Raw genomic sequence first — 57,671 nt, 5'->3', positions numbered from 1 at the left:
CTTGTAACGGTTACTGTAATTGGTGGATCGGTAGGCGAGACTTGAAGTTGTAAAGAAACGTTTGCTGTGTTTTTAAATTCATTATTAATAGGTGGACTTATCACTTGTACTGTGAATAACACGATAATTGTTTCGTTCGGTTCCAAATTAGTAGCGACTAGGAAACCGATATTCGGATTCGCTAGTGGAGAGCGTTCCCCATTAATGAAGACCGTACCGTTCATAAATTGTAAACCTGCTGGAATGGTGTCTTGTAACGAAATATTTGAAAGTGAAATCTCAGAAGTATTCGTAATACGCACCGTATAGTCAAAATATTGGTTTAAATAAGCAGAGCTGACGGAAGCGGTTTTCGTGACTGTTGCAGTTATAAATTGAACTGGTATACGAACAATATTCGAATTAACAATGAAAGTAATAATCGGATCCTGTGGTGTCAATTGGAAAGCGACTGTAACTGTTGCAGAATTGATAATTGTACTGTTTGAAGGAATAGAAGTTACGAGAACTTGAAATGTTATAGTTGCTACTCCATCTGCAGCCAAGGAACCAATATTAATACCAGTGTCTGGTCGGATATTTGGAACCGGAGTACCGTTAATTGTTACACTGTTTTCTATAAATGTTGTACCAGCTGGAATCATATCTAAAACGGAAGTACTTACTGTAGGAATTGGGGAGTGATTAAATATCTCTAATGTGAATGTAATAATATCTCCTATAACGACAATAGATTTATCGGCTGTTTTCTCAATGCTAATCATTGGCTCAATTAGTGTTGTTGTAACGGTATTTGTTTGCTTTGTAATTGTAATAGGTGGTTCATCTGGATCAATGATAACAGTATAGGAAACAGAAGCATTGTTATTAATTGTAGGTTGAAGAGTCGAAGAAGATATTGTTACTTGGAACGTAATGATAGCAGATTCATTAGGAGCAAGGTTTCCTAATGTAATACCGTTTTCAGGATTCGCATTCGGTTGATTGATTCCGTTAATCGTAACACTGCTAGTAACGAAGGTTGTATCTACTGGTACGGTGTCTATGACCAGAAGATCTTCAATCGTTACATTACCACTATTAGTAATTGTAATTGTATACGTTAAAGTTTGACTAGGTAATGCATTCGCGGCATTAACAGATTTTATGGCAACGACATTATCATTTTGAACAGTTGTTGTGACAGTATTCGTTGTAGTCGTATTTGCAACAGGTAAATTATTTGGGTTGACTATATAGTTAAAAGTAGTAATTGCTTTGTTGTTGAGCTCATTTGGTGTTGAAATAGAAGTTACAGTTACTTGGAATGAAGCGATAGTATTTCCACCTACAATTATAGTACCAATTGGTATGCCGCTTACTGGATTCACTCCCGGAAGAGTTTCGCCGTTTACAATGACGCTATTTTCTATAAACGTAGTACCTTGAGGAATAATATCTTGAATGATTATATCATTTGCTGAAATATTACCAGTTTGATTTAGTGTAATCGTATACGTTAACGTATCACCGACCGTTGCAAATGCAAGGTTAACAGCTTTATTACTATTCAAATTCGCGTGATGAATTTCTGTTACGGCAGCTGATGAAAGAATAGTTTCGGTAATGGGTGGCCTATCTGGTACCGTGTATTCATATTCAATTGTACTCGTGTTAGAGATTGGATTTGTTTGCGGAATGGAAGTAACCCGTACTTGGAATAGAATAGTTGCTGTCGTATTAGGCAGAATGTTATCAATTAGTATACCGCTAAGTGGGTTGTCATTTGGACGAGCGTTGCCATTCACAATAACACTATTCTCTATAAAGCTTGTATTTGCTGGAATGATATCTGTAACAATAATGTTTTCCACTTGTATATTTCCGTTATTTATGATGGAAATTGTATAAGGGATAATAGTTTGTAGGTCAGCGTATTGGATTGGCGTTGTTTTTGTCGCAATTACATTAGCAGAAATAACTTCAGTGAAGGTAATATTACTATTCGATATTTGTTCTTCCCCGTTTACTGTATAGCGGGAAGTTGATTGATTTTGAATGCGACCGCTAGCCGGAAGAGCTACGACGGTAACAGAAAATGTGACTGGGATAGAAATGTCAGGAGCAATCGTTCCTACAAGTATACCGGTACTTGGATTGGCGTTAAGCTGCGGAATGTTATTTACTAAAACGCTACCGTCTATAAAGGTTGTTCCATCAGGAATATTGTCTGTAAATACAACAGCAGTAGCATCCGTATTTCCTGTATTCGTTAAAGTTGTTGTATAAGTTAAAATGTCACCAATCGTTACAGAAGTTAAATCAACAGTTTTCAGTGAAACGATATCAGCGTCATTAATTTGAACGAAAGTAGTATTGGAAGTAGTAAATTTTTGAATTGGTGCAAAGTCAGGATTGAAAATAAAGTCGTAGACGATGTTTACAGTATTAGGTGTTGGATTTACAGCAGGTAAATTCGTAACGGAAACTTGGAATGTTATTGTTGTCGATTGACCTGATGCGATATTAGGAATGGAAAAGCCGATATTAGGGTCCGCTGCAGGAAGTACAGTATTGTTAACTAGTACACTTCCCGGAATAAATACTGTTCCATCCTCGATAGTATCTGTAAAAAAGATGGAGTTAGTTGTAGTGGATCCGTTATTTTGAATGACTACTGTATATTCAATGGTTTCATCAATATTAGCTAATACTTTATTAGCGGATTTTGTAGCGATAAGAATAGCATCAATAAATTGTATATTTGTAGTATTGGAAGAGGTCGTTTCTGAAATTGGTGGTAAGCTTGGGTCTGGTTGATACTCATAGTGAATGACGGCGATATTATTAATGTTATTTTGAGAAGGTATAGAGACTACATTTACTTGGAACGTAACAATAATCGTATTATTTGGAAGGATAATATTAAGGGTGATTCCGGTAATTGGATTTTCGTTAGGTCTTGGTATGCCATCTACAAGGATACTATTTGGAACGAATGTGGTGCCAGCTGCAATTGCGTCAATTAGGAGAGTATTTGTAATAGGTACTGTACCAGCGTTTGTAACTGCGACCGTATATGTGATGATTTGACCGATACGTGTAATGGATCTATTGGCGGATTTAATTGCACTAACATTTGCCGTCCGTACTTCCGTGTTTACTGCATTTGATAACGATCTACGCTGAATAATCGGAGAGCTAGGGTCAATTTGGTATTCATACGAAGTGTCGGAAATGTTAATGACCGTATTGCCGGACGGTATATTTGTAAGTTGTACTTGGAATGAAATAGTGACTGTTTCATTTGGTTGTATCGTGCCAAGGGTTACTCCGTTTTCTGGATTCGCGCCAGGCTGAATCACATTATTTATTGTTAAGCTATCTTCAATGAATATAGTACCTTCTGGAGTGTTATCAATGAACACAATATTGTTAGCTGGAACGGTTCCTATATTTTGTAGTGTATTTGTGTAGGTAATAATTTGCCCAATGGATACAAAAGTTACATCCGCCGCTTTAACAGAAATAATATTTGCATTTTGAATCGATGTTGTAACAATATTAGAATTTGCAGAGCGATTCACTGGTGGAGCTGTAGGAATACTTACATATTGGTAAGTTACAGAAGATTGATTTATAATTTCGGTTTCAGTAGGTGGATTGTTTGTTTGCACTTGGAATAGTATCGTTTTGGAACTGTTTGATGAAATCGTTCCAATCGGTATTCCACTTTCTGGATTTACACCTGGCTGCAGGACACCGTTAACTGTAACACTATCTGGAACGAATGTAGTCCCAGCTGGAATAGAATCTGTAAAAATAGTATTTATTGCGTCAACATTGCCGATATTATTCACTTCAGAAATATAAAGTATAGTTCCACCAATATCTACAGTTATTGGGTTGGAGGCTTTTGTAATTGTCAATTGTGCTTGCACGAAGTTCGTAATGACGATATTACTTGTAGAGGTTTCAGTAATTGGCGGCTGGCTTGGATCTGGTTGAATTGTATATGTTGTATTGGATTGATTTGTAATAGAATCTTGCGAGAATGAATTATTAATAAGAATTTGAAACGAAATAAGGTGAGTAGCGTTTGCTGCAAGGTTAGGAAGCGTGACACCTACATTTGGATTTGCGCCAAGTATAGTAGTTCCGTTAAGTGTAAAACTATTTTCTACAAACGTAGTCCCTTGCGGAATAGTATCTGAAAATATGAGATTAGAAGCTGGAATATTTCCGGAATTTTCTAGTGTTACGGTGTAAGTTAAAATATCTCCAACGGTTGCTTGTGGTGCGTTGACAGCTTTTAGAGAAAGGATTGTGGCATCAGAAATTTGTGTAAATGCCGGATTAGAAGTAATTGTTCGAGAGATGATAGGGTCGTTTGGATCGGCGATAAAAGTATAGTCAATACGGGCTGTATTAGAAATTGGATTCACGCTTGGAATGGATTGAACGATAACTTGGAACGTGACGGTGACGATTTCTGACGGCGCGACGGAGTTTAATGGTATCCCTACGTTTGGATCGGCGCCAGGAACTGATACAGAATTAATGATCACGCTATTAGGAATAAATGCAGTTCCTTCTGGGACCGAATCTGTTAAAGTAACTGTATTTGCAGTTGTATTTCCGTTATTTTGAACGACTACTGTGTAAGTGATTGTACCGTCAGTAGATTGTACGAGAGAATCTGTATTTTTAATTGCGGATAACGATGCATCAACGACAGCTGTAGTCACCGTATTAGATGAGGATGTTGCTGTAACTGGAGGTTGACTCGGATCGACAATATACGTGTAACTTGTAATGGCTTGATTTATTATTGCCCCTTGCGGTGGAATAGAACTTGCAAGAAATTGGAACGTAATAGTAGCAGAATCACCTGGTGCGATAATACCAACTGGAATACCGAGCGTTGGACTTGCATCTGGAAGTGAAATTCCATTTAACGTAACACTATTTGGAACAAATAATGCCCCTTCAGGAATTCCATTAATGAGTAATACAGAATTTGCAGGAAAGTTTCCAGTGCTTGTTAATGTTGCTGTATACGTAATTACATCTCCGATAGATACGATTGTTCGATTTGCTTCTAAAACAGTAGTAACAGTAGCGTTATTAATTTGTGTTGAAGCGCTATTAGAATTTATTGTGCCTGTAACAGGAGGGGCTGCCGGGTCAACAATAAATGCGTATTGAATAGATGCTACGTTTGTAATTGGGTTTGAAGGTGGAGTAGATGTAACTATGACTTGGAAAGTAACAGTTAAGGAACTACTTGCGCTAACGGTTCCGATATTAACTCCGTTATTTGGATTTGCACCTGGAATGGTACTTCCATTTACAGCAAAACTATTTTGAATAAAGGTCGTTCCTGCTGGAATCAGGTCTGAGAAGTTTAGATTCGTAGCGTTTGTATTGCCGCTATTTTGAATCGAAACTGTATAAGTGATCGTGTCACCGATATTTGCAAAGGCTGTATTAGCAGTTTTTACGGCCGAAAGTATCGCTGAATTAATAGAAGTAACAAAGACGTTCGTTTCCACATTTCCAGGCTGTGCTTGTAATGCATTTCCTACGTTATATTGGAAGTTAACAAATCCTAAGTTTTGGAGTTCAGGTGTGAATGTTGTTGGGTTGCTTACGATTTGCACTTGGAACATAATTGTTACGATTTGATTTGGAGTTATTGTATTTATGCCAACACCGTCAATGATAGAAGCGGATGGTAATGAAGTGCCATTAACAATGACTGATCCTGCAACAAATTGTGTCCATGTCGGTATAGGGTCTGAGAAAACAACGTTGTTAGCAGAGATATTTCCTGTATTCGTAATAGTGGTTGTATACGTAATCGTATCACCGATCGTTGCAAAAGCTTTATCTCCTATTTTAATAGTGTTTAAAATAGCACTTTCAATTTTTGTTGTAACGCTATTAGAAGTAATATTTTTTGAAACAGGTGGATTAGCCGGATTAACGATATGCTGGAAGCTAACGCTAGCTTGATTGGTAATTGGATTTATGGGCGGAATTTCATTGGCATTAATATGAAATGCTACGATGACAGATTCGTTTGGCGCGATATCACCAATTGGAACACCTGTAATGATGTTTGCATTTGGGATGCTAGTTCCGTTAAGTGTAAAACTATTCGGTTCAAAGGAAGTTCCGTCTGGAATAAGGTCGGTAAAAATAACATTCGTTGCACTAACATTTCCGCTATTTGTAATTGTAACGGTGTAGACAATATCTTGCCCGATATCTACTGTTGACACATTTGAATTTTTTTGTGCAGTAAGGATAGCACTATTAATTTGTGTTGATGTTGTATTAGATTGATTAGAAGTTGTAATAGGTGGCAGGTTAGGATTAACGACATAATGATATGTGATAGAAGCAGAATTAGAAATTGGATTAAGTGTTGGAAGTGTAGTAACAGTTGCTTGGAATGTGACGATTGCCGCATTACCACCAATAATTGAACCAATATTTACACCAGTAGATAAATCAGCGTTTGGAATGGTTTGCCCATTAACTGTAAAACTATTTGGAACGAAACTTAAATTGCTATCAAGAATATCGATAATAGTTACATCAGTTGCAGCCACATTCCCTGTATTAGGAAGGTTAAGTGTAAATGTTATTGTATTACCAACATCTGCAAAAGTAAGATTTGCTGTTTTTGTACTAATAATAGTTGCATTGTTTATTTGAAGAAGCGTAGTGTTAGAAGTAGCTGTACTTGAAACGGGAGGATTATTTGGATCAACAGTAAACTCATAATCCGTGGATGCTGTATTCGGTGTTGGATTAATAGGTGGAATGATGTTCACTGTAACTTGAAAGACAATACTATATATTTCATTTGGGGGAAGTGTTGCAAGTAATACACCGGTATTCGGATTCGCGTCAGGTTGTAAAACACCATCAACAGTTAATGTGTTAGGAACAAATGTGAGTCCACTTGGTAATACATCTGTGAATACAATATTAGTTGCATCGGTATTCCCTATATTCGAAATAGAAGTAGTGTAAAAAGCAGTTTGCCCGATATCTGTATAAGATACACTTTCATTTTTCGTCATGGATAATATGGCTTCTCTAATTTGCGTTGAAACAGGATTACTAATCGAAGTTTCTGCATCAGGTGGTGAGACTAATTGGTACGATGTTGATGAGAAATTTACAATTGGGTTTTCGGTTGGTAAGGAGATTACGTTTACTTGGAAGGAAACATTTACTGTAGTTCCAGCTGTTATAGGCCCAATATTTACACCGTTCACTGGATTCGCGCCACTTTGAGGAATACCATTAATAGAAAATGAGTTTGCAATAAATGTAGTTCCGTTCGGCACAGTATCTGTGAATATAACATTTTGTGCGGATGAATTTCCGTTGTTTGTTAAAGTAACAGTATAAGTTAGTATGTCTCCGATATGGCTAAATGATGTATCAACTTGCTTTGATGAAAGGATGGTAGCTGTATTAATTGTAGTAAACACTGTATTTGAAGTAGCGGTTCTTGATACAATTGGCGCATTTGGATCAGCGATGAATGTGTAGGAAGCAGTAGCGGTATTTGCGATTGGATTTTGAACAGGGGTAGAAGTAGCGGTAACTTGAAATGCTATTGCTATTGAGCTGTTAGGAGCAATTGATCCAATTGTAATACCTGTATTAGGATTAAGGCCAAGTTGTGTGATGCCATTTATTGTGACACTATCCGAAACGAACGTTGTGCCGTCTGGAATAAGGTCAGTGAACGTAATATTCGTAGCGTTTGTATTCCCACTATTCGTTAAAATTGTCGTATAGGTAATAGTATCACCTAGCGTTACAAGTGTTTGATCGACTGATTTTGCCATCGTTATCATAGCATCTAGTACAGGGTTTGTAACGATATTCGTTGAAGTAGAAGTAGTAGCAGGAGCACCGCTTGGATCAACGGTATAAGAATATAAAATTGTGTCACTACCCATAATCGAACTTGAAGGAGGAATAGAAATAACATTTACTTGGAAAGTAACAGTTACTGTTTGGCCAGGAGCGATATTGGGTATGTTTACTCCAAGTGCTGGCTGAGCCCCGGGCTGCTGAACTCCATTTATTGTGACTGAATTTGGTATAAATGTAGTGCTAGCTGGGATAGCGCTTGTGAATGTTATATTCGTTGCTGGTGTATTTCCTGTATTTGTAATAGTAGTTGTATACGTAATTGTATCTCCGACAGAAATAATGGATTTATCGGCACTTTTTGTAGTTGTTAATATAGCACTCTTAATTTTTGTTGAAACCGTATTAGATACATTCGTTTGTGATACAGCAGGCTGGCTAGGATCGACCACATGTGCAAACTGTACAGAACTAAAATTCGAAATTGGATTTATACTTGGAATGTTTGCTACAAGTACGTTTATCGTAATAGAAACCGTACTACCAGGGTTTATATTTCCAATCTGAATTCCGTTCGCTGGATTTCCAATTTGCTGCGCACCAGAATCATTTACAAGATTGCCAGATATAAATGTCGTTCCATCAGGCAAAATATCCGTGAAAATTATGTTTTGTGAAGTGACATTTCCAGGGTTACTTAATGTGATTGTATAAGAAATGGTATCGCCAATCGTTGCGAAAGCTTTATCTACAGATTTAACGAGTGCAATTTCCCCAGAATTTATTTGTGTCGAAACAGAATTAGATGACGTATTTCGTGAAACAAGTGGTAAATTAGGTGCTGTCATAAATTGATAATTAATAGAAGCGCCGTTTACAACCGGTGAGTTTGGTCCTCCGGGTCCGATTGTAAAAATAGGATTTGGGATGCTAACTACTTGCACACGGAAGGTGACGTTTATAAAATCTCCCGCAATAATATCCCCAATTGGTATTCCGTTAGCTGGATTTACTCCAGGTAATAAAACCCCGCCTACTCGAACGCTATCTTCTATAAATACTGTATTATTTGGAATCGAATCTGTAAAAGTAATATGAGTAGCAGTTGTATTTCCTATATTTTCTAACAAAACAGTATACGTTAAAAATGAATTTCCAGGTGCGATGTCAGAAAATAGTCGATCCACACTTTTCGTTGCTTGAATGATTGCTTCGTTAATTTGAATTAAAGTTGGATTACTTGTAGCTGTTTCTGTCACCGGTGGCTGGGTAGGGTCAACAATGATTGAGTACGTTGTGCTAGATTGGTTCAATGTTGGGTTTGTAGCTGGTATTGAGCCAACGATAGTTTGAAAACTAATTGTTGTCGTTCCTCCAACTGGAATTGAGTCTAAAGAAATCCCGCTATCTGGCCTAAATCCAAGTTGTGGGATGGAGTTAATTTGTACGCTATCAGGAACAAATGAAAGTTCAGGTGGTAATATATCGATAAAAACAGGCGTGTTTGCAGTAGTATTTCCGCTATTAGTGAGGGTAGTTGTATACGTAATTGTATCTCCAACAGCAGCAAATGCACTACTCGCATTTTTTGTTGCGATAACGGAAGCAGTATTTACTTGTGTAAAAGTTTTATTGGATTTAACTGTTCGTGAAACAGGTGGTTCATTAATATCTACAATAAAACTATATTGAACCGATGATTTATTAGGGATTGGATTAGGATTTGGAATCGTTGTAATGTTTACTTGAAAGCTGAGTATAACTGATGCATTTGAATTTATGTTACCGATATTGATACCATTTTGTGGATTTGCATTAGGAATGGTTGTTCCATTTACTGTAAAACTATTTGGAATAAACGTTGTACCATCTGGAATTAAATCTGTAAAAATAACATTGTTTGCGGTAGTGTTACCGGAATTAGTAATGGTAGAAGTGAAAGTAAGTGTATCTCCAATAGTAGCGAATGTTGAATTGACAGTTTTATTTATAGATAGAGTAGCATCAATAATTGGAGTAACCGTTGTGTTTGTAATTGTACTACTAACAGCAGGTGATTGGTTTGGATTCACGGTATATTCATAATTTACAAGAGCATTATTTGTTAATGTGCCACTAGGTGGTATGGCTAAAATTTGTGCTTGAAAAGTAATGAATACAGTATCTCCTGGTGAAATATCTGCTAAGTGAACACCAAGTGATGGATCTAATCCTGGTTGTGGAACATTATCGATAGTTACGGAGTTTTGGATAAATGACGCTCCTGCACCAAGTCCATCCGTCAAAACAGTTGCACTAGCAGGGATATTACCTGTATTTGTTACTGCAATCGTATAGGTGACGATATCTCCAATTGCAGCTGTCGGTGTATTCACTGACTTAGTAGCGACGATTGTAGCGTTATTAATTTGAGTTGTTATTACGTTACTTAACGCATTGGCGGATGTTGGAGGTAAGTTAGGATTTACGACATATTCGTATGCTGTATTACTTTGATTAGGGATTGGGTTCGGATTCGGGATGGAAATTACTTGCACTTGGAACGAAATTATCGTATTTGCATTCGGATTTATTGGATCAATTGCTATTCCATTCGATGGATTTACATTAGGCAGTATATTCCCATTTACTGTTACACTATTAGGAATAAACGATGTCCCGCTTGGAATTAAATCTGTAAATATCACGTTTGATGCAAGTGTGTTCCCGTTATTCGCTAAAGTAGTTGTGTACGTAATAATATCATTTACGTTCGCAAACTGTTTATCTGCAGATTTTGCAGAGGTAATCGTAGCGTTATTAATAGTTGTCAGTACAGTGTTAGAAGCTACCATTTGCATTACAGCTGGTTTAGATGGGTCATATGTGTATTGGAAAGTAGTGCCTGATTGATTCGTAATTGGATTTACCGCAGGAATAGTTGGTACAAAAACCTGGAATGCAACAGTACGTGATGAATTCGCTCCTATCGTACCAATTAAAATGCCGTTAGCAGGATTTGCATTAGCTATAGGGACACCGTTAATCGTTACAGTATTAGGAAGGAAGATAGTACCAGCTGGAATGATATCTGTAAACATTACATTGGAGGCAGGGATATTGCCGTTATTAGTTAAAATCGTTGCATAAGTTATGACATCTCCAACATCAGCGAAATTTGTGCTCGTTAGTTTCGTAGCAACAATATTAGCAGTATTAATTTGTGTAGTTACTATATTACTAGTAGCGTTTCTAACAACAGCAGGTAAAATTGGATCTGCGATAAAGCTATATTGAAGTGCAGCGCTGTTTTGAACTGGATTTGGTGAAGGTAAACTATTTGCACTAATTTGGAAAACAATCGTTGTAATGCCGCCTGCTGGAATAGTACCAACTTGAAGACCAACACTTGGATCTGCACCTAACTGTAAAGCACCGCCTATAAAAATACTATTTGGTACGAGAGTCGTACCAGGAGGGAGTATATCGGTAACGACTACATTATTTGCTGAAGTATTTCCAGGGTTAGCTAGGGCAATTGTGTATGTGATCGGTTGCCCAACATCTGCAATAGTTAAATCTACCTGTTTGACAATAACTACATTTGCTAAGTTGATTTGTGTACTTACAGTGTTACTTAAAGATGTTTCTATAGTTGGCGGGTCGCCCGGATTTAAAATAAAACTATATTGTGTACTAGATGAATTTATTGTTGGGTTTTGTGTTGGGAAAGAGGTGACAGTTACTTGATAAGAGACGGTAAGTGAGCCGTTAGCAGGAATGGAAGGTAACGGGACACCGACATTTGGATCGGCGTTATTTTGGAGTACACCATTAATAAGGAAAGTGTTTGGAATAAAGGTAGTACCATCTGGATTTGTATCTACAAAAGTCGGATTATCAGCAGTAACACTTCCTGCATTCATTAAAAGAATAGTATAAGTTAATACATCTCCAACAGTAGCGAACGCTCGATCCACTGTTTTGGTTGAAATGACATTTGCATCGTTTACTTGAGTAAATGTAGTGGTTGAAGTAGTGTTCTTACTTACAGGTGAAGCGTTTGGATCAACGATAAAGTTATAGGAAATGGAAGCGTTATTTGAAATAGGATTTGGGTTTGGAATGCTAGTTATTACTACTTGGAATGAAGCTGTAATTGTAGTATTAGCATTGATGCTACCAATATTGATGTTAGCTGGTGTAACGCCTGGTTGAGCAACATTGTTAACTATAACACTGTCTGGCACAAAGGAAGTACCATTCGCAATTGAATCGGATAGTAATACATTGTTCGCTGTAACATTTCCATTGTTTATAAGAGAAAAAGTGTAAGTTAAAATATCGCCAACTTCCGCAAATGTTTTATCTACAGATTTAGTAGCTTGAAGGTTTGCTAGTCTAATTGTTGATGTAACAGAATTAGAATTTGCTGTTTTTGAAGTTGGTGGCAGACTTGGATTTACAGTATATAGATAAGAAGCGAAAGCATTATTAATGATAGGGTTTTGGGCGGTAATATTGATGACTGTTACTTGGAAAGCAAGGGTAAAAGTAGCTCCGGCAGGAATTGTGCCGATAGGTAAAGCAACGAGAGAATCTACATTTTGCAAAACTCCGTTTAGTGTTACAGTACCAGGAGTCAATATCGTTCCATTTGGAAGTGGATCTGTTAGTTGTACGTTAGTTGTAGCTGTATTTCCACTGTTTGTAATAAGGATTGTATAACTTATCGTTTCGCCAATTGTGGCGAATTGTTTGTTTGTTGATTTTGTTAATGTTACATTCGCATTGTTAATTTGAGTAGAAACGAGATTAGAAGAAATATTTTTCGTAACGGGTGATTGACTAGGATTGACGGTGTATTGGTAAGAAGCACTTGATCCGTTAGATACGACATTTGACGCGGGTATTGTATTTACTACTACTTGAAATGAAATATTTTTTGTTGTGCCAGCTGGGATTGATCCAATGTTCACACCGTTAGCGGGATTTGAGCCCACCTGTGTCGTGCCATCAATTGTTAAACTGTTTAGAACAAAAGTTGTGCCAGTGGGAATGACATCTGTAAAAATAACATTGTTCGCATTCGTATTACCTGTACCTGTAAAGGAAACGGTGTACGTTAGTGTATCACCAATATCTGCATAGTTTTTATCTACTGCTTTCGTCATTGTTACAGTAGCATTATTCACTTGAGTGGATACAATATTCGTCGTATCAGTACCGCTTACTGCCGGTTGATTTGGCACAGGAGTATATTGATATGTTGTTGTACCACTATTTAATATTGGATTTGTTTGGGGGATAGATGGAACGAATACTTGGAATGAAATAGTGGTAGTAGAATTTGCAGCAATAGATCCAATTGCTATACCAGTAGCAGGATTTGCTCCTGCTTGAGTAACCCCGTTAACAGTTACACTCCCTGGAATGAAAGTAGTCCCGCTTGGAATTGGATCTGTATATATAACGTTCGTTGCAGTGATATTTCCTATATTAGCTAAGGCAATACTGTAAGTTAACGTTTCGCCAATATCGGTAAAAATTTTGTTAACTGATTTTGTACCATTAATATCTGCGAGGTTAATTTGTGTTCCGGCAGAGTTGCTTGTTGCAAGACCATTAAAGGTTGTTCCTCCAGCAATTGGTGTATATTGAAATGTAATATTAGCAGTGTTAGAAATCGGATTTGGGTTTGGAAGAGAGACGACAGTCGCTTGGAAAGTTACTGTACGAGAAGCACTGTTATTAATTGTTCCAAGAGATATACCAGCAGCAGGATTTGCATTTGTTTGTGGTACGTTATCTACCGTTACAGTGCCAGGTATAAAGGAAGTACCGGTAGGAAGATTATCTATAAAAATAACGTTGTTGGCGGGAAGAAGCCCGGTATTAGGGATAGTAACGGTATAAGTGAGGACATCTCCAATTGCAGCGACGCTTTTATTCACGCTTTTCGTTGCTTGTATGTTAGGTGAATTTATGTTGATTTGTAAACCGACTGTATTTAACATATATGCGTCTCCGTTAGTTGTTAAACGGATTGCGGCGGATACTTGAGAGTTTGTTAAATAGGGAGAAATATCAATAGAAGTAATGTCCCAACCTTGCCTTCCTGCAGAGATATTTGTACTTGTAGAAGCGCTTTGATTTCGTGTTCCGAATGTCCCCGTTGTATCCAAATTTCCGGCGGCATTATTAACTTGAGAACCGAAGAAATTACTTACAGCATTATTTGGCCCAGATAATGCATTTAATGAACTAAAATTTGGTCCAAATAATGCTTGATCCCCAGTTAAATCAGCATCCCCTTCAGTAGAACTTAAAAATAATCTACCGCTTACAGGTCCTCCTGAAGGTGTTAAAAATCCTGAGACTGATACATCGGCACTACCAGTTTCTACAGAAACACGGTTACCAGCTACATAAATTGTTAAATTTCTTGCGGGTAAGGAACCGTTTTGATAAGCGACAATGAGCGTCCATCCAGAAGAATTGATAGCCCCGTTAGAAGCATCTAAAGGGTCAACAAGTCCAGGGACAGAGCCAGTTGTATAAGAGCCGGATCCTCCAGCTTGAACGAGGGATGTTACATCTGCGGACCGTGTATAGAATCCAAATGTGACAGATCCAGAAACGAAAGTTTGATTTGAAGCTGTAACAGCTGAAGGGGTAATTGAGTATGTTGACACAGGTGTTGTAAAAGAAACGGGGTTTCCTAATACACTCGTAATGTTTTGATCACGAGATAAATAGTTTCCTCCCCAAACAAGTTCTGCGTAAAGGATAGTACTACCAGCAGGGATATTCAAAATAGCGGTAGAACTATTTTGTGTATAGTTTAATGTTGTACCAGCAGGAAAAGTAGTTACTTGTAAAGCAGTATTCGTAGTTACGAATGCACCAATTGCCCCGATTGTACCAGCACGGTTTTGATTACTAATTTTACTTAAGCCGAGAGTGTTTCCTGTAATAGCGAGTGCGCCGTTAGTGGTGGTAGAAAATCGATTCGTAATGGGCATGTTGTCACCTCATTTATATTATAGTCTTGGTCAAAATAGGATATGTGTGTGACAGATAAAGGGAAACATGTACAAGTTGATTTGGAAAGGATGATTCAAATGTCTAGATAAGGAGATGGAGAATGATTGAATTGGAAATGAGGGTAGAACGTCTTAGGCAAGAAGAAATAGAGGACATTGTAGCGTTATCTGCTTATATTGGTTGGGATTATAATAGAGAAGAAGTTGAAACGATTTTAACTCAGGTATTGTATATGGCGTATGGAATGAGAGAAAAAAACTTATTGCAAGCGCTGCAATTATATTATACGGAGAGGCGTTAGCGTCAATAGGAATGGTGATTGTACATCCGGATTATAAGGGAAGAGGGATTGGAAAGGCGATAACGAATTTATGCATTAAGAGCGTATCGGTTCAAACTCCCATTATGCTTATTGCTACGGATGAGGGAAAGCCTCTATATGAAAAATTAGGATTTAGAGCAGTAAGCTATGTTTCTAAATACATATGTAACTCGTACAATGGGAATGATTATTGTGTAGGAAATGAAGATTATATGATGAATTATGAAGAGTGTGATTTAGAAGAAATAATAAAATTAGATGAGTATGCGTTTGGAACAAATAGAGAAGAGTTCTTAACGAAAAGAATTATGCAAAGTGAACAGTGTATTGTTGTAAAGGATAAGGAACAAAATGTATTAGGATACGGTATAAGTATACAAACGCCAGAAAATAAAATAATAGGACCAATTGTTGCTAAAAATGATACGATGGCAATGAGAATGGTACATTATTTAGTAAGAGAACATAATGGTAAATTGAGAATTGATGTACCAGAAGGAAAGAAAGATTTCATGAAAGAATTAGAGATTACTGGTTTTAAAAAGGTTAATACACCACCAATTATGATGAAAAATATCGATAAATTATTAAAAAGGAATAATGGGCTATATAGTATTGCGGCACAAATTTTTGGATAAAAAAGAATCCTTCTGAATGAAGGATTCTTTTTCGTTAATCACGATATTGGTCGTGAGTTGGCTGAAAGAGATCTTCCTCGATATCTCTCACCATAGAAAAATGATCAACATTATAATGACCGTGTAGAGTTTTATTATGATGACCAATAATTTGCTCTGCAGACAATACGTCAGAATCAGTTGTGGAATGACCATTTTTAATTAATGTAACGTCAAATCCTTGTACAGTAGCTGTTCTAACTGCGGTGTCAATGCAATGTTCTGTTTTACATCCACCTATAACAATATGATTAATTTTTTCTTCTTTTAAAAGTTCAAGTAAAGAAGTGCCATAGAATGAATTTGTTGCTGCTTTATTAATAAAGATTGCAGACTGAGGTACTTTAATTTGATTATGTACTTCAAAGCCCACGCCGCTACCAGAAGCGACATCAATATCTCTTACGAAAACAATAAGGGCATTTGAATCTATTGCTTTCTGTACGGCTGTATTTAGTGTAGATAATAGCTCGGTTTTACGAAAAACTTCATTTTCTTGTTTATTTCCATCAATTAATTCTTGCTGAGCATCGATAATTAATAGTGCTTGTTTCATTCGATATCCCCTTTAATATAAAATAAATTCCACTTTACATATTCTTTTATATTGTAAGGAAATCCTCTATTGTCTACGGAGTAGACAATAGATTTACAAAGTTGTCAAATAAATTTCATTCTCATAGCGTGTAAAAACATGTATGATAAGAGATGGAGAATTTTTGAGTAGGTGGGAATATCATGCAAACAGTAGAAGATTATCTTTCATTCTTACATACGAAAGGATTTAAATTATCAGAGGAAGCACAAGGGTTTATTATGTTCGGACAAGGATACACCGGTGCGTCTGATGGAATTGTGAATGCAGCAATAGAAGCGACGATTAAGCATCAATTCCAGTTTGATGGTAGTTATTTTGTTGCGTTATTAGAACGATTGAAAGAAGAAGAAATTACAGATAAAAAAAGCGCTAAGGCTTTTATGCGGAAGTTACAAGCGTAACTTCACGCAGCCCGCGCTTCTTTTTTTGTTTTGGAAGGTAGTTCAACAAAAACCATACCTAGGAAAATACATAGACATCCGATAATGGCAGAAATAGAAAGCTGTTCATTTGCAACGAGAACACCTGTTAAGGCAGCAAAAACGGGCTCCATTGCGAAAATAATTGCTACTCTCGTTGGAGACGTATGTTTTTGTGCCGATGTTTGAATGAAAAAAGCAATGGATGTCGCGAATAGAGAAGTTAGAAATAGAGCAAATAAAAAGGAAGAATTCGTCCATAGTGCTACTGAAAATAATTTTTCCCAATCTTCAAACAAAAAGGCGCAAATAGAAGAAAACATACCGACAGCTAATACTTGCGACGTGCTTAACAATAAAGGTGATATTTTCTTAGAAAAGAAGCCGTTAACAAGAATATGGGCAGCGAAAGCAACTGCACAACCGAGAACGAGTATATCTCCAATGTTTAATTGAAAAGAATCACCAGCCGTTAATAAGTATAAACCTGCTGTTGCTACAGCAATACCAAGTACGATAAAAATGGTAGCTTTTTGTTTTAAAAAGATAAAAGATAAAATTGGTACCATAACGATACTAAGCCCTGTTAAGAAACCAGCTTTTGAAGAAGTTGTATAAAGTAAGCCGAATGTTTGTAATACATAGCCAACACATAAAAAGAATCCAACGATTAATCCAGCGAGACTACTCTGTTTTATATCTTGTTTTGAAGATTTTTTTGAGAAAATCATTTGAACGAATAATAAAATAATTCCAGCGAATAAAAAGCGAATACCATTAAAAGTAAATGGACCAACGAAAGACATAGCATTTTGAACGACAACAAACGTAGCTCCCCAAATAAAAGAGACAAATAATAAAGCAAGAGGAGCAATCCAATCTTTTTTCACACTCATACCCCCGTTAATTTTGTAAGATAGCTTTTCTAGCTAATTCATCAGCGACTTTATTTTGACTACTTGGAATCCACTTAATAAAAAAGAGATCGAAACTTTTTATGTACTGCAGTGCTTCCTCTAATAGTGGTGCAAACATTTTATTTTTTGCGTATTCTTTTTCAACAGCTCGCTCGACAAGTTGCGAATCTGTACGAAAAGAGACAATGTTATAATTATGCTCCATGCAATATTTTAATGCTGCAAGTAAAGCGTGGTATTCTGCTTCATGATTGGACATTGTCCCAAGGGGCAGTGATAATTGTACAGCTGGTTGAACCCCTTTAATAAACACGCCTGCACCAGAAGGACCAGGATTTCCTTTTGATGCACCATCAATATATACTTCAATCAAAATGAGAAACCTCCAAATTATAAGATTATCCCCTACTTATATGTTTCCTTGAAGTAGGGGATAGAGTACTTAGCCGATTGTAAGACTATAACGACATGTAAATGTTTCATTCGCTTGTAAAGATTGAATCCCTTTTTTTTTCTTAAAATCTTTTGCTGGATTTATTTCATCAGCAATCCCGTACCAAGGTTCAATACATAAGAAAGGTGCGTTCTCGCCTGGTGTCCATACGCCGACAAATGGGAAGCCGTCAAATTCTACTTTTACAAATTTATTATGTTTATGAGAACGAATAGAGATTTCATTCGTATTCATATTTTCAAAAATAAGCGCATCATTTTTGAATAAATCGTATGTAAGTGGTAATTCATTCGTATTTTCAGCGATTAATTGCTTTTTACTTGAAAGGTAAGGTCCTTCTAATACGTTTGTTTCTAAGCGTTCAGAACCATTAAATGATAAATGATAATCTGTAAATGATTCGCCCTCTAATAAGGGGAAGTTGAAACCAGGGTGTGCTCCGATTGAGAAGAACATCTCTTTTGAAGTAGGATTATTTACTTCATATGTAACATGTATATTTTGTTCGTCTACTTCATAAGAAACGAGTAATTCGAATTCGTATGGGTATTTTTTTAATGTTTCTTCATTACTAGTAACAATATAAGTGATATTCGTTTCATTTTGTTCTTTTACATAAAATGTAAGATCACGAGCGAAGCCGTGTTGTGTTAAAGAATATGGTTTACCATCTACGTAGTATGTATTATCTACTAATCGGCCGACAATTGGGAATAAAATTGGTGCGCGGCGTCCCCAATAAGTAGAATCGCCTTGCCATAAGTATTCAGTGTTATCTGCTTTTAAGCGAACGCTTTGTAATTCTGCACCTTTGTCAGAAATGGAAACGATCACTTTTTCATTTTGAATTGTTGCTGTCATGAAGTGAAACCTCCTAAATCTTTCATATGTTTTATTATACGTTGTCCAAAAGAAAAAAGGTAGTAAATGATAGGAATCTATTGACGAAAGAGTGGCTACCACGTAAAATATAATCTTGTTGCTTAAAAACGAATAACGTGGTTCGAAACCATCCCACGTAAAAAAACTAAGGAGATTTTGTCATGAATATAAGAACATTAGTCGGTAATGGTATTTTAGCTGCATTATATATTGCTGTTTCTATGCTTATTCAGCCATTTGGCTTTACGAATGTACAGTTTCGTATTTCAGAGATGTTTAATCATCTCGTTGTCTTCAATAAGAAAGCAATTTACGGTATTGTATTAGGTGTATTTTTAACGAATCTCTTTTTCTCACCTATGATCGCTTATGATTTAGTATTTGGAGTAGGGCAATCAATTCTTGCACTACTTGCAACTATTATTTCTATGCGCTTTATTAAAGGTGTTTGGGCTCGTATGATTTTTAATACAGTTATCTTTACAATTACAATGTTTATGATAGCAATTGAACTTCATCTTGCATTTGATTTACCATTTATGTTGACTTGGTTAACATGTGCAGTCGGTGAATTTGTTGTCATGGCGATTGGTATGCCTGTAATGTACTGGATTAATAAGCGAGTACAATTTGAAAGATTTATGTAATAGATGAAAGAGCCGTCCTTATATAGGAGGGCTCTTTTTGTATGTGATTATATTGAATATAATACTGTGACTCTTGATAAAATATAATAAAATAAATATAAGAAGTCTTATATAAGGGGAATCTAGTATGAAATATAAAATTCATTGGTTGTACAAAACGAAGCGTGGTTTACAAACTGAATTAACAACAGATTATATGAACATAGAAGAAGTGCTTCAATTTGCAGAGGATTTTGAGAAAACAGGAAGGGCGAAAGAACTGTTATTTTTCGATGAAATGGATGCGGAATGGTCATTAAAAGAAATGAAAAAACTGAGTAAGCAAGTGGAGGAAGATCCCCGAGAAATTCAAGTTTATTTTGATGGTGGTTATGATGTACAGACGAAAGAAGCTGGGGTTGGTATATGTGTGTACTATAAAAAAGGAAATACAAATTACCGAATTCGTCGCAATGCATACATAGAAGGCATATATGATAATAACGAAGCGGAGTATGCAGCATTATTATACGGGATGAATACACTCGAGGAATTAGGAATTAAATATGAACCGGTTACACTTCGGGGGGATTCTCAAGTTGTACTGCAGCAATTAGCTGGTGAATGGCCTTGCTATGATGAACATTTAAATCATTACTTAGATCAAATTGAACAAAAAGCGAAGCAAATGAAATTAAAGCTTGTTTGTGAACCGATATCTAGAAAACAAAATAAAGAGGCGCATCAATTAGCAACGCAAGCATTAGAGGGGACGGTAATTGACAGTCATAAAGAAATAACCGAATAGAGAGGTGCCAAGGTGAAGAAAAAGCAACTCATTACAGAGGTAAATGACTTATTAGAGACGTATTGCGAAGGGTGTTTCCTGCAGGAACATAATCGGAAAAATCATAGTAAATACTATGCCCATTCTTTTTGTATACGGCAATGTACGGTTGGAGAGAAGTTGAAAAAGTATGGAGAGCAATTGTCATAAAAAACATCCAGAGAATTTTCTCTGGATGTTTTTTTAATGTTTTGCTTCGTGTAATTGATGCTCACATTTACTTAATTTTTTTTCTTCATTCATGAGAAATGGCTCATCTAAATCTGTCGCAACAGATTTCATAATTTCTAGCTGAGAACGAGCCGCTTCTACTGCAGTAGTGGCATGCTCTAATGTGTCCGGATCCATTGAGATGGTTGCAGAACCTACCATTTTTTGTGCAGTTTCTACACGGAATTTTACTTCTTCAAAATCATTTACATGTGAACCCATTGTTATTGCCTCCTTTGTATTTTGCGTATTTCACATAGTTTTTGCTCTGTAAAAGGGAAATATACAAAGGAATAACAAAGGAATAACAAAGGAATAACAAAGGAGGTTACCAAGTTAGGTAACCTCCTGTCGTATGCTGTATTAAAGTTTTACTACGTTAGCAGCTTGAGGTCCACGGTTTCCTTCAGTAATGTCGAAAGATACTGCTTGACCTTCCTCTAAAGCTTTGTAGCCGTCACCTTGAATAGCAGAGAAATGTACGAATACATCATCAGAGCCGTCCATTTCGATAAATCCAAAACCTTTTTCATTGTTAAACCATTTTACTTTTCCTTGCATGTTACAATTCCTCCTAAAAAACGATTACTTTTTTCATTTAGTGAAATTCATTGAAAAGAAAATATATTTTAAAAATGCTATATTCTAGAATATTCTGCTAAATGATTAATTTAAATATACACGTATTGGTAGAATTTAGTCAAGTAAGTGGTTTAATTTTTTGTATTTTTAAATAACTTTCCGCTCAAATTTTTAATAAGGTATAGGACAAGCCGCGTATGTAATATTCTTAAATGAAAGCTGTACATAATGAGGTGAAAGAATGAATGAGTCTTATTTATTAGATAATGAAGGAATGAAAAATAGAGTCGACATACCGAATTGGGTTGCAAAAGAATTTCATGATTTTTCGAATGTCGTGCTAGAACCAACTTTTCCGTGTTATTTCGGTTTAACAGCTTTGAAAAAGAATGAACTTCGTTATTCATTTCTCTCTCATAATGATTGGGGGCATTTACCTAATACAATGTTATCTTTTTTGGAGTTAATGAAAGAACGGCCAATTGTAAGAAGAGGATTTTTTCTTTTTGTAGAACCGGAATGTGAAGAGAAATCAATCGAATATTATCGAGATTATTTTTGGAACGTACTACAATATTTACATGAAAACGATGATCAAACATGGCCGCAACAAATTCCAACAGATCCAGATCATTATTTATGGGAATTTTCATTTGGTGGTGAACCGATATTTGCGTTTGGAAATGCACCGGCTTATAAACAGCGAAAGACTAGGCATTTAGGAAATTCTCTCGTTATTGGATTCCAGCCACGAACTATTTTCGAGGGTTTAGAAGGAGATCGTCCTAAAGGCTCATATTCGAGACAAATGGTTCGTGAGCGAGTTGAAAAGTGGGATCAGCTGCCGAAGCATCCTAACATTAGTCACTATGGCGATCCTGACCATCGTGAATGGAAGCAATATTTTATTGGAGATGATATAGAACCGATTAAAGGTAAATGTCCTTTTCATCATAGGATAGTGAAATAAGAGCCATCAACTGGATGGCTCTTTTGTATATTTTGGATAAAAAAGGGTATTGTATTAGTGAATAATTTTTATGAAAGCTAGTCTATTTTCTATATTTGCATCATTACTTAATAGTAAAAGAAGTAGAAAGGATAGAGAGATGTTTGGAGCAATTATACAACAAATAGTATTGGGTATTTCATTAGCTGCACCGGTAGGTCCAATTAATATTGAAATGTTAAAACGTGGAATTGAACGTGGATTTTGGCATGCGTGGATTGTTGGAATCGGAGGAATGACTGCTGATATTTTGTTTATGCTTCTTATTTATTTTGGTTTATCTTCTGTGTTTATGTATACATATGTACAAGCTTTTATGTACTGCACTGGGTTTTTCCTGTTATTTTATTTAGGATTTCAAAGTGTAAAACAAGGAATCTCCCACTCGAATATGGAATATAACAAAGAAGAGGTAGGTGGACTTAAACAATCCTTTATGGCGGGATTTTTAATTGCGATATCCAACCCATTAAATCTTGTTTTTTGGTTTGGCATATACGGAAGTACACTTAGCTCATTGCTTACAAAGGTAACGAAACAAGAAGCTTTTTTGTACAGTCTTTGCATTATTATTGGTATTATTTTGTGGAACTTAAATATTGCTTTTTCTGTACATTTTGGAAGAACTTTATTAAAACCAAAAGCACTTGGCTATATTACAGCCGGAGCAGGTATTATTTTAGTAGGATATTCTATCCATTTTGCATACAAAGCTTTACAGTTGTTCACATAAGATTGAAGGGGAGATTTTTATGTATCGAACCACTATTGACGGAAAAGAAATTATCATCACATTAGCACCAAAAATCCGAAAAGAAATTACTGACAGGAACCCATTATATGAAGCGGTATTTAAAAATGCAGCAAGGTTGCTGCAAACGAAACAACCAACGTTTGCGGTAAATCATGAAATATTTGGGCTTATTATTGGAGAAGTACAAAGGGGTGAAGTAACAGTGTTTGCAGTAGAACACATTATCCCAAAGCAAAATATATTTGGTCCGAACACTTTTTTCTCGACAATAGAACAGCAGGCAAATTTGTAAAGTGAATAGAATAAGAATAAAATAGAAAAGAAATAGTCGTAACGATATGTTACGGCTGTTTTTTTGGAAAAGGGGGAAGAAAGATGAAGAGAGTGGTAAAGGAGTTCTTTTTGCAACATGATATTGTTATTATGTATAGTGTTCTATTAATTTTTATCATTATTTTAAAAATGCAATTTTTCACATGGATCGGTATGTTAGCGTGTCTGTTTGGTATTGTTTTTTATACGTTTAACGAGTATATGACACATCGTTTTTTATTCCATTTAAAGCCGCCTAAAAATGCATTTTTATTAAAAATGTTAAGAAGATTACATTATGATCATCACGTATATCCGGATGATTTGAAACTTTTATTTTTGCCTGTATGGTTTAGTATACCTAGTTTCACTATATATTTACTTATATCATATGGTATTACAAAAAGTGTTACTGTTACACTTTCATTTGGAGTCGGAATGATTATCATGCTCCTCGTTTATGAATGGAAACATTATATTGCACATAAGCCGATTCGTCCCTTCACTAAGTTTGGAAGATGGCTAAAAAAACAGCACATATTACACCATTATAAAAATGAAAAGTTTTGGTTTGGTGTTTCAAATCCAGTATTCGATTTTATATTTGGAACGCTTAAAGATGGAAAAGAAGTAGAATTAAGCCAAACAGCTCGTAATTTAGAAAAAGAGAAAAAGACAGAAGTGGTGCGATAAGCACTACTTTTTTTATCCCGATTGGTGTGGATTGAAGTACTCGGATTTTATGGTGAAAAAGTATATTAAAAACTTAGGGGAAAATGCCGAAAAATGTCTATCGAAAAATCTTTGCAGGAATGTACGGATTGTCTAAAATGAAAATAAGTTTCTGAATATTTATAAAATTTAGTCTTTAGGTATGCAAGGGGGAAGTGTATTTCAAGTAAGAGAGGGGACCAGAGAATGAAACGAGATGATACGTCAGCACGTAAGTTACAAAATGAGGTGAATTATACAGAAGTTGTTCAGTCTGAAGAGTTTCAATTGTTATTAAATACGAAAAAGAAGTTTATCATTCCGATGAGTATTTTCTTTTTAAGTTTTTTTATTACATTACCTGTTTTAACATCGTATTCAAAGGTGCTTAATACACCGATATTTGGTGATGTTACATGGGCGTGGGTATTTGCATTTGCACAATTTATAATGACATGGGCATTATGTATGATTTATAGCAAAAAAGCAGAATCCTTTGATGAAATCTCGCAAAAAATTCTGCAAGATATGCAAAAGGGGAGGGGCTGAATTTGAATACTACTGCTTTTGCACTATTTTTAATTATCGTCCTTGGTACACTTGTTATCACGTATTTCGCATCGAAAAAAACGAAAAATGCGAGTGAGTTTTATACGGCTGGAGGGGGATTAACTGGTTGGCAAAATGGTCTGGCCATTGCTGGGGATTATATGTCTGCTGCGTCATTTCTTGGTATCGCTGGGGCAATAGCGTTAACTGGGTTTGATGGTTTCTTTTATAGTATAGGCTTCTTAGTTGCTTACTTAGTTGTATTGTACCTAGTTGCAGAACCGCTTAGAAATTTAGGGAAGTATACGCTAGCAGATATGATTGCGGCGCGTTTTGATGCAAAGAAGGTTCGCGGTATTGCAGCACTTAACACGATGACTATTTCGATTTTTTATATGATTGCACAATTAGTCGGTGCAGGTGCACTTATTAAATTATTATTAGGAATAGAATATACGACATCCGTTTTAATTGTTGGTACACTCATGACAGTGTACGTTATTTTTGGAGGTATGACTGCTACGAGTTGGGTACAAATTGTAAAGGCTGTACTACTTATGGCAGGTACATTTATTATTTCTGTTATCGTTTTCGCGAAATTTAATTTTAGTGTGACAGAAATGTTCGCTCAAATGAAAACAGCTACTCCATTGAAGGAATCATTTTTAAATCCAGGAGTAAAGTATAAAGATGGTCTCGATACACTTTCTTTAAATTTAGGACTAGTTCTTGGTACAGCGGGATTACCGCATATTCTTGTCCGCTTTTTTACAGTACGTGATGCAAAAACGGCACGTCAATCTGTTGTGTACGCTACGTGGTTAATTGGAGCATTTTATATTATGACGATTTTCTTAGGATTTGGTGCAGCGGCGTTTGTAGGGAATGAGGCAATTATTAAAGCAAATCCAGCCGGTAATATGGCAGCACCTTTATTAGCTAAAGCACTAGGTGGAGATTTCTTATTCGCATTCGTATCGGCGATTGCTTTTGCAACAATTTTAGCTGTAGTAGCAGGTCTTGTATTAACAGCGGCTTCCGCATTTGCTCATGATTTTTATAACGAGATTATTCGAAAAGGAAAATCAACAGAAAAAGAGCAAGTGTCAATGGCTCGTTATGCGTCTATTGGAGTAGCGATAGTATCTATTATACTTGCTTTATTTGCTCAAACATTAAACGTGGCATTTTTAGTATCACTAGCATTTGCAGTTGCTGCGAGTGCAAATTTGCCAGTTATATTGTTTACAATATATTGGAAGCGTTTTAATACAACGGGTGCAATTTGTGGTATGATTGTCGGTCTTGTATCCGCAATCGTTCTCGTAGCGTTAAGTCCAAACGTTTGGAACCCTGTAGCTGGAAAAGCTATTTTTGTTGGGGAAGCGATATTCCCATATACGACACCTGGAATTGTTTCAATTCCGCTTGGATTCCTTGCAGCATATTTAGGAACTATTTTCTCTAGTAAGAAAGAAGATGCAGCGAAGTTTGATGAAATTCTTGTGAAATCTAATACTGGTCATGGAATTAGTGATGCATCTACACATTAAAAAAGAGGAGCTTTTCGAATTATGAGAAAAGCTCCTCTTATTTTTGTCATTTTCTTATAAATATTACATTATTTTTGGTAGGATTTGTCTTGGTTTTGTGGAATGAAAATAGCAGGGAGAAATTTAACTCATCATGGCACCAGCGCAGCTTTGTGAAAAATAAGTTGTTATGGAAGGTGGAAGAAATGATGAAAACAAAACAAACAGATGAATTATTAGCAAAAGACGAGCAATATGTTTGGCACGGAATGCGACCCTTTAGTCCGAATAGTACAATGGTAGGGGCAAAGGCAGAAGGGTGCTGGGTTGAAGATATACAAGGAAAAAGATACTTAGACGGTATGAGTGGTCTTTGGTGTGTAAATAGCGGATATGGAAGAAAAGAGCTCGCAGAGGCAGCTTATAAGCAATTGCAAACATTATCATACTTTCCGATGTCACAATCACATGAACCAGCAATTAAGCTCGCTGAAAAGTTAAACGAGTGGCTTGGTGGAGAGTATGTTATATTCTTCTCTAATAGTGGATCAGAAGCGAATGAAACAGCTTTTAAAATAGCAAGACAATATTATGCTCAAAAAGGTGAACCGCATCGTTACAAATTTATGTCACGTTATCGTGGTTATCACGGAAACACAATGGCAACGATGGCAGCGACTGGACAAGCACAGCGTAGATACCAATATGAGCCATTTGCGTCAGGATTTTTACATGTGACGCCTCCAGATTGTTACCGTATGCCAGAAATGGAATCACAAAATATTTATGATGTAGAGTGTGTGAAAGAAGTCGATCGTGTTATGACATGGGAATTAAGTGAAACGATAGCAGCATTTATTATGGAGCCAATCATTACAGGTGGAGGTATTTTAATGCCGCCACAAGACTATATGAAAGCTGTTCACGAAACATGTCAAAAACACGGGGCACTACTCATTAGCGATGAAGTTATTTGTGGTTTTGGGCGTACAGGAAAAGCATTTGGGTTTATGAACTATGACGTTAAGCCTGATATCGTTACGATGGCAAAAGGTATTACAAGCGCATACTTACCATTATCAGCAACAGCTGTGAAAAAGGAAATTTATGAAGCATTTAAAGGAACGGGAGAATATGAATTTTTCCGCCATATTAATACATTTGGTGGAAACCCAGCGGCTTGTGCATTAGCGCTTAAAAATTTAGAGATTATGGAAAATGAAAATTTAATCGAGCGCTCTGCGCAAATGGGTTCACTTTTATTAGAGCAATTAATAGAAGAAATCGGAGAACATCCACTTGTTGGGAATATTAGAGGGAAAGGGCTATTAGTTGGGATCGAACTAGTAAATGATAAAGAAACGAAAGAGCCAATTGATAATGATAAAATCGCAACTGTTGTAAATGCCTGTAAAGAAAAAGGACTTATTATTGGGCGTAACGGTATGACAACAGCAGGATATAATAATGTCTTAACATTGGCACCGCCGCTCGTTATATCAAGTGAAGAAATTGCTTTCGTTGTTGGTACGTTGAAGACGGCGATGGAGCGTATTTAATTAATTGAGCGAGCTGTAATATACAGCTCGCTTTTGTTTATTACGTGAAATAGGATAGCTTTTTAAAGGAAGGGATATTAATGGAGAAATATGACCCTAGTAAACATTATCACATTGGACATTATGAAGATGGATATGATTTAGAAGTGACAGCGTATAAAAGAATAAATGAACCAATTTGGGATGCCTATATTCCACACTATGAGGTAGATGATTTTTACAAAAAAGTGGAGGAAATGAAGCTAGGTGAATATATAGATGATTATGGCATTAAGGTGTATTCATTTAGTAATGATATCGATGATGAAGAAGCACGAAATATGTTTGAAAATTGGTTAAAAATGAATGGAATTGTTTAAAGATAAAATGAAAAAGGAGATTGCTATCTTATAAGATAGCAATCTCCTTTTATTATATGAAACTTATTTACTTGCTTTCATTGCTTTATCTTTTGCACCAAAAGTGTATTTTAACATTGGTGGTGTAATCATTGTAGTTAAAATAACGACAATAACGATAGCTGTAAAGTAATCTTGTGCTAATAGGCCAGAAGAAAGTCCTGTTCCTGCGATGATAAGAGCAACTTCACCACGAGAAACCATTCCGGCACCGATAATTGCAGAAGACTTAGCGTCAAATCCAGTCATACGTGCACCGAATCCACAACCAATTAGTTTCGTTAATACAGCGATTACTGTTAATGCTAGGATGAACCAAATTTGATTACCAATACCATCAAATGTAATATTCATACCGATACTTACGAAGAATACTGGTACGAACATTGCGTAAGCGATTGGTTCTACTTTCTTTTCTACTTCATGTTTGTAGTTCGTTTGAGAAATAGCGATACCAGCTGCGAAAGCACCGATAATACCAGCAATTCCTAATAATTCGCCGAAATATGCGAATGAGAAACAGATAATAAGAGCCGCGCTCACGATAGACTCAGATACGCGTAGTGGTGATAACCAACGCATAATCGCTGGAACACCTTTCCATCCGATTAAAATAATAGAGGCGAAGAATACAACTTTCTTCAAGATAACCATTGTTAAGTTAACATCGTCTGTACCTAAGAAGCTCATTGCAAATGCTAATAAGATAACAACAAGAATGTCATCAAATACAGCTGCTCCAAGCATTGTTGTACTTTCACGTGTTTTCATCTTACCTAAATCGCGAAGTGTTTGAACGGAAATACTAACACTTGTCGCACATAGAAGTAATCCTAAAAATACAGCGTTCCCTTGTTCCATTCCCATAACAAGACCGGAAACGTAACCACCTACGAATGGAAGAATGATACCTCCGAGTGCAACTGCTAAAGAAGAATTACGATTTGCGTTTAATTCTTCTAAGTCTGTTTCAAGTCCAGCCATGAACATTAACAGAATAACCCCGACGTTACTTAATTGTGTTAGAAGCTCTGAATTTTCAATCCAACCTAATACAGCTGGACCGATAACGATACCGACAATTAATTTACCTAGTACAGAAGGTTGACCTAATCTAACACTAAGGTCACCAGCAAGCTTTGTACTTAATAAAATAAGTGCAATTTGAAAGAAAAATTCGAATTCCATCTGATCCTCTCCTCATCATTTTTATTTTTATCATACGATTTCTCGGAATTTGCCTAATGAAAATATGTAAAACCCATTAAACAAAGGGTCTCATTACAAGTTCTTTTGAACTCGTAATTTGAACCTGTAATTAATATATAATAAAATGTATGAAAAATCAATGAAAAAATAGCAGATTTTCATGAGAGGATTCGTTTTAGAAATGGGAGATATAGCTATATAATAAGAAGTAATAAAGTTTACATATAATGAATGGAGAAAGAAAAATGTTATTAAATCAACGTTTTACCATTGGAGAAATGGCGAAAATGCATAATATAGCGGAATCTACATTACGTTATTATGATGAGAAAGGGATTTTTCATCCGTCAACTGTTGACCCTCAAACGAATTATCGTTATTACACAATTGATCAGTTTTCACTATTAGATACGATTAAATTTTTACGCCAATTGAACATCCCGTTAAAGGAAATAAAGAAATATATTGATGAAAGAAACCCATCGTATGCGCTGAATTTACTTGAAAAACAACAAGAAATGATGCTGAAAAAGCAAAGAGAAATTGAGTATGCTTTGGCAAAAATGGAGCATAAAATCCATTTAATGAAGAAAGCGACGAAATCTGAAGCGAATCAAATTATTTATAAAAAGATACCGAAACGAAAAATTACAGCAATTGCAGTTGCGCCTAATACAACGGATGATATGTTTGAGTATTATATCCATTCATTGCAAAAAAATATGAAGCAAATCGATAATAGTTTATTTTCAGGAGATATCGGTGTAACAGTCTCAAAGAAAGCATTAATGCAAAATGAGTTTCAAGCATATAACAGTGTGTTTATTCTTTTAGATTACATGCCTTTTCAAGTACATACTTCAGATGAAATAAAAGAAGGGATATTTGCTTGTTCTTATCACCATGGACCATATGAAGAAACAGACACAACGTATATGGAATTATTAAAGCACATTGATAACGAAGGATATGAAGTGTGCGGAGATGCACTGGAACTTGCATTAATTGATTGGTCCGTAACAGAAAATCCGGAGGAGCAAGTAACGGAAATTCAAATACCTGTTATTAAAAAGACAAATAAAAAATAGGCTTATATATTTTTCAATTCTCTCTTGACCTTCAAGTTACTTGAAGGTTTAAACTGTGAACAGAGCATTGAAAAAGGAGCATTTATATGATGGAAACAACAGAAAAGTTAAGAGAAAAACCGATAAAAAGTTTATTTATTTCATATTTAATACCAGCTGTTCTTGGAATGGTATTAATGTCAGTTAATATTGTGATTGATGCAGTCATGATTAGTAGAGGAGTGGGCGCAAATGGTCTAGCAGGAGTAAACGTAGCTATTCCAGCGTTTTCAATTTTCTTCTCGATATCATTATGGATTGGAATGGGAGGAGCAACGTTATATTCGATTGCACTAGGTGAAAATAAACTGGAAAGAGCAAGGTCTATTTTTACTCAATCTATGACAGTGGCAGTTATTATCGTAGCTGGTTTAGCAGCTATTTGCTTATGGAGAATAGAAGATATAGCATACTTATTCGGTGCAAATGAAGTGATTTTACCATATGCGTTAGACTATTTACACGTGTTATTAACATTTGGAATGATATACGTGTTAGAAAATATTTTAAGTACATTTATACGAAATGACGGAAATCCTAATTTAGCAATGGCGGGTCTTGTTGTAACGGCTGTATTAAATATAGTGTTTGATTATATCTTTATTTTTATCTTTGGATGGGGCGTAACAGGTGCTGCTTCAGCGACTATTCTTTCAGCAGCGATTGGTTTCCTCGTATTATTATCCCACTTCTTTAGAAAAAGTAGTATTTTAAAATGGACGAAATTCCATTTTGAATGGGATACGATTAAACAAATTATGGTGATTGGTTTCCCGAGTTTTACAGCAGAAAGTACAGTAGCGATTGTAACAATCGGTTTTAATATTGCGTTCGTTCAATATGCAGGAGAACTAGGTGTAGCTTCTTATGCGATGGTGAATAGTATTCATGCAATGACATTACTATTATTCTTCGGTGTTGGTGCAGCATTACAACCAATTGCTAGTTTCCATTATGGTGCAAATTTATCAGAAAGATTACGTGAAGGATTGCAGTTTGCTGTGAAAATTGCGGTTGTACTCGGAGGCATTGCGATAATTGTCGGATTATTCTTCGGGAAATATATCATTGGTCTATTTGATGTCCAATCGCCAGATCTATTGGAGTTAACGTTAACAGGTATTAGCTTGTTCTTTATCCAATACGTATTTTTAGGCTACAACATTGTGTATGGAGAGTACTTCCAATCAGTGCGACAAACGAAAAAATCGGTACTTATTATAATGAGCCGAGGGTTACTATTTATTATTCCGTTGTTATGGATTATGCCAAAGGTATTTGGAATAAACGGAATTTGGCTCGTTATGCCAGTTGCGGAAGTATTGACAGCAATTATCGTATTTACGATGAATCGTATGAAACATCCTGTTCCGTTAAATATGGCAGGAAAGAAAGAAGCAATATAGTGAAGAAAATCCCCTTGAGCAAGTAAGGGGATTTTTTCATTCTTTTAAACTAATCGCAAAAGACCCATCCGTTTCTTGAACAGACGCAAAAGCCACGTTTTTAATATTTGTAACGCCTTTCTCCTTTAACTCTGCATGTAACCACTTTTCGTTTTTATGGATTAACTTTAAGTTATCGTATTGAATTTGTGAATCAACGATAAGAGCAATTGGTAACCCTGCATACTTAACATCTATATTCATATCTTTTGGAGTCAATGGTACGAGTTCTCTCTTTGGCAAAATACTTATAGATCCATTTGATTCTAAAATTGCATATTCAATTTCATGAACACTTGGATATCCGGCGACGCGAAGGTTAGAAAGCAATTCGGGTATTGGATATCTACTTTTTTGTAAATTCTCAAAAATAATATCACCATGTTTAATTAAAATAATGGGGTGTCCGAGAATAAAACGATTTAGTTTGTTGAGTAAGCTTAATTTTGTAAGTAGTAAATGCAAACATGTAATAACAACCATACCGAGAAATGCTTGTAAAGCACCAGCGACTGGTATGGCTTGAAAAGCTAAATAAGATAAAAAGATAATAGCCCCAAAATCATGAGGAGTTAGTTGTGCCAATGCAGATTTACCAAGTAGCTTAAGTGATAGTAAAAATAAGATAAAAAAGAACGATACATTAAATAAAAAGAGAAGCAAGAGGGACACTCCTTCGTGTGAAGTTGTACTTACTATTCCCGAAAGTAATGTAAATATTACCTTTTATAGGATGAATTAGGGTGAATTGGAATTTGGCTGTATACAAACAAATAAATGGATATTATGATGAAGGAAGTAAAGGGAATAGGAGTATATGGATATGAGAAAGAAGAAAATAATTAAGTACATTTTAGTTGTTATAATGATCTTCGCCGTGTATGCGGGGTTTTTACAATATAACATCTATAAGCATGGGCATATGAATGCCACCTACGATGCGGATTATATAATTGTACTAGGATCGAAAGTAAATGGAATAAAACCTTCTTATTCATTGCAATATCGTATTGATAAAGCAGCTGAGTATTTAAAATCACATGAGAAAACAATTGCTATCGTATCTGGAGGCCAAGGAAAAGGTGAAGATATTACAGAAGCATTAGCGATGAAACAAGGATTAATGAAACAAAATATTGCAGAAGACCGCATTATAGTGGAAGACCGTTCGACGAGCACAGATGAGAATATTAAATTTTCAAAACCTCTTATCCCTGAACATATGAAAAAAGGGATGATTGTAACGAACGATTTTCATATGTTCCGAGCGAAAAAGATTGCAGAAAAACAAGGATTGACATTAGAAGGTCTTCCGGCGAAAACACCGAAACCAATTATTATTCAATCGAACGTTCGAGAATATTTAGCGATTACGCAATATTGGTTTATGAATCGAATATAGTGAAAGTGATCCCGCCTGAAATTCTAGGCGGGATTTATTTTGAGGGAAATCTTACAAAAGTGTCATGTTCATGAAAGGTAAAGCGATAGTTTCTAAAAGGGTTTCCTGACATAATGAAGATAACAAAAAACTTTAGAGGTGATTCGGTTGAAAGGAAATAATATTTTATCTTCGCTATGTTACTTTAGTATCTTTTTTGCACCGTTTTTACTGCCAATTATCGTGTACTTCGTTGCGGAAGATGAAGTGAAATATCATGCAAAAAAAGCATTTTGGTCACATGTTTTCCCATACGCAATTTTATTTGGAGGATTGGCACTATTAGGAGTATACGGTTTAAGTTTCAATCAGTCTGAGGGCGTTGGAATTGGGATGGTTATAACGTATGCAGTGTTTATTTTAGTAGGGATTTATTATTTCATTTGGAATATCGTAAAAGGCGTTAAAGTTTTAAAAACGGCGTAACAATAATAGAGTACGGATTTCTTGGTAGTTTCCAGTAAGTTAATATAATTTCATTTACCGTAATGAAAGATACTTATAAAAAAGAGTAATTCAAAAAGAATTGCTCTTTTTGTGCTTATAAGTTGTGAATAATGAAAAAGATATGTTAATTTTTCATTATGAAGAGAAAAAAGGAGTGACTTTCATGAATGAGATGATACATAAGATGGAGCAACACGTTTCAGTTCGTAAATATAAAGAAGAACCAATTACAAAAGAGGTAGTAGAAAGAATGGTGCAAGCTGCACAACATGCGGCTTCCTCACATTTTGTACAGGCGTATTCTCTTATATATGTAACAGATCAGGAACTAAAGGCTAAACTAGCTGAATTATCCGGGAATCGTCACGTGAAAGACTGCGCAGCATTCTTTGTATGCTGTGCGGATTTAAAACGTTTAGAAACTGCATGTGAGAAACATGGAACAGAAATTAAACATGAGGGAGTAGAGGACTTTATTGTAGCAACAGTAGATGCTTCACTATTTGCACAAAACTTAGCACTTGCAGCTGAATCTTTAGGATACGGCATTTGTTATATTGGTGGTATTCGTAATAGCCCGAAAGAAGTGAGTGAATTGCTTCATTTACCGGATAAAGTATATCCCGTGTTTGGAATGACAGTCGGTGTGCCAGATCAAGAACATGGAGTTAAACCACGTTTACCGGTAGCGGCCATTCTTCATGAAAATGGATATGATGAAAAGAAATATGATGAATTATTAAACGAATATGATGAAACGATGAGTGCGTATTACAAAGAAAGATCGTCAAATCAAAAAAACGTAACATGGACAGAATCAATGAGCTCATTTATGTCCAAAGAGAAAAGAATGCATATGAAAGAGTTTTTAAGTGAGAAAGGATTAAATAAGAAATGAGTAAAAAGGACAAACCTGAGATGTTAGCTTAAGTTATAACATCACATGCAAAACCGAAGTTGAGAAAGCGAGACTCGCTTTCTCAACTTCGGTTTTTATTTGTTATTATATAAAATGAAAATAAAAATTAATAAATTTTTACAAAAGTGATAGAAAATGAGAATGAAATGCCAATAGTAAGTAAAAGCAGCTGCTAAAGGGGAACTGAGGAAGGATGATGTTTATGATTTTCGATTCTGAAGAGGATTTAATTATAGCTATGAAAAAACGCGATCAAGATGCTTTGAAAGAAGTGATTGATCAATATGGAAAATTAATTTTGTACATTATTCATAAATCATTAAGTACCCCTATTGAAAAACAATATGTGGATGATTGTTATAATGATGTATTTACTGTCATTTGGTTTCATATCGACCAATTTGATATAGAAAAGGGCAACTTAAAATCTTGGATGATTGGTATTACTAAATTAAAGGCATTGGAATATAAAAAGAAAGTATATAAAGAGAATAAAATCGATAAAGATGTAGAAGTAGATACAGGTATCCATGATAGGTATGAAATAGAACAAGAAGAAGAGATTATGGAAATCGTACAAGAATTAAATACGAAGGATCGATATATCTTTTTAAAGAGGTATATTGATGGGTATTCCATTGACGATATTGCAAAAGAATTAAAAGAAACGGCTGATTATATATACAATCGAATTTCTCGTGGGAAGAAAAAACTTCAAAAACTGTGGAAAGGGAGTGTGTAATATGGATAAAAGATTATTGTCGATGTTAAATGAGCTCCAATATTCAGATGAAGAAATTGTGCGTTTAGAAAAAGAGGCGAATGAGTCTATCAATATAGATAAGTATTATGTGAGAAATGGAGATCTACTAAAAAAAATAACTTTACAAATGTTAGAAGAATCAATTAGGAACGAATTACAAACTGGTGAAGAAATTGAGAAGGAACTATTAGTAGACGAAGGATATATGACAAATAATAAAGTAATACCAAATATATATTACGTAGGAGCTACTTTTTATTATTATATCGTTTTAACAAATAAAAGAGTAATCATGAAAGGATTAGATTGTTATTTTAAAAAAACAAATGAGCATAGCATGCCAATAGAGGATATACAATCCATTTCGCAACATAAAAAAATGAAAAATGTCTTTGAGATTAAATATAATAACACTCATATACAATTTGGAAGTATTGAGTATGCACGTGAAGTTGCAATGATAGTTATGGAGTTAAGAGAACGCGGAGTAAAAGTAGAAAAGTATACAGATTTTGAAAAAGGGTTTTTCTTATTTTTTAATATATTCGTGATAGTAAGTGCAGGTCTTTGCTTTATAAAATATTTAATGTAAAAAGCGGCAAAAAAGCCGCTTTTTATCGTTTTATTTAGTATTCGATTTAAAATATTTGTCTTATGAAAGAACGATTATTGCTAATTGTAAACTGCCAATAAAGTTATTTAAGTTTTGATATAGAATGGCCCATCGCACTTGAAAATGCAGCAATAATTTCGTTTGAACCTATCTATTATTGTGCACTATCTAAAGCACCCTCTATAACAAGTTTAAACTTTCAATAAGAAGATAAACCCCCGTACAACTTAAAAGGATGTACGTAAATATTTTGAAAATCCGTTGATTAAGCCATTTGAAAATAATTTGACCTATATACAAACCTAGAAATACGATTGGAATAGCATAAAAACTTGATTCCCAAATTGTTTTGTTTGTGCCAGTAAAGAGTATTTGAGTTAGTAGACTAATGAAATATATAAATAGATAAAAAGCCAATGTAGTTGCTCTTAACTTCTCTTTTTTCGTATCAGTTCCTGTAAAGTAAAGTAACAGGGGTGGTCCTGGCATACCGATACTTGTCGTTAAAAGACCTGATAATCCGCCTACTAAGAAATCTCTAGATTTTGTTGATTGAATCTTAAAGTTGCATATTAACATCAACGTTAATAGTAAGAGCAGGATGCTAATTGCTAATTTAAATGTGTTGATGTTAATGGAAATGAAAATTAAAATACCAAAAGGAACACCAACTATACTTCCAAAAATTAATCTTTTCAGTAGAATAAAATCAATGTCCATTCTTATTTTCCAAATGAGTGATATGGAAATAATTAATGATAAAATGATATTTATTTGTATAGCTTCTTGTGGTAGAAATAGCATGAGTAAGAAAGGTGTTGCCATAATAGAAAAGCCAAAACCTGTACTTGCTTGCAAAATAGAAGCCACTAATATAATACATATGAAAATGAATATAGTATTCAAAAAAGCCCTCCTACATAATCAAATCTAATACATATTTTAACATGAAGTGAAACTTTAATCAGTGGGGGATTCATCCCCACTGATTATTAATCGACATCAATCGGACCTTTACTGCCTGTTCTTAATACGAGAAAAAAGCGGCAAAAAAGCCGCTTTTTATGTTGCAGTTAATATTCTAATGATGATCCTGTAGCTCTAAAATATTTTTCTCGTGAAGGAGTCATTACCCGGATTGCTAATAAACAGGAAAGGAAAAGAATGAGTAATGAGCTACTTATTACAGTAATTTGAACGGAAAGAAATTGTGCGGATGCCCCAATTGCTAAAACGAAAAAGATTTGGATGAAATTTTTTATGGAATCAAACACGCTATCGATACGTCCTATCATATGTACAGGAATGTTATTTTGATAAAATGTGATAAAGCCAGTACCTGCAAATGATGAAGAAATGCCAAGTAAAATGAAACCAGCTGCCGCGACGATAAATGAATTTGAAAAGGCGAAAATTACATAACCTATTGCTGTGAAGATCATACCGAATCCGATACAATGTTGAATTGGTAATCGTTTGGCAAGGAGAGAGACAAGAAATGAACCGGAAACGTAAGCGGCACCAGTTATACTAACAAGCATGCTATATTCCATGTCGGACAAAAGCAGTACTTGATTTGTGAATACAACTTCTTGTGAATCGAGTGCCATAGAAACAAGCATAGTCGCTTGAAATAAAACGAATATGAGAATTATGTAAGTTTCCGTTCGAGCGAATGAAAAGACTTGTTTCCAATCACTTCGTAATGTTTGTACGAAAGTATTTGCAACCTCTTCGTCTTGCTTTGTTTGTAATGTAATGTTAGGCAAGTAGTAAATGAGAATGGTAGAAAGTAGAAAGGAAAGTGAGTTGCAGTAAATAACAAAGGTTGCTGAGTACGTGGTGAGAAGTATTCCAGCAAGAGCTGGACCGATAATAAAAGCCCCGCTCGTACAAAAGTTATTCCAAGCGTTGAATTGAGCGCGTTCTTCAGCTCGTATGAGCATTGTTTTATAAGTAAATGAAGCTGGATCGAAAAATGATGTAGCAATGCGAGTTAAAAAGATAAAAATATAAATGGCCCAAATAGAATCAAATAGTGGAATACAGCCAATGAGAGCTGCACGAATGATATCTGTGATGAGCATAATGGACCGTTTGTTTAATCGATCTACTATGCTACCAGACCATATTTTTGTAACAACGGTGGCAATTGGGCCAACAATCCATAATCCTGCTACAGCAGCAGGGGAGTTTGTACTATTTAACACCATTAAGTTTAGAGCGATGAGATACATAAAATCACCTAAACGAGAAATTCCTGTTCCCGACAATAATAATAATTTATTTTTCATAAACAAATGGCCCTTTCTTTCATTGTTTTTTAATCCTGCAGGAAATAGCGTATTCCTCTTCAGAGTTTGATTGACGAGCGGTTTTGTTTTCCCAACGTAATAAAACTTGTGTAATCTCCCAAGTAAGCTGTTGTAATTCCTCCGGAGTTAAAAATAGATGAGATACAATATGGCTACCTGTATTCGTTCCTTCTGTGCCACTTTCTTCAATATAGAAATGAGCCGCTTTTGCTTTATAATATTTTTCAATAATTCCGCGTTTTTCCTTCGTGTCTACTAATTCAAGTAACCCTCCATCATATAAAATTTGAACGTGATAATGTACGCTGCCAGCAGTTTTATTTAGTTTAGTAGCTACTTGTTTTGCAGTGAGTGCTTCGTCTTTTAAAAGGTGAAGAATTTGAATACGAGTTGCATTGGAAATGAGCTTCTGCTGCTCAGCTGAAATAGTAAGTCTATCATCAAACATTATGGCATCTCCTTTCTTATAATCTAAATTTATTGTACATTCTAAAAAAATAGAACGTAAGGAAAATAAATCTCCTTTTTTCTCTGTATTTCGACATAAATAAAAATAGCATGTACATAGACATGCTATTAAGTGATAGTAAATTCTTCACTAAGTTTCCCGCAATAAAACAGGTAAAGCCATATAAAACTAACAAAAATACAGCATATAGCTAGTAAACTACCAATAATTTGAGGAGAAAGGATTTCTAATAGCCATCCAGTAATGAACATAGATAACTGTATAAGTGAACCATAAATAGAATAATGAAATGAAAAAACTTTACCCATCATATTTTCGTGCGTGTAAGTTTGAAGTAATGTCGTATCCAGTGGAACGATGATTCCTCCTGCTATACGCATACAGAGTAATGTAATAATACCGATAATAAGTTGATTGGATAGAATGAATCCGAGAAAGAAAATTCCTTGTAGTAAATAGGCCCAACCAAATGCTCTTTTCATTTTTTCTTCATCTTTAGATATATATAAGTTAACGAGAAGACTACCAATCATAAGCCCAGCTCCTTGAACTGTATATAAAATTCCAATGTTAGAGTGGAAAATTCTTTCGGCATAGATTGTTAGAAGTAGCTGATAAGCCCCTCCAATAATGCCCCATGAAATTCCGACAAGAATTAAAGTTAAGATGATTTTTTGCTGCATTATGTATGTATAACCATCTTTTATATCAGTGAAAAACGCTTTTTTCGTGCTAAAAGTATTACGAGAAGGGATCTTCATTCTATGAATAATAAAGGCTGAAATAAAGTATGATAGGCTGTCCATTAAAAAAGCGACCTCAATACTTAAAGCTTGTGCGATAATCCCACCTAAAGAAGCCCCCATAATAGACATAAAACCATTAATTGTACTAGAAAGAGAGTTAGCGGTTACTAAATGATTTTGGTTTACGATATTCTTTAGAGTTGATTGCTTAGCGGGATCAAATAAGCAAGAAAGTACTGATAAACATATATTAGAAATGAAAATAATCTCAATTTTATAGATCGCTAATAAATAAGTGAGGACGATAATTCCTCGTAAAATATCGGTAAAAATCATAATCTTTTTTTCGAAAAACGGTCTACAATACCGCCTATGAATGGGCTAAGAAGGAGTTGAGGTAATCCTTTACTCATAAAAGTGAGCGCCATCATAAATGGAGATTCTGTTATGCTATAGACAAATGTTAATAAAGCTACAGTATGAAACCAATCTCCAAGTACGCTTAACATTTGACCATAAAATAGTTTTTTGAAGTTTTTATTTGTTTTAAGCAGTGTGGAATAAGAAACTGATTGCACTGACATAAAAATTACTCCCTATCTATTGGCGATGTTTGTACATGCTTTTTCCATTCACTTAAATACATTTTCTCTGCTTTATGTAGTCCAACAGGTAATTGTGCAATGAATTCTAAGCTATTTCCATCAGGATCGTTAAAATATACGGAGGCATGTGCTAATTCTGGAAAAACGATTGGCTCAATTGGCTCCATTCCAAAGTCTTTTCGCGCTGGAATTCCTTTCTGTTTGAGCCAGTGTATCGCGTCTTCTAAATCGTGTAAGCTTACTTGGAAAGCGATATGTCGTAAAGATGGATGATAAGTAACTTTGTATTCTTCTCCTTCCCAAAGGCCAATCCAACTTTCATTTTCTACAATCCAAAAGAAGGCGATATCTTTGTCTCTTTTATATAATTTTAGCCCCAGTGATTCATAAAAAGGTATCGAAATTTCTAAATTACAGACAGGTAAATGTGCTTCATAAAGACCTTTAATCATTATAATCCTCCTTAGTAAAAATGTTTCTTATTCCATAGTAAACGATTTCTTGTTAGTTGAAATCACAAAAAAGATGGACATAAATTCATACGAAAGTATGAAAAAACAGCTCATATTTGAGCTGTTTTCGTATAGTTTTTAGTTAACATATTTCATTCATTTAGAGTTTAACGAAAAGGATATTTTATCTTAATATCCGCCTCCGCCACCCCAGCAGCTACATCCGATAATGATTAGAAGGATGAATAGCACGATGAGTAAAGCAAATCCACCGCCGAAACCAGCGCAACTACCACCAAAGCTCATGTTTTTTCCTCCTTTTTAGGAAATTAATCTATATAACTAATGGATTACTTTATAAGATATGTTTTTATTTGGAAAAGGAGCAAGTCTTACTTTTAATTAGACAAGAGCCTGTGAGCTAATTTAGATATGACATACACGTACTTTCATAGCACTTTTTGAAAAGGGTAAAACAATATGGAAGCGTATAATAGTTGGATGTAGCTTACAATTACATTAAAATTTCTTTTCATTAATATAAAATTTGTAAAAAAAACCATTTTTTTATTTTTTTATTGGTAAAAATGTACTATAATTTTACAAGTAATATTATGGGAAAAGGGAGTTTTAGTATAGAGATGGAGATGGGACAATTACACAATAAAATAGAACACAAAAAGAAAGAGTTAATTCAACTTGTTGCTATGCATGGATTGGATCATGTTAAAGTTTTGTTATTTAGTCGCGATTTAGATATACTAATTAATGAATTTATGAATATAAAAGACAAAGTATATAAGTGATTAATCTTTAATTTTTTATATTAGGATTATTTACTGATAAAGGAGAGAACAGTTATTGGAACATTTACAAGAAGAGTTGTATAAACAAATAAAAGAAGAAAAAGGTGCAGTTACTATATTCTTAAAGAGCGGAGTAAGAATAGTAGGGGAAGTAGTTGGAGTAGATAGATTTACAGTATTAATGTTAGTAGATGGAAAACAACAACTTATTTATAAGCAGGCAATATCAACAATTATGAAATAAGACACTCAAAATGAGTGTCTTATTTCATAATTAAATGGTTACTGCTTGCATGCTTCAACGTCAATGCCAGCAGCGAGTAATTTTTTTTCTCCGTCTTGTTCAATGATTTTTTGTAATTTAGATAAGAAAGAGTCAAAATCTGTATGTTTACCAACTTGGAAAGTCATTTTATGCTCAATTGGTAGCCAAGTATCAATATCAGCTTCGTTATGCTGAATTTTCACTTCAAGTTTATCAAGCGCGTTAGCAACTTTTGCTTCATACGTTTCTTTCGCTTCGAATTCCATCCATAAATCGTATAATTCTTCGCCAAGAGAACCCTCTAGTGTACGTTTAATATTTAAAATAGCCTCTTGTTCATTTTTTTGTTTTTGTAATTGTAATTCACGGCTATTCATCGTATCAAAGGCGGGGATGTCACCAGCTTCTGCTTCAACAAGATCGTGGATTATGATCATTTTAAGTAATTTTTCTATGTTTACTTTTTGATCCAAATAAGGCTCAACTAAGATAGCCATTAAGGACATACGCCAAGTATGTTCTGCAACACTTTCTTGACGTCCGTTTGAAAGCCAACTATGTCGCATTTCGTATTTTAGTTTTTCTGCTAATGCAATGACCTGTAAAATATTATGTTCCATAGGAATCCTCCTCACATTGCTATATTATAATTCTAGTATAGAAATGAAATGTGTCAATTATATTAGTGTATTGCGATAAATAGATTTAAAGTGTATAATGAGTATTATATGTAAAAATGAATTATTAAAATAAAAAAATGATGTATGAAAATGTGTATGAGTTAAGAAAAGGTGCAACATTATTAGATAAGATTGGTGATTTCGCTCCAGCATGGGGCGTGATAGGAACGTTAATCGGTCTTATCATTATGCTTCAAAACTTACAAGATACTTCACAAATTGGTACAGGGATGGCGGTTACAATGTTGACGACATTATATGGATCTAGTATTGCAAATATGATTGCAATACCCCTATCTGAAAAAGTGTATCGTGGTATTGAAGATTTGTATACAGAGAAGAAGTTTGTAATAGAAGCAATTTCAGAGCTGTACCGAGGACAAATTCCTCCCAAATTAAAGTTAAAACTCGATACATACGTGTATGAATAAAAGTGTATAATGTGGATGATAAAAGGTTAGCAGCGGTAGGATATGTAGACGCAAAACCAGTAGCGCCAAACGATTCACCACAAAATGGGGAGAAGAACCGCCGCTTTGAAATATATTAAGGAATAATATATTTCTATTTTAGTAATAAAATAATAAAAATACAGAATTTCTTTAAAAAAAACATTAAATTTTATCGTTTTATTTTGTATAACGAGTGAGAATGATAAGGTGAAATATTAAGATATTTTTATACATAGTAAGGAGAGAACCGAAAAGAATGGCACATAAAATTTTAGTTGTAGATGATGCGATGTTCATGCGAACAATGATTAAAAACTTGTTGAAAAGTAATTCTGAATTTGAGGTTATCGGTGAAGCAGAGAATGGGGTAGAAGCAATCCAAAAGTATAAAGAGCTGCGACCTGATATTGTAACACTAGATATTACGATGCCTGAAATGGACGGACTTGAAGCATTAAAAGAAATTATGAAAATTGATTCGAGTGCAAAGGTTGTCATTTGTTCCGCGATGGGACAACAGGGTATGGTATTAGATGCAATTAAAGGCGGGGCAAAAGACTTTATTGTAAAACCATTCCAAGCGGATCGTGTAATCGAAGCTTTAACAAAAGTAGCAAACAGCTAATATAGAAGGGGTGCCACAAGGAATCAAAACAATGATAGTAGATAGATATGTGGCCCCTTTTTTTCTTGTTTTCAAACAATAAATCTTTATACATAAATGAAATGTTTGTTAGACAGATAGGGGATTAAAATGCAAACAGATCTATTAAATATATTTTTTGAAGAAGCAGAAGAACATTTACAGTCGCTAAATGAAAATGTGCTAAATTTAGAACGGAATCCTGCCGATATGGAAGTCGTAGGAGAAATATTCCGCTCAGCTCATACATTTAAAGGTATGTCTGCGAGTATGGAATTTACAGAAATGGCGGATTTAACGCATAAAATGGAAAGTGTTTTAGACGAAATTCGTCATGGTAATATGATGGTCAATGTTAATATTATTGATGTTATTTTTGAATGCATTGATAATTTGGAAAAGATGGTTGCAGATGTGCAGCAAGGCGGAATAGGTAATATAGATGTCATATCAACGAAACTTAAATTAGAAGCATTATTGAACGGAAATGCAGAGCAAAGTAGTAAAAACAACAATGATACAGTTTCGCATGAAGTACACATAACAGTTGAAAAACAAGCTATTTTAAAAGCTGTACGTGCCATTATGTGTATGGAAGCGTTACAAAATTTAGGGGAAATACAAAAAACGGTTCCGTGCATTGAAGAAATTGAAGCAGACGCTTTTGGATTTGAGTTTACAGTATATATGAATACGGATCGTAGTGTTGAAGAGTTGAAACAGGTAGTGCTTCATATTTCTGAAATTGAGAAAGTAGAAGTGAAACAAGGGAAACATAAAGCGCAAGAAATAGTAGTACCAGAAGTCGTACCCGTGGAAGAAACGATTCAGCAGGTTGAAACTGTACAGTTGGAGTCACCTTTAGAGCTACCACCTCAACAAGTAAGCAATACGTCAACGAAAAGTACTACAAAAACGAAAAATGCTAAAGTAGAGAATCGTTCTATTCGTGTTCAGTTAGAAAAAATCGAAAGATTAATGAATATGTTTGAAGAAAGTGTAATTGAGCGAGGACGAATTGATGAATTAGCAGAAACAATTCAAAATAAAGAGTTAATCGAGCATTTAAATCGATTAGGGGATATTTCAAAAGATATTCAAAATGTACTATTAAATATGCGTATGGTACCAATCGAAACAGTTTTCAACCGTTTCCCGCGTATGGTGCGCATGTTAGCGAAAGATTTAGGGAAAAAAATAGATTTACAAATTACAGGTGAAGATACTGAAGTTGATAAAATTGTTATCGATGAAATTGGTGATCCGCTTGTTCATTTAATTCGCAATGCAATTGATCATGGGGTTGAGACAGTTGAAAAACGCCGTGATGCTGGAAAAAACGAAACAGGTACTATTAAATTAGAAGCGTTCCATAGTGGGAATCATGTCGTAATTCAAATTACTGATGATGGAAACGGTATCTATAAAGAGAAAGTATTAGAAAAAGCGATTAAAAATGGTGTTATAACAGAAACAGAGGCAAATAAATTAACGGATCGTGAAGTGTATGATCTTATTTTCCAACCGGGGTTTAGTACAGCGGAAGTTGTGTCGGATCTTTCACAAAGTATTTTATTAGAAAGTGGAACAAACGAATTAGAAATCGTAACTTATACTGTTGGTGAAAATTTATTTAGCATCAATGTAATGAAAGTGCGTGAAATTATTAATCCATTCCCTGTTACAACTGTGCCGGAATCTCATCATGCAGTTGAAGGTGTTGTTCAAGTACGCGGTGAAATTTTACCTGTTATTAATTTAGCGACAGCCCTTAATTTAAAATCTACAAAGCCACTTGATCAAACGAAATTTATCATCTCGGAATTAAACCAAATGAAAGTTATTTTCCGTGTTGATGAAGTGCATCGAATTCAACGTATTTCTTGGGAACAAATTGATGAACCAGCTTCATTATCTATGGGACTAGAAGAAACGACGTCAGGAATTGTAAAACTAGATGGGAAAATCATCTTATTGTTAGATTATGAGAAAATTGTTTGCGAAATTAGTAACAGCGGTTATGACAATAAAACACTGTCAGGATTAGAACAAAAAACAGATCGAGCTGAAAAAGTTATTTATATTGCGGAAGATTCAGCGATGCTTCGCCAAATATTAGAAGAAACATTATCAACAGCTGGATATACGAAAATGAATTTCTTCAGTAATGGTGCAGAAGCATTAGCACAAATTGAAAAACTAGCAAAAGAGCAAGATGAAAAAATGTTTGAACATATTCATCTGCTTATTACAGATATTGAAATGCCAAAAATGGATGGACATCATTTAACGAAAATAATTAAAGATAGTGAAGTAATGAAGCAATTACCAGTTATTATTTTCTCTTCATTAATTACAAACGAATTATTCTATAAAGGTGAGACAGTTGGGGCGAATGCTCAAGTGAGTAAGCCAGACATTCAAGAGTTAATTGGTTTAGTTGATAATCTAGTGTTGTAAAAGGTTTTGAAAAGCGTTTTTTAGTTGGAAGAGTCGGCGTAAAATACATTTTTAGCTGAAAAGAGGAACTAGCCGTATAGTACAGGTTAGTTTCTTTTTAGTATGTACAGGTATAAAAAAACAAACGTCTCTAGAGTGTTTATGACAATACTCTCTTTCAAATATTTAGCTGTTCTTATTTAGGGATTATTGATTGGTTTAATTAATAAGTGGTAGGATTTTTTTATTTGAAAATATAAGAGAGTGTATCTCTAGAGTGTGTTAGTAACATTTCGCGATAGCTCAAAAATTTTCGGTGAAATTATATAGGGAATACCATATAATAGAACTGAATGCATTTTATCGATATAACATCGTGTTGGATTTTGTATGATTTACTTAAAAATCTAATCTATTTTTATATACTCTATATACTTTTTAATATGTTGATTATTTGACAGATAATTTCGAAATGCTATAATATGGATATGTAAAAATTGCTATTTTCTTAAAAGACATGGGAGTCAGATGAGAATTGTGAAAGGATGAGGGGGAGTGACACAGAGTATGTATCACCACACAGCAATCAATGTATTAAATCTTTTACAAAACATGTCAAATAATAAAACGAACGATATGAAATTAGAGGCGGAATTTAAAAAAATAGAGAAACAATTCCGAGTAAATTATGAAGAGCTAATTGATTTATATAATAAAATGGTATTATTTCAAATAGATATAGAGAAAAATGGCGGTATGCGAGTTTATGAAAAATCAGGAATTACATGGTTAAAGTCTGAACTAGAATTACTGTATGAAGTATATCAATTTTGTCAGCGTCAAGGCTTAAATATCGCAAATATTTCAAAATATGTTAGTAAAAATGAACTGAATTTATTTCCAAAAACAGAAAGTCAATTACAGAATACGTATTATAAATTAAAAAAACAAGAAATCCCGTTTGAAAATATTGAAAAACAGAAGCCGGGTCGAAAACGAAAATATACACCTGTAAAGGCTACCGTTGTTGAGGCGAAACAAGAAAGAAAACAGGAAGTAAAAGAAGATTTCCAAAGTGAAGAGGACGAAAAGAATCTCGTAACTGTTATATCTGGTATCGTTGATAATTTTGAGACAATTAGTCAATCCCGTGAAAAGAAAGAGTATGAATTACATCAGTTTATGGAGGGAATCTATAAGCTTTCTAGTATGGCTGCAGAGCGTTCGAAAGAAGAAAAGAATGCTCGAGGTCTTGAAGGTGAGGTACATTCATTACGAACTGAAAATGAAAGGTTAAAAAGAGAGAAGGAAGACCTTGTACATGATATTAAAGAAATGACGCACCATTTAATTCATTTCATCACGGGCTCTGACATCGATCAAATTCGTACGTTGCCTTTCTTCGTAAAAGAGTGTAAACAAGATTTACATAAGCTGGGATTATATAACGCTCAAGACGGAAAGATGAAAATTGTGGTTGATAGTGGCGGTCAGGTTATGACCATATCATAATAAAAATGGATACAAAACAAAAGGGAAATACATATACACTATGTATTTCCCTTTTGTTTTGTATGAAAATGTTCTAAAAAAATATGTATTTTGTAAAAACATTGGTAGTGAAGCTGAAATAAATGATGTGTGGTCAACAATAAACCAGATATGGATGTGACTTGGAAAAAGAGGTCATATCATTAGTTTACGGTTTTGATACGGATGAAAAGCACAATCTACCTCTTTTTTTGTTGAAATTATAACAAATAGGGGACAGTAAAGTAACTGTTAAAATATTGTAGCCGCCATTTTTAGGATTTGATTTTGCCTAATAGGAAATTCTAATGTTAGCAAAGTCTTTACCTCATTTTTGTTTTAGAAAGGAGAGAAGCGGATGGAGTCAATATGGCTAGAGTACGCTTGGGCATTATTAATTCTAATTGGATTAGAAGGCTTGTTATCGGCTGACAATGCCCTTGTCCTAGCGGTTATTGCGAAACATTTACCTGAAGAAGAGAAAAAAAGAGCTATAAATTACGGAATCATTATGGCCTTTGTTTTTCGATTTGCAGCTCTATTTGCGATTTCATTTATTGCAAATGTATGGCAAATACAAGCAATAGGAGCAACCTATCTTCTTTATTTAGGATTGAAGCATGTTATTCAGGCGCAATTCGGCAAAGAAAGTAAAAATATACATGAGGACGATGAAAAGGAAGCGGCAGGTAAAAGCTACTGGTTCACAGTAGGTAAGATCGCATTAGCGGACCTTGCTTTCGCAATCGATTCAATATTAGCCGCGGTTGCTCTTGCTCTGGGGCTTCCGGATTCACCGCTTGACGATTTCGGAGGTATGGATGGAGGGCAGTTCATTGTTGTACTTCTTGGAGGGATCGCCGGACTTATTTTAATTAAATTTGCTGCAACTTGGTTTGTTGGGCTTCTTGAGAAACGGCCAGCACTGGAAACAACGGCATATGCGATTGTTGCTTGGGTTGGTGTCAAATTAGCTGTAATTACACTGGCTCATGAGGATATTGGTATTTTAGACCATGATTTTCCGCACAGTACAACTTGGACTTTAATCTTCTATAGCGTATTAGTTGCTATCGCACTAATTGGCTGGTTTGCACCGGGAAATAAGTCAGCCGAAAATAATCCCGAAAGGTAATAAAAAGGTCAGAGCATTATGTGCTTTGTCCTTTTTAATGATAATTATATTGTGTATTTTTTGATTTAACGCTATAATTACAGTGTTAAAGATGGAATCGTGATATGACCTGTTATGAATCTATCATTTTATTTATGAATAAATGGATTGGTATTTTAGCAAGATGTGCTAATAAACTACTCCACCATGATGATAACGTGCCAAAAATATGGTGCGTATATTTTCGTGGTGGAGTTTTTTTTATTCTCAAAAAGGGGGAGTAACCATGAACGACAGCATGGTTCATATTACAATTGACGGCAAAGAGTATAGTGCTGAGCCTGGTTCAACTATATTAGGCATTATTAATGAGAACGAAATTGAACATCCACAAATTTGTTACGTGCCGGAAGTGGATCCTATTCAAACGTGTGATACTTGTATTGTAGAAGTGAATGGAAAGCTAGTGCGATCATGTTCTACAGTAGTGACGGACGGTATGGATATTGAGTTGTCCTCTATTAGTGCGAAGGCAGCACAACATGAGGCGATGGACCGTTTACTAGAAAATCATTTGCTTTACTGTACGGTATGTGACAACAATAATGGGAATTGTAAATTGCATAATACGGCAGAATTAATGGAAATTGAGCATCAAAAATATCCTTATGAACCAAAAGTTGATGCAAGCGAAGTTGATATGTCTCATCCATTTTATCGCTATGATCCGAATCAATGTATTGCGTGCGGTCAATGTGTAGAGGTGTGTCAAAACTTACAAGTGAATGAAACGTTATCTATTGATTGGGAGGCAGAGCGCCCTCGTGTTATTTGGGATGAAGGAGTAGATATTAATGATTCTTCCTGTGTAAGCTGCGGTCAATGTGTAACGATTTGTCCTTGTAATGCATTAATGGAGAAATCGATGCTCGGTGAAGCTGGATTTATGACAGGATTAAAACCGGATATTCTTGAGCCTATGGTTGACCTTATTAAAGAGGTTGAACCTGGGTATAGCGGTATTTTCGCTGTGTCAGAAGTAGAAGCTGCAATGCGCGATACCCGTACGAAGAAGACGAAAACAGTATGTACGTTTTGCGGTGTAGGTTGCTCATTTGAAGTGTGGACGAAGGGACGTGAAATTCTGAAAGTACAACCAACTTCTGAAGCGCCGGTTAATGCAATTTCTACTTGTGTAAAAGGAAAATTCGGTTGGGATTTCGTTAATTCTGAAAAACGGATTACGAAACCTTTAATTCGTAAAAATGGAGTGTTCGTTGAATCGACTTGGGAAGAGGCACTTGATGTAGTGGCGAATAAATTGGGCTCTATTAAAGAAGAGTACGGTAAAGGTTCTATCGGCTTTATTTCTTCTTCTAAAATTACGAATGAAGACAACTATGTTATTCAAAAATTAGCACGACAAGTGTTTGAAACGAACAATATTGATAACTGCTCACGTTATTGCCAATCACCAGCGACGGATGGGTTGTTCCGTACAATTGGTATGGGCGGGGATGCAGGAACGATTAAAGATATTGCGCAATCAGGTCTTGTTATTATTGTCGGTTGTAATCCGACAGAAGGTCATCCTGTGTTAGCGACTCGTGTGAAACGTGCACATAAACTTCACGGTCAAAAGCTAATTGTTGCAGATCTTCGTAAAACTGAAATGGCAGAGCGTTCAGATATCTTTATTAGTCCAAAGCAAGGAACAGACCAAGTATGGTTAATGGCTGTTACGAAATATATGATTGATCAAGGTTGGCATGATGAGCAGTTCATCGACGAGAATGTAAACTTCTTTGAAGATTTCAAAGATAGTCTTAAAGAATATACGCTTGAATATGCAGAAGCGATTACAGGTATTTCAAAAGAAACGCTCGTTAAAATGGCAGAAATGATTCGTGATGCAGATGGTACGTGTATTCTTTGGGGTATGGGTGTAACGCAAAATACGGGTGGTTCAGATACTTCCGCTGCGATTTCAAACTTACTTCTTGCAACAGGAAATTATCGTCGCCCAGGTGCTGGTGCATATCCACTTCGTGGTCATAATAACGTACAAGGTGCTTGTGATATGGGAACTCTTCCAGGCTGGCTACCAGGATATCAACACGTTACTAACGATGTAGAACGTGCGAAATTTGAAATAGCTTACGGAGTAAAAATTGATAATAAACCAGGTCTTAATAATATTGAAATGCTTCACGCAATTGATGAAGGGAAAATGAAAGCCATGTACCTTGTTGGAGAGGATATGGCTCTTGTAGATTCTAACGCAAATCACGTACATGAAGTGTTATCAAGTCTTGAATTCTTTGTCGTTCAAGATGTGTTCCTTTCTAAAACGGCACAATATGCAGATGTCGTATTACCGGCAGCACCATCTCTTGAAAAAGAAGGTACTTTCACAAATACAGAACGTCGTGTACAAAGATTATATCAAGTACTTCCGGCGCTAGAAGATGCGAAACCAGATTGGTGGATTGTGCAGGAAATTGCGAATAAGTTAGGTGCGAACTGGAACTATAATCATCCAAGTGAAATCTTTGCTGAAATGGCAAGTTTATCACCTTTATTCGCACACGCAAACTATGAAGTGCTTGAAGGATGGAACAGTTTCCATTGGGGAAGTTTTGACGGAACGAATACACCACTCCTTTTCCAGGATGGATTTAACTTCCCGGACAAAAAAGCTCGTTTTGCGATAGCTGATTGGGTACGTCCTGCTGAATTCCCAGCAGAATACGATCTTCACATTAATAACGGTCGTATGCTTGAACATTTCCATGAAGGGAACATGACAAATAAATCAACTGGTATTCAATCGAAAGTACCAGGTGTTTTCGTTGAAGTTTCTCCAAAACTTGCAAAAGAACGAGGAGTGAAAACTGGTTCGTTAGTACGCCTTATTTCTCCATTTGGAGCACTTAAATTACGTGCACTTGTAACGGAGCGTGTAAAAGCGAATGAGCTGTATTTACCGATGAACTCGACAGATAACGAAACGGCGATTAATTTCTTAACTGGTCCGGCGGTCGATCAACGTACAAATACGCCTGCATATAAACAAACGAAAGTGCGTATGGAGGTGTTACAAGTAGAAGGTGAAAATCCGATGCCAAAAACGAACCCACGTAATAAAAAGCGTCACCCTCAAAACGGCATTGAGGTAAATCGTAAGTGGGCTCGTCCAGGATACGTACATTTAACGGATAATTAGGGAGGAGAAAAGAAGATGGCAGCACCTATTCAAGCGATCCAGAAGCAGGAGCTAACTGAGGAAGAAATAAAACAACAAAAACTCGAAGATTTAAAAGAACTTTTAGCGAATAATGAAGAAGCGTTAAATCAAATGTTTAATATAGTAGGTGAACTGAATGACATTGGGATGCTGGAAGCTGCAAATTCTATGCTGAAAGCGAAAGAACCAATCGCAAAAATCGTTCTAGGCCAAGTCACTCGTGAACCAGTTACAAATTTAATTAATAATATGATGGGCGCTGCAGGAGCTTTAACAGAACTTGATCCGGAACTTACGAAAAAGCTTATAGGTAGTGTATTAACAGGTATGGATGAAGGAAACCAGCATTTGCAAAATAATAAAAAAGTAGGAATATTAGATCTTATGAAAGTACTGAGAGATCCAGATATTAATCGTGCTATCGGATTTGGTCTGCATTTCTTAAAAGGTATGGGTAAAGGGTTAAAAGAAGAATAGATAAGCAACAATAATAGTATTTCATATGTTGCTTGCGTACTTGAGATAAGTGTACAATATGATCCATTTCGTCTCATTATTAAATAGTTTAGACGAAGTGGTCATTTTGTTAAAATAGTTGTGATGGAATAATTGGGGAGGAATGAGAGTATGTCAAAAATGGTACATGAATTTAATGATATGATCCGAAAGCTTCGAAAAGAGTTATTCGGGAAAGGGCCGGAACGAATTCATACTGTATTTACTGAAAATATGGCGATTGCCACACTGTATGGGAATTTGACACCTACAGAGAAATTTATTTCGGGAACTATGGATGGTGCGGAAATGGTTCATATGGCTCGAACAAAAATGATTCAAGAAGTGTATGCGGCTAATCCTCATGAACATTTAGAAGAACTTGTTGGTGCGAAGTTAGTTCATCTGTTTTCTGATATGAAAGTAGATGAAGATATTGCAGTTTCGGTGTTTGTCTTTGATAAAAATATAACGTGAGAGAAGGATGCTCATCGTGAAATCGATTCAAGTGGAACGGGAAATTTTTAAATATGAGCAAGGGGAATTTAAACATATAGAGGACAGCATTGTAACAGAGTTTCCTGTTACGATTAAAATGAACGGACAGGAATTTGTTACAATGGTTAGTACTCCAGAGTATATTGAAGATATGGTAATAGGTTTTTTAGCTTCTGAAGGCGTTATCCGAAAGTATGAAGATATTGATGAAATATGGGTACAGGAAAAAGAAGGATATGTGCATGTAAAAACGAAAAAAATCAATCCTTATTATCGTGACATGCAAAATAAACGTTATATTACGTCATGCTGTGGAATGAGTAGGCAAGGGTTTGTTTTCGCAAACGATGCGCTGACTGTGAAAGAAATGAATGATATTCGCGTAAAAATCTCTGCCGAGGATTGTTTTCGGTTAATGAATGATATGCAGCAATCTGCGTCTACGTTTCAACATACAGGTGGCGTTCATAATGCAGCTTTATGTGATGTGAGTGGAATTGTTTTAAGCCGCATGGATATAGGAAGACATAACGCTTTAGATAAAATTTACGGATATTGTTTAAAAAATAACATTTCGATTGGTGATAAAGTTATTGTTTTTAGTGGACGTATCTCTTCTGAAATTCTATTAAAAGTTGCGAAAATTGGCTGTGAAGTAATATTGTCAAAGTCAGCTCCAACTGAGTTAGCACTAGAGCTAGCAGAGAAGTTAGGGATTACTACAATAGGCTTCATTCGTAATAAATCTTTTAATGTATATACGCATCCAGAACGGGTTGTAAATATAAAATAAGTAGAAACGAGGCAATAATCATGAAATCTGTCACATTAGACAAATTAGATCGTCCTTTAAAGGATTTACGTATTTCTGTTACTGATCGCTGTAATTTTCGCTGTCGATATTGTATGCCAGAAGAAATATTTGGTCGTGATTATTCTTTTTTGTCTAATGATAAAATTTTATCTTTTGATGAAATTGAAAGGATTACACGTATTTTCGTTTCTTTAGGTGTAAGAAAGTTACGTATTACTGGAGGAGAGCCTTTACTTCGAAAAGACTTACCTGAACTCATACAGCGGTTAAACGAAATTGAAGGAGTAGAGGATATCGGTTTAACGACAAATGGATCATTACTTAAAAAGTTTGCTCCTGATTTATATAAGGCCGGTTTATCTCGCGTGACAGTTAGTTTAGATTCTTTAAATGAAGAGCGTTTCTCTTATTTAAATGGAAATAGAAGTAAAGTAAAAACAGTTCTTGCAGGAATACAGGCTGCCGCGGAAGCCGGAATGAAAATTAAAATGAACATGGTTGTTCAAAAAGGGAAAAATGAGCAAGATATCGTTCAGATGGCAGAGTATTTTAAAGAGAATAAGCATATTTTACGATTTATTGAATATATGGATGTCGGAAATTATAACGGTTGGGAATTAGGCGAAGTAGTTTCTAAGCAAGAAATACTAAAGATGATTAATGAAGTTATGCCGCTTGAACGTATTGAAGCGAACTATCCTGGTGAAGTTGCGACACGTTATCGCTATATCGGTAGTAATGAAGAAATAGGGATTATTTCATCTGTAACAGATTCGTTCTGTTCATCATGTACAAGAGCGCGTATTTCAGCAGAAGGAAAATTGTATACATGTTTGTTTGCTTCAAAGGGAAACGATCTTAAAGAATTACTTCGCTTTGGATATACGGATGAAGAGATTACTAATATCATTCGTGACATTTGGAATAATCGTTCAGACCGTTATTCAGATGAACGGTTAAGCAATACGAATAACAGAACAATGCCGAAAATTGAAATGTCGCATATTGGTGGTTGAGAAACTACTATGAATGTAGATTCTCTTTGTTAACGTAAATAATGGAAAGTGTGCAAGCTTTGCAGATTTTCTATGATTATAGTAAAAATGATGATTGATATTTCTGTAAGAGATATGCAGAGAGATTAAGCAGCATTCAAAAATCCTTACGATGTTAAGGGTTTTTGGTGCTGCTTTTTTTAGATGAGAAAAATGGAGGAATTGGTTATGGCATTTCATAAACCGGAACAAATTGCTGCGCTTGTGATTGAATCCGGTGTTCAAAAGGTAAGGCAACCGCTATCCGCAATGCTTATTCTTGGTTTTTTAGGAGGAGCATTCATTTCGTTAGGATTTTTACTTAATATTCGTGTTCTAGGTAATGTACCGGAGCAGTGGGGAAGCTTAGTCAATTTTATAGGAGGAGCAGTTTTTCCTATTGGACTTATGCTCGTTGTTTTAGCGGGAGGAGAATTAATTACGGGAAATATGATGTCAATGTCCATGGCACTATATGCACGGAAAATTTCATTAAAACATGTGTTAAACAATTGGGCGTGGATCACTTTAACTAACTTCGCAGGTGCCCTTTTCGTAGCATATTGTTTCGGTCATCTTGGCGGGTTAACAGAAGGTGCCTATTTAAATAAGACGATAGCGATAGCTCAAGATAAGTTACATGAATCTTTCGGGAGAACGTTAATTTTAGCAATTGGTTGTAACTGGCTTGTTTGCCTTGCAATTTGGTTAGCTTACGGAACGAACGATTTAATTGGGAAGATTGTTGGAATTTGGATTCCGATTATGGCCTTTGTCGTAATTGGATTTCAGCAAGTGGTAGCGAATATGTTTGTCATTTCAGCAGTAATTTTTGCGGGGCACCTTACGTGGATGGATCTTGCTAAAAACTTTGTTCCTGTCTTTATCGGAAATGTAATTGGCGGAGCTGGATTTGTTGGATTCGCTTATTTTTCTTGTTATCAGAAACAAAGTGTTATCGAGAAAGATGTGTTGAAAAAATGATCGAATAGGAAGCAAATTTTTCACATGAAAGGAAGGCTATCTCATGATAGAGCGATATTCACGTCAACAGCTGTTCAGCCCTATTGGGAGTGAAGGACAGGAGGAAATTAGAAATAAGCATGTGTTGATAGTCGGGACAGGTGCATTAGGAAGTGCAAGTGCTGAAAGCTTCGTACGTGCAGGTATCGGGAAATTAACAATTATTGATCGTGATTACGTAGAATGGAGTAATTTACAGCGGCAACAGCTTTATGCTGAACAAGATGCGATAGAAAAGTTACCAAAAGTAATAGCGGCACAGAATCGTCTCCAACAAATTAATTCAGAAGTACAAATTCAAGCTCTTGTAATGGATGCAAGAGTAGATAATATGGAAGCTTTATTGGACGGTGTCGATGTCATTATTGATGCAACAGATAATTTTGATATTCGCTTTGTAATCAATGACTTAGCACAAAAATATAATATTCCTTGGATTTACGGTTCTTGTGTCGGATCGTATGGCATGAGCTATACAATTATTCCAAAGAAAACGCCGTGTTTACATTGTGTGTTGAAAAGTGTTCCTGTTACAGGAGCGACGTGTGACACGGTTGGAATTATTAGTCCAGCTGTTCAAATCGTTGCAGCGTACCAAGTGGCGGAAGCTTTCAAAATTTTAGTAGAAGATTACGAAGCAATTAGAAAAACTTTTTTAATGTTTGATATATGGAGTAATCAACATCACTCAATCAAACTAGGAAAAATAAAAACGGAAAACTGTCCTTCGTGCGGAACAAATAGAACTTATCCTTATTTATCATACGAAAATCAAACGAAGGCAGCTGTTTTATGCGGAAGAAATACAGTTCAAATTAGACCAGCGCATAATAGACATTACAACTTTGATGAGTTAGAAAAAGTATTAAAGAACCACGGGAAAGTTGATCAGAATCCGTATTTGCTCTCTTGCCAATTAGAAGAGTATCGCATCGTCATTTTTCATGATGGTCGTGTATTTATTCATGGCACGAATGAAATTCAAAAAGCGAAACAAATATACTATCGGTTATTAGGATAATAGAGAGGGATGGATAATGATGGAAAGAAGAGTGCTAATTACAGTTGAAGAGGCTGTTCGTAAAGTGATGTCATTTGCTAATTGTGGTGTAAAAGAACTAGTACCACTGGAATTAGCATACGGGCGTACGTTAGCAGACGATGTAGTAGCGGATCACGATGTGCCTTCTTTCAATCGCTCGCCATATGATGGATTTGCTATTAGGGCAGAAGATACTTCGCGAGCAAGTCGTAAGAATCCAATCGTATTTGAAGTCATCGGTGAAATTGGAGCAGGTTCCGTATTTCCTAAAGAAGTAGGAGCGTTTCAAGCAGTTCGAATTATGACAGGGGCACAAATTCCGAAAGGATGTAACGCAGTTGTCATGCTAGAACTGACTCGTCATCGTCAATATGAGAATATCGGAAAAAGCTATATGGAAGTGAGGCGCTCATTTAAAGAAGGGGACAATATATCCTTTCAAGGTGAAGATATTCAGAAAGGAATCGTTCTCGCAAAAAGAGGTAGTTACATTAATCCGGGTATTTCAGTTCTTCTTGCTACATTCGGTTATAGCGAAGTGCCAGTAGCGAAAAAGCCTGTAATTGGACTATTAGCGACTGGGAGTGAACTTCTCGATGTAAATGAAGAACTACAACCCGGAAAAATCCGAAATAGTAATACGTATATGATATCGTCTCAAATTCGAAGAGCAGGTGGAAGAGTAAAGTACTTTGGGAAGTTTAGCGACGATTTGAATACGTGCTACGAAGCAGTGAAAAAAGCGTTAAGCGAAGTGGATATGTTAATTA

At 35.4% G+C, this 57,671-nt stretch carries 48 protein-coding genes, 6 pseudogenes and 1 riboswitch (2 of these 55 cut by a window edge); of the genes and pseudogenes, 38 read left to right on the top strand and 16 right to left on the bottom strand.

Annotated elements, in window-relative coordinates; genetic code table 11:
* A protein-coding gene (locus tag BAU27_RS03305; protein ID WP_071770113.1) for a DUF11 domain-containing protein crosses the window boundary here: on the bottom strand, positions 1 to 14,888 show its 5' portion. The gene continues 145 nt to the left of window position 1, outside the view; 14,888 of the gene's 15,033 nt are visible here — the first part of the coding sequence; it begins with the start codon at positions 14,886 to 14,888; its stop codon lies off the left edge, out of view.
* Positions 14,889 to 15,010: 122 nt separating this feature from the next.
* Here BAU27_RS03305 and BAU27_RS03300 point away from each other — a divergent pair.
* Positions 15,011 to 15,870 (top strand): annotated as a pseudogene (locus BAU27_RS03300) (GNAT family N-acetyltransferase).
* A 34-nt stretch (positions 15,871 to 15,904) separates the two neighbouring features.
* On the opposite strand, the gene BAU27_RS03295 reads toward BAU27_RS03300, so the two are convergent.
* Positions 15,905 to 16,465, bottom strand: coding sequence for a cysteine hydrolase family protein (locus BAU27_RS03295; RefSeq protein WP_071770112.1), 561 nt, complete (start codon positions 16,463 to 16,465; stop codon positions 15,905 to 15,907).
* 182 nt (positions 16,466 to 16,647) lie between these two features.
* On the opposite strand from BAU27_RS03295, the gene BAU27_RS03290 reads away from it, so the two are divergent.
* On the top strand, positions 16,648 to 16,908 hold the full coding sequence (locus BAU27_RS03290; protein ID WP_063224108.1) for a DUF6123 family protein: 261 nt from the start codon (positions 16,648 to 16,650) through the stop codon (positions 16,906 to 16,908).
* Between the two features lie 2 nt (positions 16,909 to 16,910).
* Here BAU27_RS03290 and BAU27_RS03285 read toward each other — a convergent pair whose 3' ends face one another.
* From BAU27_RS03285 to BAU27_RS03275, 3 genes are all read right to left on the bottom strand, one after another.
* Positions 16,911 to 17,816 carry a DMT family transporter gene (locus BAU27_RS03285; RefSeq protein ID WP_071770111.1) on the bottom strand — a complete coding sequence of 302 codons (906 nt, stop codon included), beginning with the start codon at positions 17,814 to 17,816 and terminating at the stop codon, positions 16,911 to 16,913.
* 13 nt (positions 17,817 to 17,829) lie between these two features.
* Positions 17,830 to 18,216, bottom strand: a complete 387-nt coding sequence (locus tag BAU27_RS03280; protein WP_000573871.1) for a reverse transcriptase-like protein — start codon at positions 18,214 to 18,216, stop codon at positions 17,830 to 17,832.
* A 69-nt stretch (positions 18,217 to 18,285) separates the two neighbouring features.
* Entirely contained in the window at positions 18,286 to 19,158 is an 873-nt protein-coding gene (locus tag BAU27_RS03275; protein WP_071770110.1) for an aldose 1-epimerase family protein, read from the bottom strand.
* Positions 19,159 to 19,289: 131 nt separating this feature from the next.
* A riboswitch (PreQ1 riboswitch) is annotated at positions 19,290 to 19,334 on the top strand.
* 6 nt (positions 19,335 to 19,340) lie between these two features.
* Between BAU27_RS03275 and BAU27_RS03270 the strand changes: the two genes are divergently transcribed.
* From BAU27_RS03270 to BAU27_RS03260, 3 genes are all read left to right on the top strand, one after another.
* Entirely contained in the window at positions 19,341 to 19,826 is a 486-nt protein-coding gene (locus BAU27_RS03270; RefSeq protein ID WP_071744971.1) for a QueT transporter family protein, read from the top strand.
* 127 nt (positions 19,827 to 19,953) lie between these two features.
* Entirely contained in the window at positions 19,954 to 20,613 is a 660-nt protein-coding gene (locus tag BAU27_RS03265; protein ID WP_071744972.1) for a ribonuclease H family protein, read from the top strand.
* 12 nt (positions 20,614 to 20,625) lie between these two features.
* Complete coding sequence (locus tag BAU27_RS03260) at positions 20,626 to 20,802, top strand: zinc-finger domain-containing protein (protein WP_071744973.1); 177 nt, start codon at positions 20,626 to 20,628, stop codon at positions 20,800 to 20,802.
* A gap of 33 nt (positions 20,803 to 20,835) precedes the next feature.
* Here BAU27_RS03260 and BAU27_RS03255 read toward each other — a convergent pair whose 3' ends face one another.
* Both BAU27_RS03255 and cspD read right to left on the bottom strand, forming a co-directional pair.
* Positions 20,836 to 21,084 carry a DUF2564 family protein gene (locus BAU27_RS03255; RefSeq protein ID WP_002117839.1) on the bottom strand — a complete coding sequence of 83 codons (249 nt, stop codon included), beginning with the start codon at positions 21,082 to 21,084 and terminating at the stop codon, positions 20,836 to 20,838.
* A gap of 141 nt (positions 21,085 to 21,225) precedes the next feature.
* Positions 21,226 to 21,423: a cold-shock protein CspD gene (gene cspD / locus BAU27_RS03250; protein ID WP_071770109.1), complete on the bottom strand. Its 198-nt coding sequence runs from the start codon at positions 21,421 to 21,423 to the stop codon at positions 21,226 to 21,228.
* A 262-nt stretch (positions 21,424 to 21,685) separates the two neighbouring features.
* Between cspD and BAU27_RS03245 the strand changes: the two genes are divergently transcribed.
* The 8 genes from BAU27_RS03245 to BAU27_RS03210 all read left to right on the top strand — a co-directional run bounded on the left by BAU27_RS03245 (position 21,686) and on the right by BAU27_RS03210 (position 28,229).
* Positions 21,686 to 22,414, top strand: a complete 729-nt coding sequence (locus BAU27_RS03245; protein ID WP_071770108.1) for a YqcI/YcgG family protein — start codon at positions 21,686 to 21,688, stop codon at positions 22,412 to 22,414.
* Positions 22,415 to 22,553: 139 nt separating this feature from the next.
* A complete protein-coding gene (locus BAU27_RS03240; protein WP_000466555.1) occupies positions 22,554 to 23,186 on the top strand; it encodes a LysE family transporter in 633 nt (210 codons plus the stop codon).
* 19 nt (positions 23,187 to 23,205) lie between these two features.
* Positions 23,206 to 23,499, top strand: coding sequence for a hypothetical protein (locus tag BAU27_RS03235; RefSeq protein WP_000286371.1), 294 nt, complete (start codon positions 23,206 to 23,208; stop codon positions 23,497 to 23,499).
* 83 nt (positions 23,500 to 23,582) lie between these two features.
* The gene (locus BAU27_RS03230) at positions 23,583 to 24,212 is read left to right on the top strand and encodes a sterol desaturase family protein (protein ID WP_071770107.1); all 630 of its coding nucleotides are present in this window, start codon (positions 23,583 to 23,585) and stop codon (positions 24,210 to 24,212) included.
* Positions 24,213 to 24,437: 225 nt separating this feature from the next.
* The gene (locus BAU27_RS03225) at positions 24,438 to 24,779 is read left to right on the top strand and encodes a DUF485 domain-containing protein (RefSeq protein ID WP_071744977.1); all 342 of its coding nucleotides are present in this window, start codon (positions 24,438 to 24,440) and stop codon (positions 24,777 to 24,779) included.
* Positions 24,780 to 24,781: 2 nt separating this feature from the next.
* Positions 24,782 to 26,332, top strand: coding sequence for a solute symporter family protein (locus BAU27_RS03220; protein ID WP_002117856.1), 1,551 nt, complete (start codon positions 24,782 to 24,784; stop codon positions 26,330 to 26,332).
* Between the two features lie 188 nt (positions 26,333 to 26,520).
* Complete coding sequence (locus tag BAU27_RS03215) at positions 26,521 to 27,870, top strand: aspartate aminotransferase family protein (RefSeq protein WP_071770106.1); 1,350 nt, start codon at positions 26,521 to 26,523, stop codon at positions 27,868 to 27,870.
* 80 nt (positions 27,871 to 27,950) lie between these two features.
* The gene (locus tag BAU27_RS03210; RefSeq protein ID WP_071770105.1) at positions 27,951 to 28,229 is read left to right on the top strand and encodes a DUF3986 family protein; all 279 of its coding nucleotides are present in this window, start codon (positions 27,951 to 27,953) and stop codon (positions 28,227 to 28,229) included.
* Between the two features lie 63 nt (positions 28,230 to 28,292).
* Here BAU27_RS03210 and BAU27_RS03205 read toward each other — a convergent pair whose 3' ends face one another.
* On the bottom strand, positions 28,293 to 29,456 hold the full coding sequence (locus BAU27_RS03205) for a cation:proton antiporter (RefSeq protein ID WP_000393901.1): 1,164 nt from the start codon (positions 29,454 to 29,456) through the stop codon (positions 28,293 to 28,295).
* Positions 29,457 to 29,722: 266 nt separating this feature from the next.
* Between BAU27_RS03205 and BAU27_RS03200 the strand changes: the two genes are divergently transcribed.
* Both BAU27_RS03200 and BAU27_RS03195 read left to right on the top strand, forming a co-directional pair.
* Entirely contained in the window at positions 29,723 to 30,565 is an 843-nt protein-coding gene (locus BAU27_RS03200; RefSeq protein WP_071744981.1) for a MerR family transcriptional regulator, read from the top strand.
* An 89-nt stretch (positions 30,566 to 30,654) separates the two neighbouring features.
* Positions 30,655 to 32,010 carry an MATE family efflux transporter gene (locus tag BAU27_RS03195; RefSeq protein ID WP_071770149.1) on the top strand — a complete coding sequence of 452 codons (1,356 nt, stop codon included), beginning with the start codon at positions 30,655 to 30,657 and terminating at the stop codon, positions 32,008 to 32,010.
* Positions 32,011 to 32,046: 36 nt separating this feature from the next.
* On the opposite strand, the gene BAU27_RS03190 is transcribed toward BAU27_RS03195, so the two are convergent.
* The gene (locus tag BAU27_RS03190; RefSeq protein WP_071770104.1) at positions 32,047 to 32,712 is read right to left on the bottom strand and encodes a DUF421 domain-containing protein; all 666 of its coding nucleotides are present in this window, start codon (positions 32,710 to 32,712) and stop codon (positions 32,047 to 32,049) included.
* A gap of 160 nt (positions 32,713 to 32,872) precedes the next feature.
* Here BAU27_RS03190 and BAU27_RS03185 point away from each other — a divergent pair, with 160 nt between their 5' ends.
* The 5 genes from BAU27_RS03185 (at position 32,873) to BAU27_RS03165 (ending at position 36,211) form a co-directional block, all read left to right on the top strand.
* A complete protein-coding gene (locus BAU27_RS03185) occupies positions 32,873 to 33,451 on the top strand; it encodes a YdcF family protein (RefSeq protein ID WP_071744983.1) in 579 nt (192 codons plus the stop codon).
* A gap of 147 nt (positions 33,452 to 33,598) precedes the next feature.
* Positions 33,599 to 33,916 (top strand): magnetosome magnetite crystal formation protein family, encoded by a 318-nt coding sequence (locus BAU27_RS03180; RefSeq protein ID WP_071770103.1) that lies wholly within the window; start codon positions 33,599 to 33,601, stop codon positions 33,914 to 33,916.
* Between the two features lie 184 nt (positions 33,917 to 34,100).
* Positions 34,101 to 34,835 (top strand): oxygen-insensitive NADPH nitroreductase, encoded by a 735-nt coding sequence (gene nfsA, locus BAU27_RS03175; protein ID WP_071770102.1) that lies wholly within the window; start codon positions 34,101 to 34,103, stop codon positions 34,833 to 34,835.
* A gap of 217 nt (positions 34,836 to 35,052) precedes the next feature.
* Positions 35,053 to 35,598, top strand: coding sequence for a sigma-70 family RNA polymerase sigma factor (locus tag BAU27_RS03170; protein WP_071770148.1), 546 nt, complete (start codon positions 35,053 to 35,055; stop codon positions 35,596 to 35,598).
* A gap of 1 nt (position 35,599) precedes the next feature.
* Complete coding sequence (locus BAU27_RS03165; protein WP_071744986.1) at positions 35,600 to 36,211, top strand: PH domain-containing protein; 612 nt, start codon at positions 35,600 to 35,602, stop codon at positions 36,209 to 36,211.
* A 201-nt stretch (positions 36,212 to 36,412) separates the two neighbouring features.
* Here BAU27_RS03165 and BAU27_RS03160 read toward each other — a convergent pair whose 3' ends face one another.
* From BAU27_RS03160 to BAU27_RS03135, 6 genes and pseudogenes are all read right to left on the bottom strand, one after another.
* Positions 36,413 to 37,138 (bottom strand): sulfite exporter TauE/SafE family protein, encoded by a 726-nt coding sequence (locus tag BAU27_RS03160; protein ID WP_071770101.1) that lies wholly within the window; start codon positions 37,136 to 37,138, stop codon positions 36,413 to 36,415.
* A gap of 167 nt (positions 37,139 to 37,305) precedes the next feature.
* Positions 37,306 to 38,526: an MFS transporter gene (locus tag BAU27_RS03155; RefSeq protein WP_071770100.1), complete on the bottom strand. Its 1,221-nt coding sequence runs from the start codon at positions 38,524 to 38,526 to the stop codon at positions 37,306 to 37,308.
* 19 nt (positions 38,527 to 38,545) lie between these two features.
* Positions 38,546 to 38,995 (bottom strand): ArsR/SmtB family transcription factor, encoded by a 450-nt coding sequence (locus BAU27_RS03150; RefSeq protein WP_071770099.1) that lies wholly within the window; start codon positions 38,993 to 38,995, stop codon positions 38,546 to 38,548.
* Positions 38,996 to 39,123: 128 nt separating this feature from the next.
* A pseudogene (locus tag BAU27_RS03145) lies at positions 39,124 to 40,346 on the bottom strand (MFS transporter).
* Positions 40,347 to 40,351: 5 nt separating this feature from the next.
* Positions 40,352 to 40,819: a VOC family protein gene (locus BAU27_RS03140; RefSeq protein WP_071770098.1), complete on the bottom strand. Its 468-nt coding sequence runs from the start codon at positions 40,817 to 40,819 to the stop codon at positions 40,352 to 40,354.
* A 189-nt stretch (positions 40,820 to 41,008) separates the two neighbouring features.
* Positions 41,009 to 41,125, bottom strand: coding sequence for a YjcZ family sporulation protein (locus BAU27_RS03135; protein ID WP_002149182.1), 117 nt, complete (start codon positions 41,123 to 41,125; stop codon positions 41,009 to 41,011).
* Between the two features lie 281 nt (positions 41,126 to 41,406).
* Here BAU27_RS03135 and BAU27_RS03130 point away from each other — a divergent pair, with 281 nt between their 5' ends.
* Positions 41,407 to 41,625 carry an aspartyl-phosphate phosphatase Spo0E family protein gene (locus tag BAU27_RS03130; protein ID WP_071745136.1) on the top strand — a complete coding sequence of 73 codons (219 nt, stop codon included), beginning with the start codon at positions 41,407 to 41,409 and terminating at the stop codon, positions 41,623 to 41,625.
* Between the two features lie 55 nt (positions 41,626 to 41,680).
* Entirely contained in the window at positions 41,681 to 41,869 is a 189-nt protein-coding gene (hfq, locus tag BAU27_RS03125) for an RNA chaperone Hfq (RefSeq protein ID WP_000400656.1), read from the top strand.
* Between the two features lie 38 nt (positions 41,870 to 41,907).
* On the opposite strand, the gene BAU27_RS03120 is transcribed toward hfq, so the two are convergent.
* Positions 41,908 to 42,510 carry an HD domain-containing protein gene (locus BAU27_RS03120; RefSeq protein ID WP_071770097.1) on the bottom strand — a complete coding sequence of 201 codons (603 nt, stop codon included), beginning with the start codon at positions 42,508 to 42,510 and terminating at the stop codon, positions 41,908 to 41,910.
* Positions 42,511 to 42,662: 152 nt separating this feature from the next.
* Here BAU27_RS03120 and BAU27_RS03115 point away from each other — a divergent pair.
* From BAU27_RS03115 to BAU27_RS03045, 16 genes and pseudogenes are all read left to right on the top strand, one after another.
* A pseudogene (locus BAU27_RS03115) lies at positions 42,663 to 43,001 on the top strand (MotA/TolQ/ExbB proton channel family protein); the annotation flags it as partial.
* Positions 42,998 to 43,120: pseudogene (locus tag BAU27_RS03110) on the top strand (OmpA family protein); the annotation flags it as partial. The pseudogenes BAU27_RS03115 and BAU27_RS03110, both read left to right, overlap by 4 nt.
* A gap of 158 nt (positions 43,121 to 43,278) precedes the next feature.
* Entirely contained in the window at positions 43,279 to 43,647 is a 369-nt protein-coding gene (locus BAU27_RS03105; RefSeq protein ID WP_071770096.1) for a response regulator, read from the top strand.
* 129 nt (positions 43,648 to 43,776) lie between these two features.
* A pseudogene (locus BAU27_RS32195) lies at positions 43,777 to 45,228 on the top strand (Hpt domain-containing protein); the annotation flags it as partial.
* Positions 45,214 to 46,125 (top strand): chemotaxis protein, encoded by a 912-nt coding sequence (locus BAU27_RS32190; protein ID WP_175546519.1) that lies wholly within the window; start codon positions 45,214 to 45,216, stop codon positions 46,123 to 46,125. The pseudogene BAU27_RS32195 and the gene BAU27_RS32190, both read left to right, overlap by 15 nt.
* Positions 46,126 to 46,671: 546 nt before the next feature.
* On the top strand, positions 46,672 to 47,616 hold the full coding sequence (locus BAU27_RS03095) for a DNA-binding domain-containing protein (protein WP_071744990.1): 945 nt from the start codon (positions 46,672 to 46,674) through the stop codon (positions 47,614 to 47,616).
* Positions 47,617 to 47,992: 376 nt separating this feature from the next.
* Positions 47,993 to 48,769 (top strand): TerC family protein, encoded by a 777-nt coding sequence (locus BAU27_RS03090; RefSeq protein WP_071770094.1) that lies wholly within the window; start codon positions 47,993 to 47,995, stop codon positions 48,767 to 48,769.
* Between the two features lie 104 nt (positions 48,770 to 48,873).
* A pseudogene (locus BAU27_RS33500) lies at positions 48,874 to 49,066 on the top strand (hypothetical protein).
* Positions 49,035 to 51,974 carry a formate dehydrogenase subunit alpha gene (gene fdhF, locus BAU27_RS03080; protein ID WP_071770093.1) on the top strand — a complete coding sequence of 980 codons (2,940 nt, stop codon included), beginning with the start codon at positions 49,035 to 49,037 and terminating at the stop codon, positions 51,972 to 51,974. The pseudogene BAU27_RS33500 and the gene fdhF overlap by 32 nt, the downstream one beginning before the upstream one ends.
* Positions 51,975 to 51,989: 15 nt before the next feature.
* Positions 51,990 to 52,472, top strand: coding sequence for a helical membrane plugin domain-containing protein (locus BAU27_RS03075; protein WP_071770092.1), 483 nt, complete (start codon positions 51,990 to 51,992; stop codon positions 52,470 to 52,472).
* Positions 52,473 to 52,622: 150 nt separating this feature from the next.
* Positions 52,623 to 52,967 carry a Na-translocating system protein MpsC family protein gene (locus BAU27_RS03070; protein ID WP_000041502.1) on the top strand — a complete coding sequence of 115 codons (345 nt, stop codon included), beginning with the start codon at positions 52,623 to 52,625 and terminating at the stop codon, positions 52,965 to 52,967.
* 16 nt (positions 52,968 to 52,983) lie between these two features.
* Positions 52,984 to 53,781 (top strand): formate dehydrogenase accessory sulfurtransferase FdhD, encoded by a 798-nt coding sequence (gene fdhD, locus BAU27_RS03065; RefSeq protein ID WP_071770091.1) that lies wholly within the window; start codon positions 52,984 to 52,986, stop codon positions 53,779 to 53,781.
* A 20-nt stretch (positions 53,782 to 53,801) separates the two neighbouring features.
* Positions 53,802 to 54,818: a GTP 3',8-cyclase MoaA gene (gene moaA, locus BAU27_RS03060; protein ID WP_071770090.1), complete on the top strand. Its 1,017-nt coding sequence runs from the start codon at positions 53,802 to 53,804 to the stop codon at positions 54,816 to 54,818.
* Positions 54,819 to 55,025: 207 nt separating this feature from the next.
* On the top strand, positions 55,026 to 55,820 hold the full coding sequence (locus BAU27_RS03055; protein WP_071770089.1) for a formate channel: 795 nt from the start codon (positions 55,026 to 55,028) through the stop codon (positions 55,818 to 55,820).
* A 43-nt stretch (positions 55,821 to 55,863) separates the two neighbouring features.
* Complete coding sequence (locus tag BAU27_RS03050; RefSeq protein WP_071770088.1) at positions 55,864 to 56,880, top strand: molybdopterin-synthase adenylyltransferase MoeB; 1,017 nt, start codon at positions 55,864 to 55,866, stop codon at positions 56,878 to 56,880.
* Between the two features lie 19 nt (positions 56,881 to 56,899).
* Positions 56,900 to 57,671: the 5' portion of a molybdopterin molybdotransferase MoeA gene (locus tag BAU27_RS03045; protein WP_071770147.1), read on the top strand. It continues 542 nt past the right edge of the window; the window shows 772 of its 1,314 coding nt (coding positions 1–772); the start codon lies at positions 56,900 to 56,902; the stop codon falls past the right edge of the window.

This window comes from Bacillus sp. NH11B, from assembly GCF_001884205.1.
Classification (GTDB): domain Bacteria; phylum Bacillota; class Bacilli; order Bacillales; family Bacillaceae_G; genus Bacillus_A; species Bacillus_A proteolyticus.
Note: the sequence above shows the minus strand (reverse complement) of the source record. Positions and strands in the feature narration are given on the sequence as shown.

Excerpts from the sequence above, each read along its gene's own strand:
- BAU27_RS03295 (WP_071770112.1), bottom strand. The coding sequence starts at position 16,465 with ATGAAACAAGCACTATTAATTATCGATGCTCAGCAAGAATTAATTGAT.
- BAU27_RS03290 (WP_063224108.1), top strand. The coding sequence starts at position 16,648 with ATGCAAACAGTAGAAGATTATCTTTCATTCTTACATACGAAAGGATTT.
- BAU27_RS03275 (WP_071770110.1), bottom strand. The coding sequence starts at position 19,158 with ATGACAGCAACAATTCAAAATGAAAAAGTGATCGTTTCCATTTCTGAC.
- BAU27_RS03270 (WP_071744971.1), top strand. The coding sequence starts at position 19,341 with ATGAATATAAGAACATTAGTCGGTAATGGTATTTTAGCTGCATTATAT.
- BAU27_RS03265 (WP_071744972.1), top strand. The coding sequence starts at position 19,954 with ATGAAATATAAAATTCATTGGTTGTACAAAACGAAGCGTGGTTTACAA.
- BAU27_RS03255 (WP_002117839.1), bottom strand. The coding sequence starts at position 21,084 with ATGGGTTCACATGTAAATGATTTTGAAGAAGTAAAATTCCGTGTAGAA.
- cspD (WP_071770109.1), bottom strand. The coding sequence starts at position 21,423 with ATGCAAGGAAAAGTAAAATGGTTTAACAATGAAAAAGGTTTTGGATTT.
- BAU27_RS03245 (WP_071770108.1), top strand. The coding sequence starts at position 21,686 with ATGAATGAGTCTTATTTATTAGATAATGAAGGAATGAAAAATAGAGTC.
- BAU27_RS03240 (WP_000466555.1), top strand. The coding sequence starts at position 22,554 with ATGTTTGGAGCAATTATACAACAAATAGTATTGGGTATTTCATTAGCT.
- BAU27_RS03235 (WP_000286371.1), top strand. The coding sequence starts at position 23,206 with ATGTATCGAACCACTATTGACGGAAAAGAAATTATCATCACATTAGCA.
- BAU27_RS03230 (WP_071770107.1), top strand. The coding sequence starts at position 23,583 with ATGAAGAGAGTGGTAAAGGAGTTCTTTTTGCAACATGATATTGTTATT.
- BAU27_RS03225 (WP_071744977.1), top strand. The coding sequence starts at position 24,438 with ATGAAACGAGATGATACGTCAGCACGTAAGTTACAAAATGAGGTGAAT.
- BAU27_RS03215 (WP_071770106.1), top strand. The coding sequence starts at position 26,521 with ATGAAAACAAAACAAACAGATGAATTATTAGCAAAAGACGAGCAATAT.
- BAU27_RS03210 (WP_071770105.1), top strand. The coding sequence starts at position 27,951 with ATGGAGAAATATGACCCTAGTAAACATTATCACATTGGACATTATGAA.
- BAU27_RS03205 (WP_000393901.1), bottom strand. The coding sequence starts at position 29,456 with ATGGAATTCGAATTTTTCTTTCAAATTGCACTTATTTTATTAAGTACA.
- BAU27_RS03200 (WP_071744981.1), top strand. The coding sequence starts at position 29,723 with ATGTTATTAAATCAACGTTTTACCATTGGAGAAATGGCGAAAATGCAT.
- BAU27_RS03195 (WP_071770149.1), top strand. The coding sequence starts at position 30,655 with ATGGAAACAACAGAAAAGTTAAGAGAAAAACCGATAAAAAGTTTATTT.
- BAU27_RS03185 (WP_071744983.1), top strand. The coding sequence starts at position 32,873 with ATGAGAAAGAAGAAAATAATTAAGTACATTTTAGTTGTTATAATGATC.
- nfsA (WP_071770102.1), top strand. The coding sequence starts at position 34,101 with ATGAATGAGATGATACATAAGATGGAGCAACACGTTTCAGTTCGTAAA.
- BAU27_RS03170 (WP_071770148.1), top strand. The coding sequence starts at position 35,053 with ATGTTTATGATTTTCGATTCTGAAGAGGATTTAATTATAGCTATGAAA.
- BAU27_RS03165 (WP_071744986.1), top strand. The coding sequence starts at position 35,600 with ATGGATAAAAGATTATTGTCGATGTTAAATGAGCTCCAATATTCAGAT.
- BAU27_RS03155 (WP_071770100.1), bottom strand. The coding sequence starts at position 38,526 with ATGAAAAATAAATTATTATTATTGTCGGGAACAGGAATTTCTCGTTTA.
- BAU27_RS03150 (WP_071770099.1), bottom strand. The coding sequence starts at position 38,995 with ATGTTTGATGATAGACTTACTATTTCAGCTGAGCAGCAGAAGCTCATT.
- BAU27_RS03140 (WP_071770098.1), bottom strand. The coding sequence starts at position 40,819 with ATGATTAAAGGTCTTTATGAAGCACATTTACCTGTCTGTAATTTAGAA.
- BAU27_RS03135 (WP_002149182.1), bottom strand. The coding sequence starts at position 41,125 with ATGAGCTTTGGTGGTAGTTGCGCTGGTTTCGGCGGTGGATTTGCTTTA.
- BAU27_RS03130 (WP_071745136.1), top strand. The coding sequence starts at position 41,407 with ATGTACTATAATTTTACAAGTAATATTATGGGAAAAGGGAGTTTTAGT.
- BAU27_RS03120 (WP_071770097.1), bottom strand. The coding sequence starts at position 42,510 with ATGGAACATAATATTTTACAGGTCATTGCATTAGCAGAAAAACTAAAA.
- BAU27_RS03105 (WP_071770096.1), top strand. The coding sequence starts at position 43,279 with ATGGCACATAAAATTTTAGTTGTAGATGATGCGATGTTCATGCGAACA.
- BAU27_RS03095 (WP_071744990.1), top strand. The coding sequence starts at position 46,672 with ATGTATCACCACACAGCAATCAATGTATTAAATCTTTTACAAAACATG.
- BAU27_RS03090 (WP_071770094.1), top strand. The coding sequence starts at position 47,993 with ATGGAGTCAATATGGCTAGAGTACGCTTGGGCATTATTAATTCTAATT.
- fdhF (WP_071770093.1), top strand. The coding sequence starts at position 49,035 with ATGAACGACAGCATGGTTCATATTACAATTGACGGCAAAGAGTATAGT.
- BAU27_RS03075 (WP_071770092.1), top strand. The coding sequence starts at position 51,990 with ATGGCAGCACCTATTCAAGCGATCCAGAAGCAGGAGCTAACTGAGGAA.
- BAU27_RS03070 (WP_000041502.1), top strand. The coding sequence starts at position 52,623 with ATGTCAAAAATGGTACATGAATTTAATGATATGATCCGAAAGCTTCGA.
- moaA (WP_071770090.1), top strand. The coding sequence starts at position 53,802 with ATGAAATCTGTCACATTAGACAAATTAGATCGTCCTTTAAAGGATTTA.
- BAU27_RS03055 (WP_071770089.1), top strand. The coding sequence starts at position 55,026 with ATGGCATTTCATAAACCGGAACAAATTGCTGCGCTTGTGATTGAATCC.
- BAU27_RS03050 (WP_071770088.1), top strand. The coding sequence starts at position 55,864 with ATGATAGAGCGATATTCACGTCAACAGCTGTTCAGCCCTATTGGGAGT.